Raw genomic sequence first — 56,999 nt, forward strand, 5'->3', positions numbered from 1 at the left:
CGCAAAACACTCGGCTGGGACACCCCAGCCGAGCGCCTCGCTAAACTCCTCACCGACAGCGGTTGATCATCCGTGTTGCAACGACCACTGGAATCCACCAGGCCAAAGCCGGCAGGCCCGGCGGGGTAAAGCGTCCCGCCAGGCCTGCCGGCTTCGACCAGCCTAAAGCACCCGAACCCATGTCAAATCGGGCCTATGCGGTCGGTTCCGGGTCCGTCGTGGGTGAGTTGGGTGAGTGGTCGTCTCGGCGTGTGTTGAGACGCCAGGCGACCGCCACCGCCACAATCAGGGAACAGATAGCGGCGTAGACAGCCGCACCGAAGGTGGCGAACTGGAGCATGAAGCCGAACGCCACCGACGACACCAGGCGAGTGAGTGCCTGTCCCGTCTGGACGACCGCCAAACCTGACGCGCGCAACGACTCCGGCACAAGTGCGCTCACCCGTGCCGAAAGCACGCCATCCGTTGCGGCATAGAACAAACCGTGCAGCAACAGTGCCGCACCGACCCCGACGTAACCGGCCCCCGCCGCCAGCAGCAGCACGTACACGGCCAGCAGCAGCACGTGCCCGCCCAAGAACACCGGCCACCGGCCGATCCGGTCCGCCAGACGCCCCACCGGCGCGGCGGCCACGAGGAACACCAAAGCGGTCCCCAACGGCAACAGCGGCAGTACGTGCAGCGGCACGTCGGTTGCCTTCTGCACCAGGATGAACACGAACGCGTCGGACAGCGTCGCCAGGCCCAGCACCGCCGCCGCGACCGCCAGCCGGCGGTACCCGGCCTCCCTCAACAACCCGAACCCCGCCCGCACCGACGGTCGCGGCCCGGACACCACCGGCCTCGGGTTCTCCCGCACGAACGCCACCAGCACGATCAGCCCCACGACCGCGAAGCACGCGCTCACCACGAACACCGGACCGGCCACCGTGCCGATCCAGTACATCAACAGGAACGTCACCAACGGCCCGAGCAGCGCGCCCACCGTGTCCATGCTCCGGTGCAGCCCGAACGCCGCGCCCAGCCGCTCCGGCGGTGTGGCCAACGAGATCAGCGCGTCACGCGGCGCGGTGCGCAACCCCTTGCCCGCACGGTCCGCCGCCATCGTCACGCCGATCCCGAACGCCGACGCGCCGACGAGCGGGAAGATGACCTTCGTCACCGCCGACAGCCCGTAACCGGTCGCGGCGACGGCCTTGTGCCGGTGGGTCCGGTCCGAGAGGTGGCCGCCGACGAGCCTCAGCACGGCCGTCGCGCCGGTGTACAGCCCGTCCAGCACACCGAACTGGGCGTAGCCCATGTTGAGCGTGACCAGCAGGTAGACCGGCATGAACGCGGTGACCATCTCGGCCGAGACGTCGGTCAGCAGGCTCACCGCGCCCAGTGCGACCACCGTGCCCGGAACCCTGCCCTTGACCCGCTCGCTGGGCCGGACGGACGCAACGTACATGCCCCCGATATCGGTCACGTGCGGTAACCGTTACCGGCGCCCGGTCCTCTCGTAACGGGGACCACCCGGAACCCGATGACGCGGGTATGCCGGACATAGCTCAGGCCCGCGTCCGCGTGGGCGCCGTTGACGTGTGGTCCGTCCGCGAGTCCGGTGTCGCCGACCACGTCGCCGAGGCCTGGCGACGGGCCGAGGGCGGCGCGATCGTCACGGCCAACGTGGACATCGTGCGCGCCGCGACGCGCCGCCCCGAACTCGCCGCGCTCATCGCCGAGTCCGAGCTGGTCGTCGCCGACGGCATGCCGGTCGTGTGGGCGGGCCGGTTGGCGGGCGTCCCGCTGCCCGAACGCGTCACCGGGTCGTCACTGGTCTTCACGCTCGCCGAAGTCGCCGCCCGCGAGGGCCGTTCGCTCTACCTGCTCGGCGGCGACCCGGGCGTGCCGGAGAAGGCCGCCGACGCGCTGCGCGCCAGGTACCCCGGGCTGCGCGTCGCGGGCACGGACTCGCCGCCGTTCGGGTTCGACACCTCCTCGGCCGCCACCGCCGAGACGGTCGCCAAGGTCGTGGAGGCCGAGCCGGACCTGGTGTTCGTCGGCCTCGGCTTCCCCAAGCAGGAACGCCTCATCCGACTCCTGCGCGCGGACCTCCCGCAGACGTGGTTCCTGGGCTGCGGCGCGGGCATCCCGATGGCCGCGGGCGAGTTCCGGCGCGCCTCGGGTGTGGTGCAGAAGCTGGGTGCGGAGTGGCTGCACCGCCTCGCGCTCGAACCGCGCCGCCTGGCCAAGCGCTACCTGCGCGACGACCTTCCCTTCGCCTTCCGCCTCCTCGGAGGTGCTTTGCGCACCAGGTTCCGCCGCTCGCCCTCCGCCGCTCTCGGCAACCAGACCGAAGCCCGCAGCCAGACCGAAGCCCGCAGCCAGACCGAAGCCCGCAACCAGACGACCGCCGACAGGGCCCGCAACCGGATCGGGGAGTAGACGTGCCGCTTGCCGTCGTCGTCGTGACCTACCACAGCGCCGAGGTCGTCGAGGAGTGCCTCACCTCGATCGCCGCCGCGCTGGAGTCCATTCCGGACAGCCGCGTCGTCGTGGTCGACAACGCCTCCACCGACAACACCCTCGACATCGTCGCACGCGTGGCACCGCACGCCGAGATCGTCGCCCGCCCGTCCAACGACGGCTTCGCCGCCGGTGTGAACGCCGGTTTCGCCGCCGCGCCGGACTGCGACGTGCTGGTGCTCAACCCCGACGTCCGACTCCACCGCGACGCCGTCACGCTGCTGCGCGCCGCCTTGGCCCTGCCCGGCACCGGCATCGCCGTCCCCCGACTGGCCGGCCTCGACGGCGCGCCTCAGCTCTCCCTGCGCCGCACCCCGAACCCGTTGCGCGCCTTGGGTGAGGCGATCCTCGGCGGCACGCGGGCCGGGCGTTCCGACGTGCTCGGCGAACTGGTCGTCGACCCGCTCCGCTACGAGACGGCCGGCACCGCCGACTGGGCGACCGGCGCGGCCTGGCTGATCTCCCGCGAGGCGCGTGAGGCCACCGGCGTGCTGGAGGAGCGGTACTTCCTGTACTCCGAGGAGACCGAGTACATGCTGCGCGCGGGCAAGCGCGGCTACGCCGTCCGCTACGAACCGCGGGCCCGTGCCGTGCACATCGGGGGCGAGCAGTCGACGTCCCCGCTGCTGTGGTCGATGGCCACCACGAACCGCGTCCGGATGGTCCGCGAACGCCACGGCCGCCTGGCCGCGTTCGCGATGTGGTGCGCCGTGCTGCTGAACGAACTGCTCCGCGCTCCCCGCGGCGCCAAGCACCGCACGGCCGTCGCCGACCTGCTCCGCTGGCGCCGCTGGCCGAACCGCCCTGGCACGAGCGCCAACCCGCACCCGCACCCCGACCCCGAACCGGGCTGGGTGTGCTTCTCCGCCCAGGACTGGTGGTACCACAACCGGGCGCACTCGGACTTCCAGCTCATGCGGTCCATGGCCGCCCACCGCCGGGTGCTCGTGGTCAACAGCATCGGCATGAGGATGCCGACCCGCGGCAACAGCACGCACGTGTCCCGCCGCATCCTGCGCAAGCTGCGCAGCGTGGCCAAGTTCGTGCGCCGCCCGATGCCGGACTTCTACGTGATGTCCCCGCTGCCGCTGCCGTTCTACGGCTCGCCGTTCCTCCGCAAGGTCAACGCCGTGCTGGTCCGCACCCAGGTGCGGCTGGTCGCCCTCGCGCTGGGGCTGCGCACGCCGGTGATCATGGTGACGATCCCCACCGCCTGGGACGTGGTCGCGCCGATGCGCCGGCACAGCCTGGTGTTCAACCGCTCGGACCGGCACTCGGACTTCCCCGAGGCCGACCGCGCGTCCATCGAGGCGTTGGAGAACGAGCTCCTGGCCAACGCCGACCACGTCGTCTACGTCAGCCACGCCCTGATGGACGAGGAGCTGCCGCGCACCGGCTCACGCGCCCACTTCCTCGACCACGGCGTGGACGTCGACCACTTCACCGCGCGGCCGGAGCACGAGTGGCCGGACGACGTCCGCGCGATCCCCGGCCCGCGCGTCGGCTTCTTCGGGGCCCTGGACGACTTCGTGGTCGACTTCGACCTGCTGGAACGCGTCGCCGTCGAGCTGCCGCACGTCTCGCTGGTGCTGATCGGCGACGCCACCCACCCGATGGAGCGCTTCGACAAGTACTCCAACGTGCACTGGCTCGGCTTCCGCCCCTACAGCACCATCCCGGCGTACGGCTCGGCGTTCGACGTGGCGATCATGCCGTGGCAGGACAACGACTGGATCAAACGGTCCAACCCGATCAAGCTGAAGGAGTACCTGGCGCTGGGCCTCCCGGTGGTCAGCACCGACTTCGCCGAGCTGGCCGGCTACACCGACCGCGTCCGCGCCGCCCGCTCCCACGCCGAGTTCGTCGACGCCCTCCGCGCCACCCTGGCCACCGGCCCGCTCCTCCCTCCGCACGCCCTCCGCACCTCGGTCGAACCGCACTCCTGGCAGGCCCGCACCTCGACCCTCCTCACCCTCACCACCTCGTGAGTCCTACGTTCAGCACGCGAGAGTCCTACGTTCAGAACACCTGAATTCAACGCTCAGCACACGCCGACCGGGTCCTGAGACACCCTCGACTCCGCGACCACGTCCGAGGTTGCGCGGCTGTGGGCTGCGCCGCGAACCTCGCCGTCTTGCCCAAGAGGGGTGGCCGGCGCATCTAGTGTGGGTGTCGTGCAGCCACTGCCCCCGAACGCCCCGTCGCGGATCGGCGACTACACGCTGCTCGCCGCCCTCGGCCGCGGCGCGATGGGGTCGGTCTACCTGGCGCGGTCACGCGGCGGGCGGCCGATCGCGGTCAAGGTCTCGCGCGCCGAGCTGGCCGACAACCCCGAGTTCCGCGAACGCTTCCGCCGCGAGGTCGAGATGGCCCGCGCGGTCGGCGGCTTCTGGACGGCGACCGTCGTGGACGCCGACCCGGACGCCGACCGGCCGTGGATGGCCACCGAGTACATCCCCGGCCCGAGCCTCCAGCAGGCCGTCCAGGACCACGGCCCCCTGCCCGAACGCGCCGTGCGCCGCCTCGCCGGCGGCCTGGCCGAGGCGCTGGTCGCGATCCACGGCGCCGGCCTCGTGCACCGCGACCTCAAGCCGTCGAACGTGCTGCTGGCCGACGACGGCCCCCGCGTGATCGACTTCGGCATCGCCCGCGCCCTGGAGCACTCCGCGCTCACCGAAGCGGGCATCGTGTTCGGCACCCCCGGCTACCTGTCACCCGAGCAGGTCGTCGGCCAGAAGATCACCACCCAGAGTGACGTGTTCGCGCTCGGCTCGGTGCTGGTCTACGCCGCGACCGGCGGCGGGCCGTTCGGCGAGGGCGCCACGTCCGCGCTGGTCTACCGGGTGGTCCACCAGGAGCCGGACCTGTCCCGCGTGCCGCCGGGCCTGGTTCCCCTGATCGTGCCGTGCCTGGTCCGCGAACCGGCGAACCGCCCCACGCCCGCACGCCTGCTGGAGGCCATCGGCCCGCCGTCCGCCGAACCGTCCTGGCTCCCGGCGCGCATCCGCACGATGGTCGAGCAACGGCACACCGAGCTGGGCAAACTGCCCGCCAAGCCGCCGACCCGCGTGATGGTCGACGACCCACCGCCCAAACCACCGACCCTCGTCGCCCCCGCGCCGACGCGCACGCCCGCCCCACCGCAGCAGACACCCACCCCTGTCCGCACCGACCCCGACCGCAAGGAGGTCCGCCCCACCGGCGTCCGCTTCAAGACCTCCCGCGCCGTCGGCCTGAGCTGGGCCGGGGCGCACGTGCTGGCCGCCGTCGTGTCGATCTCCGTCGCCGACCCCGCCGCGGGCGCGCCCGGCGCGGTGCGGTTGGCCGCGTTCCTCGCGTTCCTGGCGTTCGCGCTGACCGGCACCCGCCTCCTGGTCGGCGTCGCCCGCTCGCCGCTCACCCTCGACGTCGGCCCCGACGGCATCACGCTGTCCAACGGCGAGGAGTCCCGCCGCCTCCCGTGGTACGCCATCGCTCGCGTCAAGGTCGAGGCACACCACGCCCGCCCGTGGCTCGTCGTCTGGCTGGTCGCCGCCGCCAAGACACCGGAGACCCTGGGCCGGGGCAGCTTCGGCCGGCACAAGGGCGGCCTGCGCGTCTACCCGATCTCGCACGAGCGCTACCGCAAGCGCCGCGACCGCGACGTGGTCGAGCTGCGCTCCGCCCTCGCCTGGTACGGCTCCGCCGCCTACGACCCCCGATAGGGTGCCCGCCGTGGACGAGCCTGAAGAGCAGCCGGTGAAGTCGGGGCTGAGCCCGCACGAGCTGGCGTTGGACCTGCTGGGGCGCATCGACCGCGCCCGCGACTACGGCCGGGTGCGCGCGGCCCGGTTCAGCCGCCGGGCGACCGCGCTCAAGGTGGGCCTGCTGTCCATGTCCGCGACCGCGACGATCATCCTGGGCTGGCAGGACCTGGACTTCTGGACCGGTCTCGCGTTCTCGCTGGTGGCGTTGACCACGGTGTTCGCCGTGCTGGAGCCGTACTTCGCGTGGCGGCCCCTGTGGGTGCTGATGGAGGAGTCGATCTCCCGGTTCCACCGCCTGCACGACGACGTCAGCCACTACCTCGCGGCCACGCCGACCGACCGGGTCGACGCCGCCAAGGTCGCCGAGCTGTTCGCCGAGTACCAGGCGATCTGGGACCGCCAGAGCACCCGGTGGGTCGAGTTCCGGCGGATCAGCGACCGCTGAACGTCGCCCGGCCCGGACCGTCGGCCAGGAACGACCGCACCGCGCCGCGCAGGTCCTCGCTGTCGAACAGCTCGGCCGCGATCGTCGTGACGTGCTCGTTCGCCTCGGCCACGCCGCCGCTCTCGAAGTGCGCCAGCACCCGCTTGGTCGCCGCGTGCGCCAACGTGGGCCCGGTCGCCAGCGCCACCGTGAACTCCAGCGCCGCGTCGTCGAAGCCCTCGTCCGGCAGCACCCGGTTGACCACGCCCCACCGTTCGAGCGTGGCCGCGTCGTAGCGCTCGCCGGTCATCACGAACTCCTTGGCCCGGCCCACGCCCGCCCGCGCGGCCAGCCGCTGCGTGCCGCCCATGGTCGGGGTCAGCCCGACGACCTTCTCCACCAACCCGAACGTCGCCCGCCGGGCGGCCAGGACGATGTCGCACGCCACCGCGACCTCGAAGGCCCACGTCAGGCACAGCCCGTGCGCGGCGAACACGGTCGGGAACGGCAGCGCGGCCACCCGGTCCGTCAGCTCCAGCATCTGGTCGAGCAGGGCCTTGGCCTGCGCGGACGTCTGCTGCGCGGCGAACAGCCCCACGTCGACGCCGCCGCTGACGACCTTGCCCTCGAAGCGGACCAGCAACGCCCGCGCGGGCCGGTCCTCCAGGTCCTCGACCGCCGCCTCCAGCAGGTCCTGCAGCTCGGCGGTGTAGAGGTTCAGCGGGGGAGCGTCCACGGTGAGCACGGCGAGCCCCACGGCGTCCCGCTCCAGCCGGACCTGTTGCGCTGCCACGGGCGTGGACTTTACACGCGTCCGGAGTGCCGAAAACCACGTGTCCGAATGGACCAGCGCGGGTGAAAATCTTTCAATGAGTTCCTGGACCGTTCAGCCCGAACCGGTCGACAGCCCTACCGCCGTCGCCGTGATCCGCACCTACCTGAGCGACATCATCGCCCGCTACTACGACCGCCCGGCCACGCCCGCGGAGATCGACCAGGCGATCGCCGACGACCCGACCGACGACTTGGCCCGGTTCTTCGTCGGAAGGCGCGGCGGAGAGGTGCGCGGGTGCGTCGGGTTCCGCCTGGTTGACCGCGAAACTGCGGAGTTGAAGCGGATGTTCGTCGATCCGGCGGCTCGCGGCACCGGCGGGGGAGCGGCGCTGCTCGCGGCGGTCGAGGAGGCGGCTGTCTCATTTGGTGCCGCGGCCATTCGCCTCGACACCCGTACTGACCTGGTCGAAGCGCGGGCGTTGTACGCGCGGCACGGTTACCGTGAGGTGCCCGCGTTCAACGACGACCGCTATGCGGAGCACTGGTTCGAAAAGCGGCTATAGGAGCCATTGGGTTCCCATATCACTGTTGTGATGTGTCTCACTTGACACTGAATAAACGCCCCAGTTGAGTATGTGGCGAAAGTCGGCCGCGGAATGAAATGGGGATCAGTCCAGTGGCTTTCGCCGTTGAGTTGACATTTCGTGATGCGCGCCAGGTGCGGAGATCCATTCATCTCGCACACCGGGAATATTGGCGTCCGCTCGCCGAGCAGGGTGTGCTCGTCGGAACCGGCCCTTGGGCCGACGGTTCCGGCGTGCTGCTCATCGTGCAGGTGCCCGACGACGCCGCGGCCCGGGACCTGGTGCGCGGTGACCCGTACGTGCGATCGCAGTCGATCGCAGAGGTGCGCATACGCCAGTGGCACGTGCTGCTGGGTGTGCCGGAAGGTGAGCGCGTGCCGGGCATCGTCCGGCCGCGTGACGGGCAGAGCGCCGAGGCGCGCTCGCGCGAGCCGTTGACGCCGCACGAGCACCGGATCGCGCTGATGATGTTGGAGGGGATGACGAACCGCCAGATCGCCGAGCACTTCTCGGTGTCGACCCGGGCCGTCGAACTCCACATCACCCGCATCTACCGCAAGCTCGACATCGGCAGGCGGGCGCAGCTCGCCGCGGCGATGCCGTGGGGTCAGCGCTCCTACCTCTAGGCGCACGTACGGGTCATGAACAGGCCGTGAGGACCGATCGGGCGATCCCCGGTGGTCCTCACGGCTCTTCCCTGTTTCGGGCCCGGAATCGATCGACGTGGGCACGCGATCACGCCTCGTCGACGTTATGGGGCTGATCGGGTGGCAAACGCGGCGAACGGGGTGCGGAACCGCCGGGGAAAGTTCACCGACCGTGCGGTATGTCACATCATTAGGCGATTCGGGTGACTTCTGTCAATACTCCTTACCCGTCGGTAACGTGAGTGGTGGGAGTCCCCCTTGGTGCGCAACCTCGTCGTCGGATCCACCGTGCTCGCCGTGCTCGTCACCGGGTGCGGCGCGGCCGAGGAAACGCCGATCAAGACCGGCCCGGGCGTTACCGACGACACGATCTCGCTCGGCGTGCTGACCGACATGACGGGACCGTTCTCGGCCACGTCGCTCATCCGGATCAAGGGCTACGAGCTGTTCCTGAGCGAGCTCAACGAGCGCGGCGGCATCTGCGGGCGCAAGGTCGAGCTCAAGCAGGCCGACCACGGCTACGACGTCGACAAGGCGCTGCAGGCGTACTTCGAGCTGGAGCCGGAGGTGCTCGGGTTCATGGACGTCACCGGCGCGCCGATGACCGAGGCCATCGAGCCGGACCTGATGCAGACCCGCGCCATCGCCGCGCCCGCGTCGTGGTCGGCGAGCCTGCTCGGCAACCCGCACATGGTCATCGTCGGCACGACCTACGACCTCGACGTGATCAACGGGCTGGACCACGTCAAGCGGGCCGGCCTGATCGGCCCCGGCGACACCATCGGGCACGTCCACGTCGAGAGCGACTACGGCGTCAACGCGCTGGAAGGCAGCACGTTCGCCGCCGAGCAGTGGGGCATGGAGCTGATCCCGAAGGCCGTGCCGGAGACCGCGGACGTGGCCGCGCAGGTGGGCGAGCTGCGTGCGGCGGGGGCGAAGGCGGTGTTCCTGAGCACGTCGCCGCAGCAGACCGCGACCGCCGTCGCCACCGCCGAGCGGCTCGGCTGGGACGTGCCGTTCCTGGTCAACGCGGTGGGGTACGACCCGCTGATCCTCCAGTCGCCCGCGGCGGCGGCCGTGGTGAAGCGGGTGCAGGTGGTGTCGCCGATCGCGCCGTTCGCCACCGACCTGCCGGGTCCGCGCGCGGTGGCGGAGGCGTTCACGCGCAAGTTCCCGGACCTGGAGCCGACCGGGTCGGTCGACCACGGCTACGTGATCGGGGTGGCGTTCGCGGCGATCCTGGAGAAGGCGTGCGGCGAGCGTGACCTGACCCGTGACGGGGTGCTGCGGGCGTTCCAGGACACCAACGAGGTGGACACGAACAGCCTCACCGGACAGCTGCGGTTCTCCCTGGTGGGCCGGCCATCGGCGACGCAGTCGTACATCGCGCGGCCCGACCCGGCGACACCCGGCGGGCTGGCCGTCGTCGCCAACCTGTTCGAGTCCGACCTGGTGAAGCTCAAGGGCACGCGCGCGAAGTAGCCCTGGCGGGTAGTTTCCGCCGGTCCGCGCGGGGAATCCGAGGCGCATGATCGAGGTGCGCTTGGCGGTGCCCACGTCGGTGGAGCGGGTGTTCGCGGTGCTGGCCGACGGCTGGTCCTACGCGGGCTGGGTGGTGGGCGCCGCGCACATCCGCGGGGTCGACCCGGGGTGGCCGGGCACCGGCACCCGGATCCACCACAGCGTCGGCGCGTGGCCGTTGGCGGTGCGGGACGTGACCACGGTGCTGGACGTCGACCCGCCCCGGATGCTGGAACTGGAGGCCCGCCTGTGGCCGCTGGGCGCCGCCAGGATCCGATTCGACCTGAAGGCTGCCTCCGACGGCTGCGAGATCACCATGCTGGAGGAAGCGATCAAGGGCCCCCTCTCCGTCCTCCCCGACCAGGCCCAGTCCCTCTTCCTGCTCCCCCGCAACCGCGAAACCCTGGCCCGCCTCTCGTCCCTCGCCACCCGCAAACCCACCTGACCCGCGCGTGTCCTACCTCCAGAACGCGCGTGTCCTACGTCGGGAACGCGCGTGTCCTACGTTGAGAACGCATGAGTTGAACGCTCAGAACACGCGGCAAGCCCGGGACGCAGGCCCGCGAGCGCGGGCTCGGCTGTTCTGAGCGTTCAACTCGGCTGTTCCGAACGTAGGACACGCGGGTTCTGAACGTAGGACACGCGGGTTAGTAGAGGTGGTGGTGGAGGGTGCGGAGGAGGAGGTGGTAGGCGTCGCCGGTCAGAGCGTTGCGGGCCAGGGCGGCACGGGCGGCGTTGGCGCCCGCGGCGCCGTGCACGCCGCCACCAGGGTGGGCGGAGGCGGAGGTCAGGTAGAGGCGGTCGACAGGGGTGTCGGCGCGGCCCAGGCCCGGCACCGGGCGGAAGACCAGCTGTTGGTGGATCGCCGCCGTGCCGGAGTTGATCGAACCGCCCACCAGGCTGGGGTTGCGGGCCTCCAGGTCGGACGGCCCGTGGACCACACGGGCGCGGATCAGGTCGCGGAACCCCGGCGCGTGCTGCTCGACCAGTTGCTCGACCCGGTCGGCACGGCGGCGCAACCGGTCCGCCGACCACCCCTCCCCCCGAGGCACGTGCGTGTACGCCCACGCGGTCTCCGTGCCCGCCGGTGAACGGCTCGGGTCCGTCGTCGTCATCTGCCCCATGATCACGAACGGCGTCCGCGGCACCCGCCCGCACGAGATCTCCGCGCTGGACATGGCCAACCCGTCGAAGTCCCCTCCCAAGTGGACGGTCCCCGCACCGCGCACCGCGTCGGCCGTCCACGGCACCGGCCCGTCCAACGCCCAGTCGACCTTGATCGTCGCGTCGTCCCACTCGAACGACTCCAAATCCGACACCAACCGCGACGGCAGGTGCTCCGCCCCCACCAACCCGAGGTACAACGACGGCGCCGGCACGTCCGCCAGCACCGCCTTCCGCGCCCGCACGTACCCACCCGAAGCGTCACGCACCCCTAGTGCACGCCCACCGGCCACCACCACCCGCTCCACCGCCCGGCCGCACTCCACCACACCGCCGAGCCGTCGCACCATCGCCCGCGTCAACGCACCCGCCCCACCCTCCGGCACGGGATACCCCACGTCCTGCCCCAACATCGACAGCAACCACCCGAACGCCGCCCCGCCCGCCTGATCGGGCCCGAGGTCCGTGTGCATCGCGTTGCCCGCCAACAACAGCGGCGCGCCCTGACCCGAGAACCGCTCGTCCCCGAACGCCCGCACGGACTGCAGGAACGACCGCGTGAACCGCAACGCCCCACCCGCGCCCAACTCACCCACCAGTCCGACGCCCGCCCGCACCGGCGGGAACGGCCGCATCAACGCCTCCACCAACTCCGACCGGACCCGCTGCCACAGCGCGAACTCCGCCCGCCACGCGTCGCCGTCACCCGCGCCGAACGCCTCCACCGACGCCGCCGTCCGGTCCACGTCCCGCGACAGCACCACGGCCCGGTCGTCCGGCAGCACGTGCGCCAGCACCTCGGGCGCCCGCCGCCACCGCAACCCGTGCCGCTCCAGGTCCAGCCCGGCGATCACCGGCGACGCCGCGCCCAGCGGGTAGAACGCGCTGAACAGGTCGTGCCGGAACCCCGGCTCGGTCAACTCGGCCGTCCGCACCGCACCGCCGGGCTCGTCGGCCGCCTCCAGCACCAGCACGTCCCACCCGGCGTCGGCCAGCAGGTTCGCCGTGACCAGCCCGTTGGGGCCGGAACCGATGACCACCGCGTCCACGACATCGCTCAACGCACGTCTCCCTGGCTCTGCTGCACCGGTCGGCCGAACCCCAGCACCTGCCACCGTCCCACATCGCGCGGCGCGAGCGGACCCCACGTGCCGCGACCTTCCGCGACCGCCGCCACGAACTCCGCCAACGCCGCCAACGGCTCGTGCACGGGCGCCCACCCCAGCGCCCGCATCCGGGAGCTGTCCACAAGGGACACCTGATCCGCCAACCGCAACCACCCGGGGTGCACGGGCTGCACGCCCAGCCGCCACGTCGGCCAGGCCACCGCCCGCAGCAACGCCAACGGCACCGGCACCAGGAACCCGCCGAACACCCCCGCCAGCTCACGCGCGCCCAACGGCGGGTCGGCCGCGACGTTGAACGCGCCGACCGCGTGCCGCGCCAGCACCAGCCTGATCGCCCGCGCCACGTCCTCCGCGTGCACGACCTGCGCCCGCAACCCCCGCCACAACGGCACCGGCAGCCACCGCCGCCCCACCACCCGGGCGGGAGCCAACGGGCTCAACACCCACCGGCCCAGCTCGCCGCCCGCGTCCGGCTGCACGATCGCGCACGGCCGCAGCACCGCCACCCCGGCACGACCGGCGACCAACCGCTCCAACTCGGCCTTCTGCGCGCTGTACGCGCTGCCCGGCACCCCGCCGCACGGCCAGTCCTCGTCCACCGGGGAGGGAGCGGGCGTGTACGCCGCGATCGACGACAGCACCACGACGTGCGGCACACCGGCGCGTTCCGCCGCGCGCAGCACGTGCGCGGTGCCGGTGATGTTGGTGCGCCGCATGGCGGGCTCACCCGACGTGGGCTGCACCGCCCACGCCAGGTGCACCACCGCGTCCGCCCCCGCGAACGCCCGGCCCAGCACCACCTCGGCGGCCGGCGCGCCCACGTCGCAGCTCACCCACCCGGGTGAACCGACGGGTATCCGCCGCGCGATGCCGACCACCGGGTCGCCCGCGTCCGCGAGCACCCGGCGCAGGGCCGTCCCCACGTTGCCGCTGGCACCCGTGACGACGACCCTCATGGCCGCCGGGTACCCCTACTTCCCGCCGTCAAGCCCCGCGCGCCGCAGCGCCTCGGCCATCGCGCCGTTGGCCGGCGGGCGCTCCTGCTGACGCGGCTTCCCTCCGCCGCGCTGCCCGCCGCCACCCCGCTGACCGTTGCCCCGCTGTCCGTCGCGCTGCTCCCGCGGCGGCTTGCGGCCCGGCTCGTCCTCCAGCCGCAGCGTCAGCCCGATCCGCTTGCGCGGGATGTCGACCTCCAGCACCTTCACCCGCACCACGTCACCGGACTTCACGACGTCCCGCGGGTCCTTGACGTAGGTGTTGGACAGCGCCGAGATGTGCACGAGGCCGTCCTGGTGCACGCCGACGTCCACGAACGCGCCGAACGCGGCCACGTTCGTCACCACGCCCTCCAGCACCATGCCCGGCTTGAGGTCGGCGATCTTCTCGACGCCCTCGGCGAACGTGGCGGTCTTGAACGCGGGTCGCGGGTCGCGCCCCGGCTTCTCCAGCTCGCGCAGGATGTCGGTGACGGTCGGCAGGCCGAACGTGTCGTCCACGAACTCCTGCGGCCGCAGCGACTTCAGCACCGCCGTGTTGCCGATCAGCTGCTCACCGCCCGCGCGCTCCTGCATCCGCCGCACCACCGGGTACGCCTCGGGGTGCACGGAGGAGGCGTCCAGCGGGTCGTCGCCGTTCGGGATGCGCAGGAAGCCCGCGCACTGCTCGAACGCCTTCGGGCCCAGCCGCGCCACGTCCTTCAACGCGCGCCGCGAGCGGAACGGGCCGTTGCTGTCGCGGTGCTGCACGATGTTCTCGGCCAGCCCGGCGGTGATGCCGGAGACGCGGGTCAGCAGCGGCACCGACGCGGTGTTGAGGTCGACGCCGACCGCGTTCACGCAGTCCTCGACCACCGCGTCCAGCGACTTCGACAGCTTCGCCTCGGCCAGGTCGTGCTGGTACTGGCCGACGCCGATCGACTTCGGGTCGATCTTCACCAGCTCGGCCAGCGGATCCTGCAGCCGGCGGGCGATGGACACCGCGCCGCGCAGCGACACGTCCATGCCGGGCAGCTCGGCCGACGCGAACGCCGACGCCGAGTACACCGACGCGCCCGCCTCCGACACCACGGCCTTGGTCAGCTTCAGCTCGGGGTGCCGTTTGAGCAGGTCGACGGCCAGCTTGTCGGTCTCGCGGGACGCGGTGCCGTTGCCGATGGAGATCAGCTCGACGTCGTGCTTCTTCGCCAGCGCGGCCAGCTTGGCGATCGACTCGTCCCACCGGTTCGCGGGCACGTGCGGGTAGATCACGTCGGTGTCGACGACCTTGCCGGTCGCGTCGACCACGGCCACCTTCACGCCGGTGCGGAAGCCGGGGTCGAGGCCCATCGTGGCGCGGGTGCCCGCGGGCGCGGCCAGCAGCAGGTCGCGCAGGTTCGACGCGAACACCTTCACGGCCTCGTCCTCGGCGAACGCCCGCAGCCGCGACCGCAGGTCGATGCCGAGGTGCACCAGGATCCGGGTGCGCCACGCCCAGCGCGCGGTGTCGCCGAGCCAGCGGTCCGCCGGCCGCCCCTGGTTGTCGACGCCGAACCGGGACGCGATGCGCGCCTCGTAGCCGGTGGGCTCGTCCTCGTCGGCCGGGTCGAACTGGAGGTCCAGCACCTCTTCCTTCTCGCCGCGCAGCAGCGCGAGGATCCGGTGCGAGGGCAGCTTCGTGAACGGCTCGGAGAAGTCGAAGTAGTCGGAGAACTTCGCCCCGTCCTCCTCCTTGCCCTCCCGGACCTTGGACGCGAGCCGCCCCTGGGTCCACATGCGTTCGCGCAGCTCGCCGATGAGGTCGCCGTCCTCGCCGAACCGCTCGACCAGGATCGCCCGCGCGCCCAGCAGCGCGGCGGCGACGTCGGGGACCTCCTCGGTCACGAACGCCTTCGCCACCTCCTGCGGGTCCTGCGCCGGGTCGCCCAGCAGGCCGTCGGCGAGAGGTTCGAGGCCCTGCTCGCGGGCGATCTGCGCCTTGGTCCGCCGCTTCGGCTTGAACGGCAGGTAGAGGTCTTCCAGCCGGGCCTTGGAGTCGGCGGCCAGGATCGAGGCCTCCAGCGCCTCGTCCAGCTTGCCCTGCGACCTGATGGATTCGAGCACAGCCGCCCGGCGGTCCTCCAGCTCGCGCAGGTAGCCCAGCCGCTCTTCGAGCGTGCGCAGCTGGGTGTCGTCCAGCATGCCGGTCGCTTCCTTGCGGTACCGGGCGATGAAGGGAACGGTGGAACCACCGTCGAGCAGGTCGACGGCGGCGCTGACCTGCCCGGCCCGCACCCCGAGCTCGTCGGCGATCCTCTGGTGAATGGCTGTGGTCACAGCGAGCCATTGTGCCCTGTCCACCGGGCCACGTTCGGGCACCCCGACCGGGTCGCCCGCCCGATCGGTCGGGGACCGGCTAGCCCGACCGGATCAACTGGCCGGTACCGCTGCCCGAGCCCCGAACCCCATCGGCCCACGACCGGCGGAGGTCGCGCTCGGGGTGGCGCGACCGTCCACCCGGTCGTCACATCAGGGTGGTGAGGACGGCGACGTCCGACTCGTCGCCCGGCAGGTACTTCACCCGGACCACCATGCCCCGCTGCACCTGCGGGATCGACGGCGGCGGGAGCTTCTTGTCCTGCGTGACGTCGAACGCGGTGCCGTCCGGGCGGGTCACGCGCAGGGTCAGGCGCAGCGCCGTCCGGCCGTCCGGCGTGTGCCCGGTCGGCACCATGTCGAGCACGACGGCACTCGCGTCCACGCCCTGCTCGGCGATGCGCAGCTGGTGCGGCGTCAAGAAACCCTTGGCCACCTGCACGCGGTCGAGGGCGGCTTGCAGCTCGTGCGGCGGCGCGTCGGTGGCCAGCACGGCGCGCCCGTCGGGCAGGTAGCGGACCGGCAGGATCGCGCCCGGCTGCACGACGGACAGGTCGGTGAGGTCGACGACCTGCCGCGCGGTCGCGGGGAACGTGCGGCCGTCCGCCGTGTCGACCTGCAGCCGGATGTCCAGCTGCGGCTGGTCGTTGACGGACAGGCCGGTCCGCGCCACGCCGACCACCGTGCCCATGCCGATCGGCGCGCCGCGGAACTGCTTGGGCACGCCGCCGGTCAGCGCCGCGAGACCGCCGCCGAGCAGCCGGTCCACCGAGAACAGCGACGGCACGACGAACAGCAGGATGATCGGGCCGGCCAGCCAGCCGTTCAGCCAGGCGGACACGTCGTCGCCCGCCAGCCCGCCCGCGACCCACGTCGCGGTGAGGGCGAGCCCGACGGTCAGCCCGAGCCAGGTGAGCACCTTCATGGTCGTTGGTCCTTTCCGGTTCAGCGGTGGGTACCGAAGAAGTCGGCCGAGCCGACGTCGAGGGGCACGACCCGGCCGTCACCGCGGGCGGCGGCGAACACCTCGCCCGCCGTCAGCGCCGTGATGCCGTCGGGGCCGACGAGCGCGCGTTCCACCCGGGAGTCGACCGTCAACGTCGCGGTGACCTGCCCGGTCGCCAGGGACACCAGGCTCAGCGCGACACCGGTGTCGTCCGCCGAGCGCTGGTGCTCGACCAGCACGTGCCCGGTGGCGGCGGCGACCGCGGTCACGCCGTCGACCACCAGCCGGGCGCCGTGGAACGTCGTCGCGCCCACCGGCAGCTCCCGCCCGTCGGCCGTGACGCGGACCAGCACGCTGCCCGGCACGCCACCCGGCGCCTGCCGCAGCGCGATCCGCTCGGCGCCCCCATTCAACGCCGCTTCGACACCGGTCGCGGTGGTCGGTGCGCCCGGACCGCGCTGCACCGAGAGCCGGTCGGACCAGGCCGCGGCGGTCTGCGGGTCGACCGGCGTGGCCGTCACCTCGTCCAGCCTGACCGCCACCACCCCTCCGGCGGCGTTCATGGCCATCACGCGGCGGCTCTCCGGGTCGTACGCGTAGGCGGTCCGCGCCGCGGCGAACGCGTCACCGAGCCCCGGGACGCCCGCGCCCTCGACGACCACCGACCCGTCCGCCAACGCGACCACGACCAGCCCCGAATCGGTGGCCAGGTAGGCGTGGTGCCGCCCGGCGGCCAGCACCGACGCCTCCCAGCTCAGCCGGTCGGACAGCTGCGTGTCCCACAGCACCTCGCCGGTGGCCGGGTCCGTGGCCGCCAACCGCACCTGGAACAGGTCCTGCGTCATCAGCTGGAACACGCCGCGCACGCCGTGCCGCGCGTACGGCGCCAGCACCACGTCCCGCCCGTCGATCTCGACGAACGCGAAACCGGCCTGCATCTCCACGTCCGGCTCCGGCGAGACCGCGTAGGACCCGCCGAAGATCAGCAGCGCGAGCAGCACCGGCGGCAGCAGGAGCAGCGGCAGCACGCGGCGGCGCGGAGGCGGTGGGGTCTCGTAGGGCATCACCGGCGAGTACTGCTGCGGTGTCTGGTACATCGGTTCCCCCGTTCGGTCGTGATGGGGGAAGCTTCGGCCGCGCACCCCGCCTACCGGTCCCAGGAACCGGGTGCGCGAGTCCGCCACCAGCGGTGATCTCGTTCGACTACGCTCGGGCCGGTGAGCACCGTCCGAGCCGCGACGCTTCCGCGCGGTGCGCTGGTCGCCCGGGCGTGGGCCGGCCTCGGCGCCGCGGTCGCGCCGCTGAGCAACGCGGCGGGCCGCCCGCTGACCCGCACGGTGAAGCTGATCCTCGACCCGCTCGTGCTGCGGCCCGTGCTCAACCCGGAGTTCGCGTCGGGCGCCGTCGCCGCCGAACACGCCGACGCCCTGACGTCCCGGATCGCCGACGCGGGCCCGGTGCTGGCCGCGACCGCGAGCTGGTTCACGGTGCTCAAGAAGGAACGCCGCCGCCGCTGGATCACCGACGGCAACCCGCAGGACCTCTACTTCCAGCGTTGCTTCGAGCTGGCCACCGGGCACGGCGAACCCGGACCGGACGCCGCCGACGTCGCCGCGGCCGTGCTGGAGGAGGTCCACGGGCGGGCCGGGCCGACCGTCGCCGCGCTGCGCGACTTCGTGACCGACCCGGCCAACGCGGCCGAGCTGACCCGGCTGCTCGACACCGCGTGGGACGCCCCCCGACCGCCCGCCCCGGCCTTGCCCGCCCCGGCCTTGCCCGCCACCGCGCCGTTCCTGGCCACCTGCGCCGTCACGCCGGACCGGGCACTGTTCGCCGCACTGGTCGCGGGCTCGGCGGGCAGCGCGGGCGCGGCCGACCTCGACCGGCCGGGTGTGGCGCTGGCGCACGGGCTGACCTCGCGCGACCGGCCCGTGCGACCCGAGCTGGGGCGTGGCGCGTCGAAGGCGAACCTGCCCAGGCCGTTCGACCGGTCGATCGTGGAACGCCTGTTCGCGCCGCTGACCAACGCGTTCCAGCGGGAGGGGCTGGCGGACGTGCCGACGTTGGTGCGGCGGGAGATCACCCGGTCGGCCGGGCCGTGGCAGCTCGCCGACGAGGAGAGCAGGCTCGTCGTGGTGCTCGGCCGGGACGCGTCCGCGGACCTCGCGGGTCCACCGGTCGGCGGTCCGGGCTCCGCGGCGGCGAGGTTGCGGTCGAGGTGGGAACGCGAGGCGTACGTGCACCGGGTGCTGCGGATGCCGTCCGCCGCGCCGCCCGAGGTCCGCGCGGACGTGCGCGGTGTGCGGGAGGCGTACCTGCGGCGGCTGTGGGTGCGCCTGCACGGCCGCGAGCTGCGGCACGACACCGTGACGTCCGACCAGGTGTGGGACGTGCTCGACGGCGTGCTGCGGTCGGTGATCCTGGACCAGCGCGACCGGTTGCGGTCCGTGCTGGAGCGGGAGGCGGTGGCGTGAAGGTGACCCGCGCGTCCGACGTCGTCGTCGGCGACTGGCCCACGTCGCCCGAGGTCGTGGCGCTGATCGAGGGGGCGGGCGCTTCGCTCGCGTGGGACGTCCTGGCCGACACCGCCGTGCCCGCCGCGCGCGTGCACGACCCGGAACGTGCGGCCGAGTGGCTGTGGGAGGTCTACGGCGACGCGGCCGAGGCGGTGCTCGGCGGCGCGTCGGAGGTGGAGGTGCCCGCCGACGGCGACTGGCGGGTCCGTGACGCCTGTCGTCGGGCGGCGCAGCTGGAGTGGGCGCGCGCGTGGTGGCCCGCGTCGGTCACGGCCGGTGTGCCCGCGCTGGATCCCGTTGTGCTGCACGTGGAACGTGCGGTTGCGCTGTCCACTGTGGAGCACTTGCTGGACGACCCGGACGCGGTCGAGCGGGCGTTGGCCTCGGTCGTGTCGCTCGCCGTGCCGACGTCCGATCCCGAGCTGGACGCGTTGGCCGGTCGGATCGCCGCGCTGGCCGAGGACTACGGGGTGGAGCTGCGGCCGGCCGAGGCGCCAACCAGGTCCGGGTTCGCGCTGGCCGCCGGAGGTGTGGACGCCGCCGGCGGTGTCACGGCCCTGTCCGGTGCGTCCACTGTGGACTGGACTTTGGTGCCGCACGGCGTGGTCGACGCCTCCGCGCCCGCCCGGTGGGCCGTCGTGCGGCGGCAGGGGAGGACGGTGCTGGAGGTGTCCGTCGTGCCCGGGCCGACGCCGGGGCCGCGGTTGGCGGCACGGTTCGGCGACGTCGAGGTGGCGTTGGACGGTGTCGACGCGGCGGGGTGGCTCATCGGTTCCTCGCCGGTGTCCGCGGCCGTGCTGCTGCTGCCACCCGACCGGCGCGTGCTGACCGTCTACGCGCCGGGCTTCGCCGAACCCGCCGCGCCCGACCCGGACGCCGGGCCGCGCCGTGCGGCGATCATCTCCTACGCCCGTTCCCGGATCGGCTCGCCGACCGCGACCACCACTGAGCGGACGGCGCGGTGAACGACTCGTCCGACCTGAACAACGAGGGTGTGCGGCTGGCCGGTGACGGTGACCTGGCCGGCGCGCGGTCCGCGCTCGAAGCGGCACTCACGGCATCCTCACCGGAGGACCGCGCGCAGGTGTTGGTGAACCTGGCGCACGTGGTGGACATGGCCGGCGAGCGGGAGCACGCGGTGGACCTGCTGACGGAGGCCGTCGCGGTGGGGGAGGGGACGGTCAGGCTGACGGCGATCGCGTCGCGTGCGGACCTGCTGCCGTGGCTCGACCGGTGGGAGGAGGCGTGGCGGGACGTCGAGGCGGCGCTGGTCGAGACGGATCCGTCGCAGCAGGTGGTGCTGCGCAACACCCGCGTCGGCCTGCTGATGATGGCCGGTTACCTCGCGGAGGCTGAGGCGGAGGCCGTGGAGGCGGTCGAGCTGGCTGCTTCGCACGCGCCCGAGTACCTGGCGAACCTCTACTACAACCTGGCGCTGCTCGCCGACGAGGCGGGGGACGAGACGCGCGCGTCGATGTACCGGGTGCTGTCCGACAACCCGGGTCGGCGGCCGCTCGGGGCTCGGTGGCAGCGGTTCGTGGAGCTGACCGCCGAGGGCGCGGCGCTGCTGTCGTCGGGCGACCGACCCGCCGCCAAAGCCGCCTTCACCGCCGCGTACCGCGAGACGTTCGCGGTCGTGGAGCGCGAGACGCTCGCCGCCGCGCAGCCCGATCCGCTCGCCCTCGCTGAGCGCGAGACGTTCGCCGTCGTGCAGCCCGAGGCCCCGGAATTGTCAGACCCTTCTGGCACAATAAAAACAGGGGTCCCCTTGGCGGGGACCCCTGCGCAGCAACCACCGGCGGAGACCGCCGTGGACGACGTCGAAGTCGTGGTGTGCCGTGCCGGAGCCGCCGGCAACCTCGCCGGAGTCGCCGACGACCCCGAAGAAGCCGTGCGGTGGAGCACGGAGGCCGTCGAAGCCGCACGGACCGCCCTCACAGCAGTCGGCGACGCCTACGGCTCCGCCACGGTGCTGGTGAACGCCCTGGTGTCCCGCGCCGTCGCCCGCTTCACCCAGACCCGCCTCCCCGACGCGTTGGCGGACCTGGACGAAGCCCTCGAGCTGGTGGCCGACGCCGGCGAGTCCTTCGAAGCCACCGTCCGCGCCACCCGCGCCCGCGTGCTCGCCACCGGCGGCTGGTTCGCGGAAGCCGCCGACGAAGCACGCACCGCGTTGGACCTCGCCTACACCGCCGCCCCGGCCATGGCCGCATCCGTCCACTTCACGTTGGCCGAGATCACGAGCGCCACCGGCGACCTCCCCGGCGCCGCCGAACACCTCGCCCTGGCCCGCGACCTGAGCGCCGCCACCGGCGACGTCGCGGGCGAGGCCACCGCCCTGCTAAGCTCCGCCCGACTGTCCTACCTCGCCTCGGACACCGACCGCGCCGACGCGCTGTACGACGAAGCGGAAGCCCTCCTCGCCGACGACCCCCGCCGGAGAGCCGCGTGCCTGCACGGTCGGGCGGCCGTCGCGGTCCTGCGCGGCGAGCCCCGGGCCGCCCTCGCGCTGTCCGACCAGGCACTCACGCTCCTGGACGCGGCGTCCCCGCTGGAGTCGTTGGCGCTGCACCAAGTGCGGGGCTCGGCGTTCGAGGCGGCCGGGGACTACGCGGAGGCCGAGTCCTGCTACGCCGAAGCGGCGGCGTTGTGCGAGGCGGCCGGCCTGTGGCACGTCGCGCTGGGCATGGCGTGGTGGCGCGCGGACGCCTTGATCCGCCGGGTCGCCACCGCCACCGGGAACGAACGGCAGCAGCTCAGCCGCAGAGCGCTGGACCTGGCGATGCCCGCCGCGTTGGCCTCGGAAGCCGTGCGGCAGCGGTTCCCGCACGGGCCGCTGCGCGAACGGTGGGTGGCACTGGCGTCCGCGCCCGCCACCCGGTCGGCGTTCCTGGCGATCCGGGCGGTCGGCGACCTGACGTTGGCGGCCGAGTACGTCGACCACATCGCGGGCGCGGTGTCACTGCACGCCGAGGGCGGCACAGCACCCGTGGAACGCGGAGATCTGGTCACGTTGCCCGCGCCACCGACCGCCGACACGCATCTGCCGACCGCCGACCCGCACCTGCCGACCGCCGACGCGCACCTGCCCTACGCGGCCTCCGGGTTCGCCACCGGCGCGGACCCGGCCTTCCCCGCCACCGGCTTCGAACTGCCGCCGAGGGTCCGGCTCGACCCGGCCGTGCCGACCTCCCTGGACGCCTGGATCGACGTGGCCGAGCAGCGTTACGGGTTCCCGGTGCGATCGGAACGGGCGGTGGCGTCGTGGTGACCGTGCAGCTCAAACTCGTGGACGCGGGCGACCTGTACGTGGCGTGGCGGTGGGAGCACGAACCGGCCGAACCCCGCGTCATCGCCGTGCCGCGCGACCTCGTGCAGGGCACGTTGGACGAGTGGGTCGCAGCGGTGCCGTCGCCGTTGCCGGGCGAGACCGCCGACCAGGCCCTGCGCCGCTCGCTCACGAACGGCCCGCTCGTCGACCACGCCCGCGAACGAGACCTGGCGACGCGGATGGCACGCGCCCTGGTGCCGCACCGGCTGGCGGTCGAGCTGAACTCCTGGCTGGCCCAGGGAATCCGGCCGCACCTGCGCGTCCAGCCGTCCCCGTCGACCGCCCTGGTGCCGTGGGAAGCACTGCGCATCGACGACGGCCTGCGAGCGGTGCACGACACGACCGTCTCCGTGCTGCCGCCGGCGACGGTGGGCAACGCCGCGGAACGCCGGGTGCGCCCCTTCGACCCACGAGGACCCGTCGTCAGCGTCCTCGACCCCGTGGTGCCCGGCTTCCCCGACGCGTCCGGCCTCGGTTCGGTGCTCGGCCACCCCACCCCGGAGCTGGCCGCGCTCGGCGGCGTGCGCCGCGACGACATCGACCGCGACCACCTCGAACGGGCGCTGGCCACCGCTTCGCGCTTCCTCTACGTCGGCCACGTGACCACCGGCGGCCACGGCCTGGACGCCCGCCTGCACCTGTCCTGCACGGCCGGCACCACGGGCCGCGCCGCACCGCTCGGCGCCCACCGCCCCCTCGCCGCCGCCGACATCGTGCTGGGTCACCGCCCCGGCCCGGTGCGCCCGTGGCGGATACCGGCCCGCGTCGCCCTGGTGGCGTGCGAGAGCGGCGGCGACGTCCGCTTCGCCGAACCGTCCGGCCTGGTCACGGCCATGGTGCACGGCGGAGCGGAGCACGTGACCGCGACGAGGTGGACGCTGCCGACCGACGAAGGGCTGCGCCGCCTGGTGCCCGGCTTCCCGGAGACCCCCGTCCTCGCGCCCACCGTGGTGGCCGTCGACGCCGCCCACCGCGCCACCGACCCGGTGACCGCCCTCAACGACTGGCAACGCGCCGCCGCCACACGGTGGGAGGACACGGGCGACCCCACCTGCTCGCCGCTCGTGTGGGCGGCGTTCACCACGACCTGGGCGCCACCGACCCGGGACCGGTAGGGCGCCGGCCGCGTCCTACCGTGATCGACCGGGTGAGGAACCGTCCTCCCCGACATGACGAGGGGTGACGACGTGGTCGAGCCGAGGGACGAGGCGCTGCACGCCCGGATCCAGCAGCTGGAAGGCCGCGTCGAGCAGCTGACCGGACTGCTGGCCGAGCTGACCTCCGACAGGGACCGCCCGCCGCACGAGCCGCGCTTCCCGGCGGCCCTCGACACCGTCTACCAGGCCAAGACGTTCGGCTACGTCTCCGTGTACTTCACCACCGGCCGGACGGCGCGCGTGCGGCTGCTGGTCGGGCCCCAGAGCCCGCCCACCACCGTCGTCGCCCACATCCACGACGGCTTCCTGGGCGGCGTCGTGCGTCCCGGCGAGTTCTGGCTGGCCGCCACCCACAAGCCGGGGTTGAGAACCGGTTACGAGTGCGTCTTCACGCCCCTGTTCTGACCTTGCACCCGGTACCGAGGTACAGGCTTACCGTGGCGTCATGAGCACAGACGAGTGGGCGCCGACCGCGTGCACGCTGCCGACCGCCGAACGCCCGCTGCGGGAGGCGGAGTTCGACGGGCTGTTCACCACGGGCGACGTGGAGCGCCCGGACCCGACCCACCTGCGCGTCACCCTCGACCCGACGCCCGAGGTGGCGGCACGGGCGGCGGCGCTGGCCGTGCGCGAGACCGCGTGCTGCTCGTTCTTCGCGTTCGCCGTCGTGGCCGAGGCCGGGCAGGTGCGGCTGGACGTCTCCGTCACCAGCGAGCACGTCGACGTGCTCGACGCCCTGCAGCACCGGGCGGGTGAGGCGGCGTGACCGGGCTGCGCAGCGGCCAGCTCGCCGAGGCGGCCGGGGTGAACCACCAGACGTTGCGCTACTACGAGCGCCGGGGGCTGCTGTCCGAGCCGCCGCGGACGTCGGGCGGCCACCGCGTCTACCCGCCGGAAGCGCTCACCGTGCTGCGGATGATCAAGGCGGGGCAGCGGCTCGGGTTCACCCTGGAGGAGATCTCCGACCTGCTCGACGTGCGCCGCCGACGGCTCGGCTCGGGCCGTGAGCCGGGGTTGGCGGACCGGGTCGTGGCCAAGCTCGCCGAGGTGGAGGCCAGGATCGCCGACCTGGGCGTCATCCGCGACACCCTGCGCACCGCGCTCGACTTCGGCTGCGAAGACCTGGCCGCGTGCGCGCACGCGCCGTCCTGCCCGATCCCGTTCGCGGAGCCGGCCGACGACGCGAGCTGCGGCACGTGCTGACCTGCTTCGAACGGCTGCGCGGCACCGCGCCTGAGCTCCATGAAGGGCGGTTGAGTGCCTGAACGAGTGGAAAACGCCGGCTCGGAGAGTGAGCGCGCCGTCGGCCGCCGGTCCCCGAACCGGTGGGAGAACCGCGACAACTGGTGAACCCGCCCTCGGGCCGGGGCACGGCGGCACGGCGACGTGTTCGATGGAAAGGATGAGATCCGCCGCCGCAGAGAGGACTGTCGTGGTGAACGTCCGGACGCACGACCGCGAGGCCGTGCCGAGCTGTCCCTTCCGCCACGACGAGGCACTGGAACCGGACCCGTTCCTGACCCGGATGCGGACCGAGGCCCCGGTCGCCAAGGTCCGCCTGCCGTACGGCGAGGGCGACGCGTGGCTGGTGACGCGCCACAACGACGTCCGCGCGGTCACCTCGGACCGGAGGTTCAGCCGGGCCGCGCTGATCGGCCGGGACTTCCCGCGCATCACCCCGGCGCCCATCGCCCAGCGCGAGGCGATCAACCTGATGGACCCGCCGGCGCTCCACCGGGTCCGCAGGCTGGTCGCCAAGGCGTTCACCACACCCCAGGTCGAGGCGCTGCGACCGTGGGCGCGGCGGACCGTGGACGACCTGCTGGACGCCATGGTCGAGCACGGCCCGCCGGCGGACGTGGTCGAGCACCTGGCGGACCGGCTGCCCCTGATGACGATCTGCGAGCTGCTGGCGATCCCCGAACCCGACCGGCCGGCGCTGCGGCGGTGGGCGACGACCATGATGTCGATGAGCCCCGCCGACCGCGACGCCGCCGCCGACGCCAAGGCCCGGATGCGCGCCTACTTCGACCGGCTCACCGCCGCACGCCGCCGCGACCCGGGTGACGACCTGGTCAGCGCCCTCGCCACCGCCCGCGCGGGCGACGACGTGCTGACCGACGCGGAGCTGTCCGTGCTGACTATGCTCCTGGTCGTCACCGGCCACGACACCACCACGTACGAGATCGGCGACATCACGTACACGCTGCTCACGCACCCGGAGCACCTGGAGCGGCTGCGGTCGAGACCGGAGTCGCTGCCCCGGGCCATCGAGGAACTGCTGCGGTACATCCCGTTCCGCCAGGGCGTCGGCATCCCGCGCGTCGCGCTGGAGGACGTCGAGGTGGGCGGCGTGACGATCAAGGCGGGCGACGCGGTCCACGTGTCGTACCTGACCGCCAACCGCGACGGGCTCGCCTACGAGCGGCCCGACGAGCTCGACTTCGACCGCGAGCACACCGTGCCGCACCTGACGTTCGGCCACGGCAGCCACCACTGCCTGGGCTCCCACCTGGCCCGCATGGTCCTCCAAATGGCCGTGGGCGGGCTGCTGGCCCGGTTCCCGACCCTGCGGCTGGCCGTGCCGGCGCGGGACGTGCGGTGGAACACCGTCTCGATCTGGCGGTACCCGCTCGCGCTGCCCGTCACCTGGTAGGGACCGGTGGCCACGCTGTGCCGGCCCGCCATCGCGGTGCCCGAGCACCTCATCACGCGGGAGCAGACCCTGGCGCTGGCCAGGGTCCTGCACCGCGACCACCCGCAACTCGACCTCGCGTTGCGGCTCATCGGCAACACCGGCGTCCAGACCAGGCACATCCTCCAGCCGATCGAGGACACCCTGAAGCACCCCGGCTTCGCCGTGCGCAACGCGCTCTACGAGAAGGAGGCCAAGTCCCGGGTGCCGGACGTGGTGCGGCGGGCGCTGGACCACGCCGACCTGGCCGCCACCGACATCGACCTGATCGTGTACGTCTCGTGCACCGGTTTCATGATGCCGTCGATGACGGCCTGGCTGATCAACACGATGGGGTTCCGGTCGTCCACCCGGCAACTCCCGATCGCGCAGCTGGGCTGTGCCGCGGGCGGTGCGGCGATCAACCGGGCGCACGACTTCTGCACCGCCTACCCCCGGTCGAACGTGCTGATCGTGGCGTGCGAGTTCTGCTCGCTGCTGTACCAGCCGACGGACCTCAACGTCGGCAACCTGCTGTCCAACGGCCTGTTCGGCGACGCGCTGGGCGCCGCCGTGATGCGGGGCGAGGGTGGCTCGGGCGTGCGGATCGAGCGGAACAGCTCGCGCCTGGTGCCCGACACCGAGGACTGGATCGCCTACGAGGTACGCGACACCGGGTTCCACTTCCTGCTGGACAAGCGCGTGCCCGGCACGATGTCCGTGCTGGCGCCCGCCATGCGGGACATGGCCGAACCTCACGGCTGGGACATCGGCGGCCTCGACTTCTACATCGTGCACGCGGGCGGGCCGCGGATCCTGGACGACCTGGGCAAGCACCTGCGGCTGCCGCCGGAGACGTTCCGGTACAGCAGGATGACGCTCACCGACCGCGGCAACGTGGCCAGCGTCGTCATCCTCGACGCCCTGGAACGGCTGTTCGCCGACGGCGGGGCGGAGGACGGGGCCCGAGGTGTCATCGCCGGGTTCGGCCCCGGCATCACCGCGGAGGTCGCCCTCGGCACGTGGACCGCGTCCCGCTTCGCCGCGGTGACGTGATCGGCGTGTGGCACGCTGCCGGCATGCGTTGCGGGATCGTGCTGCCGTTCTTCGACGCGCCGGACGTGGCGTCGAGCGCGGCGTTGGCGGAGGAGTGCGGCTGGGACGGCGTGTTCCTGGCCGAGGCGGTGTGGGGTGTCGACGCGTGGGTGGCGTTGACGGCGGCGGCGATGCGCACGTCGTCGCTGCGGCTGGGCACGATGCTGACGCCGTTGCCCCGGTTCAAGCCGTGGGACGTGGCGTCCAGGGCGGCGACGCTGGACCGGTTGTCGGGTGGGCGCGTGCAGCTGTCGGTGGGGCTGGGCGCGCTGCACCCCGGCTGGACGGCGTTCGAGCGCGAGACCAGCCGGGCCGAGCGGGCGTTGCTGCTGGACGAGGGCTTGGCGGTGTACGACGGGCTGATGCGCGGTCAGCCGTTCTCGTTCCGCGGGCAGCGCTACGACGTGCGGGAAACGGACTTCTTCCCACCTCCGCCACCCGTGCAGCGGCCTCGGGTGCCGGTGTGGGTGGTGGGCGCGTTCGGCCGTCCCGCGTCGATGCGGCGCGCGGTGGCGTGGGACGGGCTGCTGCCGAACGTGATCGACGGCGGCGAGGCGCGCGGTCCGGCGGACCCGGCCGAGTTGGCGGCCGTGGTGGCGGAGGCGCGGGAGCTGCGCACGTCCCTCGGGCTGCCGTGGGACGGGTTCGACGTGATCGCCGAGGGCATGGCGTCCGACGTGGGGGCGTGGGCCGACGCGGGCGCGACCTGGTGGATCGAGTCGGACTGGGAGACCACCGTCGACGCCGTGCGGGACCGGATCGCCGCCGGGCCGCCGTCGGTCTAGAGCGCGGCCAGGACCTGGTCCGCCAGGTGCTCCGGGGTGTGCAGGTCGCCTCGGAGGACCAGCGTGTCCGCGGGCAGGGTGTCCCGTGCGGCGACGCAGCGGTCGACGTTGCGGAGGCGGAAGGCGCGGGCGTCGGCGTCGGCCTGGGGGTTGTGCGGGTCCAGGACCTGGGCGTTGATGCGGCGGCGCAGCTCGTCGGGCGGCACGTCGAGGAACACGTGCAGCAGGGGGACGTCCGCGGCGGCGAGGAGCTTGAAGATTTCCTCCCGGTAGGCCGTCTCGACCAGGGTCATCGGCGTGACGACGTGCCGTCCGTAATCACGGTGCAGGCCGATGGCGAGTTCGGCGGTCAGCTTGCGCCACAGCGGGATGTCCTGGAAGTCGCCGGTCTCCGGCGGCGGCGCGCTGAAGCGGAGCAGGAAACCGACGTGCTCGGGGTCGAACGACAGGGCGTCCGGCAGCCGCCGACCCAGCTCCTCGGCCAACGTCGTCTTGCCCGCGCCGAACGCACCGTTGATCCACACGATCATGTTCACCACATTAGGTGACTTCGGGCCCCTGTCCAGGCGGGGACACGTCCGGGACATACTGACCGGTATGACCACACTCGACCACTGGGGCGGGACGAGCCGGCACGTCGACCTGGACGGCGCTCCGGTGCACTACGTCGACTTCGGCGGCGAGGGACCGCCGATGGTGCTCGTGCACGGCCTGGGCGGCTCGCACCTCAACTGGTGCCTGCTCGCGCCCCACCTGGTCGACCGGTACCGCGTGCTGGCCGTCGACCTGGCCGGGTTCGGGCTCACCCACCCCGAGGGACGTGCCACGACGGTGCCCGCCAACGCGCGGCTGCTGGAGCGGTTCCTCGCCGAGGTGGTCGGCGAGCCCGCCGTGCTCGTCGGCAACTCGATGGGCGGGATGATCGCGATCCTGCACGCCGCCCGCCGTCCCGCGTCCGTGACCGCGCTGGCGCTGCTGGACCCGGCCGTGCCGCTGGCGCTGGGCGCACGGTTGGACCCGCAGGTGACGGCGGCGTTCGCGATGTACGCCGTGCCGGGGCTGGGGCAGTGGTTCCTGGCGAAGTCGCGGGCCGGAGTGTCGACGCGCCGGCAGGTGAAGCGGGTGCTGAACCTCGTGTGCGCGAACGCGAAGGCCGTGCCCGAGGAGATGGTCCTGGCGTCGATGTCGTTGCTGGAGCAGCGCGCCGAGATCCCGGGGCTGGACGAGGCGTTCCTGACGGCGGCGCGGTCGGTCGTGTGGACCGGCGCCACCCGGCGGCGGTACTACGCGGCGATGAGCAGGGTCCGCGTGCCCGTGTACCTGATGGCGGGCGACCAGGACCGCCTGGTCCCGGTGGCGTCGGCTCGGGAAGCGGCCCGCCGCAACCCGTCGTGGCGGTTCGACGTCCTGGCAGGCGTCGGCCACGTGCCGCAGCTGGAGGTGCCGGAGCTGGTGGCTTCGAGGATCAGGGACTGGCTGGAGACGTCGCGCCTCAGCGGTTGAGGAACTTCGTCCAGGCGGAGCGGGGGAACGACAGCACCGGACCGGTGGGGTTCTTCGAGTCGCGGACGTCGATCGCGTCGGGCACGAACCGGACCTCGACGCACGACGGGTTGTCCGCGCTGCGACTCGACTTGAACCAGTCACTGCGGTCGGTGCGGTCCTTCACTCAAGCTCCCTGCGGATCTGCTCGATCAGACCAAGCGATTCGGTCCGGCCGAGGGCGTAACCCAAGGCCTGGTCGTGGGCCAAATTGTACTCACGCATCCGCATCGGTTGATCAATCAGATCCGTGGACGTGATCGTCTCCTGCCACACCAACTCGGGCAACCGGCTGCTGGAGAAGCCGAAGATGTAGAAGTTCGAACCGCCGAGCGCGTTGTAGTAATCGGCGGAGAACGGGATGATCCGCACGTCGAGGGTGTCCGGCAGTTGCTCGATCTTGTCGGCCAGGTGTCGCAACTGCGCGGCCATCACCTCGCGCCCGCCGACCTGCTGCCTCAGCGCGGATTCGGTGATGAGCGCGGTGAGCCGGAGCGGGTCGTCCTTGTCGTCGAGCCGTTCCTGCCGCTTCATGCGCACCTCGACCCGGCGGTTGGCCTCGGCGAGGCGGATGCTCGGCCCACCTCCGTGCATGACGGCCAACGCGTATTCCTTGGTCTGGAGCAGTCCGCTGATCAGGCCCGCGTTGTAGGCGCGGATGGCCTCGGCACCGTGCTCGAAGCCGAAGTAGCGCAGCATGTCCGAGCTGAACATGGCGGAATAGGGACTCCACCAGGCGCGTTGGCCGGCCGCCTCGCGGAGTTCTTGCAGTTCCTCGATCTCCGCCTCGTCGAACTCGAGCACGGTGGCGAGTTCGGCCAGCTTGCGCGCGTTGATCTTGAGCTTCCCGTTCTCGACGCCCGAGATGTAGGACTGGCTCGTGTCGATGGCCTTCCCGGCCGACACGGCGGTGACGTCCATCAGCTCGCGGCGCTCGCGCAGCCGTAGACCCAACTCCCAGCCGGCTACAGACGGTGACATTGCCATGATTCATCACCCGATCGGGTTGTGCCACTTGCTAATATTACCGAAGCTCGGCACGATCATAACAGACGCGAAGTCAGGAGGCGTGATGGGTCGGGCCCAGGTGCACCTGTGGGCGCAGGTGCCGAGTGACGTGTGGATCAACTACGAGGTGGAGCCGGGAGGGGGTGCGGTGGTGTTCAAGATCGGTCAGGACGTGGAGCTGTACGTCGATCCCAAGGCCCTGACCAGGATCAGCGAGGTGGCGGCGGAGGCGGTCGAGCTGGCGGGCGCGGTGGCGGCCGATCAGCTCAGCTCGCGGTCGAGGTGACCAGTTCGTCGAAGCCCGCGCGGATGCCGTCGGCGAGCACCTGGACGTCCGGCACGCCGTCGAAGTCCGCGTTGATGCCGAAGGTGATCTGGTCGAGGTAGGAGAAGATGCCGACGCTGACGCGCATGGTGCTGGCGATCGGCACGTACGGGTAGATCTCGGACAGCCGCCTGCCCAGCATGAACAACGGGATGCGGGGGCCGGGCACGTTGGTCGTGACCGTCTGCAACAGCTGCTGGGGGAAGCGCATGGCGGTGCGCGACCCGAGCGCCAGGAGGGTGGGGGAGGCGAAGTTGGAGAGGTTCGTGAGCACGTCGGCGCCGGCCGCCTGACGGCTGCTCTTGAGGTCGTCCATCTGTTCCCGGATCGAGGCCAGTCGCGCCAACGGGTCCGGCTCACTGACAGGGAGGTTCACCAACACGGCACTGACCCGGTTGTTCAGCACGCCGCGCTCGGCGGACGACCGCATCGACACCGGCACCATGCTGCGCACCACCTGACCGTCGGCCAGGTCGTCGCGCTTGGCGAGCAGGTCGCGGAATCCGTGCGTCACCGCCGCGAGGATGACGTCGTTCACCGTGCCACCGGTGACCCGGCGGACGGCCTTGATCTCGGCGAGGTCCGCCCGTGCCCACACCCACCGCCGGTGTGGTCCGATCGGTCCGTTCAAGGTCTTCGGGGTGCCGGCGGCGAGCCGTCGGGCGGTCGTCGGCAGGCTGCCCAGCACGGCACGGCCGAAGTCCAGCACCTCCGAACCGCTGCGCAACCGCTTGGCCAGCGCCGGGAACTTGGCCAGGTTCGTGACGGGCGTCAGCACCGCGTCCCGCACGCCGTCCACGACGAGGTCCAGGGTCGACGGGCTGGCGGCCGGCTGCCACCGCACCGGCTCGGGCAGCGGCGCGTCCTCGCGCCAGTCCAGCAGCACCTGCATGAGGTCACTGCCCGCGATGCCGTCGATCAGGCAGTGGTGGACCTTGGAGATGATCGCCCACCGACCGTCTTCCAGGCCCTCGACCAACCAGACCTCCCACAACGGCTTGGCCAGGTCGAGTCGTTGCGCGAAGAGCCGTCCGGCGAGGTTGCGGAGCTGGTCGTCCGCGCCCGGCGACGGCACGGCGGTGTGCCGGACGTGGTACAGGATCTGGAAGTGCTCGTCGTCCACCCACACGGGCCGGCCGACGTGCAACGGCAACGCCTTCACCCGCTGCCGGTAGCGGGGCACGGTCCCCAACTTGGCCGCGAACAACCGCACCACATCGCCATACGACGGCGCCGGCCCCTCGAACACCAGGACCGACCCGACGTGCATGGGCACGTTCTCGTCCTCGATGAAGAAGAAACCCGCATCCATGGCACTCATCCGGTCCATCGCCAGACCGTAGGCCCGCACCAACCCAACGGTCCAGGACAGCCCTCCGACCACCACCCCTCCCCGCACCCACTGCCCTCCGCACCCACACGCCGCAAGAATCGATACTCACCGGTACTGGCGGAATCAACCGTGACGAAACATCATGGTTACCTGGGGTTCGCGCTCGACGCGGAGCGGGGGAGGGGCCATGTCAGCACTGCCGCACGTCCCACCGGACCACCCTGACCTGCGCGAAGAGCCTGCGGTCGAGTCGGTGGTCAAGTCTGCGGTCGAGGCTGCGGTCGACTCAGGTCCGGCGCCGGGACTGCTCTGGTACCTCACCGAACCGACCCGCACCGCCGTCGGCATCGGCCAGTTCGCGGCCACCCGTTCGTTGCTGCGGGCCGCCCCGAGCGGCGACGGCCACACCGTCCTGGTGCTGCCGGGTCTGGGCGCGACCGACGCCTCGACCGCGACGTTGCGCAAGTTCCTCACCGGCCTCGGCTACGACGTCCACGGCTGGGGTCTCGGCCTGAACATCGGCCCGTCGGTCGGCGTCGTGCGCGGTATGCGCGACCTGCTGCGGGAACTGGCCGTGAGCGGCAAGGTGGGCATCGTCGGCTGGTCGCTGGGCGGCATCTTCGCCCGCGAACTGGCCCGCGAACACCCCGGCATGGTCCGCCAGGTGATCACCCTGGGCAGCCCGTACGCCATGACGGACCTGCGCCAGACGAGGGTCAACCCGGTGTACCGACTGCTGGCGAGGTTCTACGTCGCGGGCGCCGACATGCCACCACCGGAACACACCCGCCCGCCCTTCCCGGTGCCGTCCACGTCGGTGTACTCGAAGTCGGACGGCATCGTCGCCTGGCAGACCTGCATCTCCACCCCGAACACCCGCCAGGAGAACGTCGCCGTCGCCTCCAGCCACCTCGGCTACGGCTACAACGCCACCGTCCTCTGGCTGATCGCCGACCGCCTCTCCCAACGCCACAACCGCTGGCGTCCCTTCGCCCCACCGCCAGGCATGTCCCGGATGTTCCCCGCCGCCTGAACCAGGCACCGGATGTTCTACGGTTCGCGCGTGTGGGATCGACTCGAACATGCCCAAGGCCCGGCGACCGACCTGGCCGACCTGCTGGCCCAGGTCCGCGCCGACGACTGGGACGCGGCGACGCTCTACGCCCTGGAACAGCGCCTGGTCGGTGACGCCGTCCACTCGGCCGCGCCCGTGGTCGTGCCGTTGCTGCTGGACGTGGTCGAGGACCCGGCCCTGCCGGACACCGGGTTGATGGTGTGGCTCATCGGCCGCATCGCCTGGGTCGCGCGCACCGCCCGGCCGGAGGCGATCGACCCGGCGTGGCCGGACGCGTGGGAACGGGCACTGCCCCGACTGCTCGCGCTGACCGACCACGACGACAGCTACGTCCGGGCCTGGGTGCCGAGCGCGTTGGCCGCGGCGGTCGACCAGGCCGACCTCGTCTGGCCCGTGCTGCGCGACCGCGTCCCGGTCGAGCCCGACGCGGAGGTGGCGGCCGCGCTCGTCCTGGCGGCCGGGTGGCTGGGCGTGCCGCAGGCGCGTGACTGGTTCGCCGGGCTGCTCGACGCGGACGCGGTCGTCGTGCGGATGGCGGCGGTACTCGGGCTGCGGCACTTGGGCGTCCCGATCGAGGAGGCGCAACTGCCGCTGCTGGTAGAGGGGTTCGTGAAGTCGTTCGAGCTGGACACCGTGTGGTGCGTTTCCGGACGTCGCACCACCGGTGTGCCGGGGCTCGCGCGGGAACTCGGCGACGACGTCCCGACGCTGCGGAAGATCCTGGTCTCCGTGATCGGACTTGACGACGTCCTGCTGCGCTACCACGTGATGATGCAGTCGGTCGACGTGCTGCACCCGTCGATGCTGCCGGCGATCGCCGCGTGGCTGACCGACCCCGACCCGCCGAACCGGTTCGTCGCCGGTTACCTGCCGGCCGCGGCGGGCACCGACGCCGCGCCGTACGCCGACGACATCGCCACGCGGCTGACGGACTGGCCGCCGTCCGCGCACGCCGCCATGGTGGCGCTCGCCGTCCTCGGTGACGAACGCGCCGTCGAGCCGCTCGTGCGGTGGCTGCCGGAAGGGCGCACGACGTTGGTCATGGCGGAGGGCGACTTCTGGACCCCGCCTCCGTTGGAGGAAGTCCTCATCGGAATGCGTGCGCACGCCGACGCGTTGCTGCCCGCCGTGCGGGAGCGGTTGGACAAGAGCGCCGACGAGGCGGAGAGTGCGGCGTTCCGAAGGGTTGTCGAGGCCTGGCAAGCACCTCAGCGGCAATGATCACCTGAATCACCCCTTGTGTTGACCACCGCTTCACCCCAGGGTTCAGCGCGGCCCGTTGGCTCCGACGGGCAACCCTGACGGAGGTGGAGCATGTTCCCTGCACGCAAGATCGCCGCGTCCCTGTTCGCGGCAGCCACGCTCTCGGTGTTCCTCACGACCCCCGCCCACGCGGCGACCGACGCGGAACTCGCGTTCCACTGGGCGCCGGTGCACTACCAGGACACCGACTCGTCCGACTACGACGCCGACTACCTGTCCACTGTGGACTTCGATGGCGAGTGGGACACGTTGGACAACTGGGAGGCGCAGGACGACTCGTTGGCGCGTCTCACCGGCGCCGCCTACTACTCGGTGGTGGAGACGTCGACGCACTGGTTCCTGGTCTACAGCTTCTACCACCCGCGTGACTGGGAGGACTTCGCCGACCCGTTCGAGCAGTTCACGCACGAGAACGACATGGAGGGCCTGCTGGCGACCGTGCGCAAGGACGGTTCGACGTTCGGCAGGCTCGAAGCCGTGATCACGGTGGCGCACAGCGACTTCTACTCGTACGTGCCGGCCGGCAGCACGTTCACCGCCGGCCGGGAGAACCTCGACGGCACGCTGCGGCTCCAGGGCACCCGGCCGACCACGCGCCAGGAAGCCAAGGGGCACGGCTTGTACGCGTGGAACGGCGCGGAGTTCCCGGGCGGTGACGGCGTGGTGTACGTGCCGAGCGCGACCGGCGAGGTGCCGTCGGGCGGCAACGACCGTTCGGTGGGCTACCGGCTCGTGGACACCTTCGCGGCCGGTGGCCTGTGGGCGCAGCGCAACAGCTCCACGACGTTCGCGAGCTGGGGCACGTTCCGCGGCGACAACGGCAAGAACAACGCCGCGAACAGCGCCTGGGGCTGGGACGACGCCAACGACGGCACCGACATCCCCCGCGGCCTCCTTGCCACCGACCCGGCCTACGTCGTCTCCGCCTACTTCGCCAACCGCGGCAACTTCAGCCTGACCTACACCCGCAACACCTACCGCTAACCCCGCGCGTGTCGAACCTCCAGGTCGCGCGTGTCCTACGTTCGCGTCGCGCGTGTCCTACGTTCAGAACAGGCGAGTTCAACGCTCAGAACAGTCGATCTTGTTCTGAGCGTTCAACTCGGGGTACGCGAACGTAGGACACGCGCGACCTGAACGTAGGACACGCGGGACCTGAGTGTTCGACACGCGCGGTTTAGGGTTTGGGGGTGGAGCAGGAGACGGGGCAGGGGCGAGTGGTGGTGGGGGCGTCGGTGGCACGGGTGGTCACGGAGGTGTTGGCGCCGTGGGTGTTGGTGTTGGGGTTGCCGCTGCTGGTGGCGTGGAGCGCCACGGGGAGCGTCGCGGAGAGCTTGTTGTGGGGCGCGGTGGTCGGGGTGACCGGGTCGGTGGTGCCGATGGCGGTCATCGTGCGAGGCGCGCGGCGGGGGAAGTGGGACGGGCACCACGTCACCAACCGCGAGGGACGGCTGGTGCCGCTGCTCGTGTGCGTGGCGTCGCTCGGTGTCGGCATCGCGGCGCTGGTGTTCGGTGGCGCGCCGCGCGCCATGGTCGCGCTGGCGCTGGCGATGTTCCTCAGCCTGCTGGCCTGCCTCACGGTGACGTTCACCCTCCCGGTGAACGGCGTGCGCGGCTGGAAGGTGTCCTTCCACGCGGCGGTCGCGGCCGGCGCGGTGGCCATCCTCGCGCTCACCTACGGCCCCTGGGTCCTCCTGGCCGCACCGCTGGTGGCGTTGGTGGCCTGGTCACGCGTCGTGCTCGGCGACCACACCACGGCACAGGTCACCGTCGGCACGGCACTGGGCGCGATCGTCGGCGGCACGGCGTTCTGGCTGCTCACGGGAGTGTGAGCGTGGTAACGCCCGGTCACGGCCGCCGGGGACTTACCCTCCGGTGATGACGCTGAGGCTCGACACCGCAGGCCCGGTGGCGACGTTGACGATCGACCGCCCGGCCAAGCGCAACGCCATGAGCTACGAGATGTGGTCGGCGCTGCCCGGCCTGCTCGCCCGAGTCGAGCACGACGACGACGTGCGCGTGCTGGTCGTCCGCGGCGGCGAGCACTTCTCGGCCGGCGCGGACATCAGCGAGTTCTCCACCCTCCGCAAGGGCGCGGACGGCGCCGCGAGGTACAGCGAGGCCGTGCACAACGGCGAACGCGCCATCGCCACCCTCGGCAAGCCGACCATCGCCGCCATCACGGGCTTCTGCATCGGCGGCGGCTGCGAGATCGCGCTGGCCTGCGACCTGCGGGTGGCGGCGGCCGACGCGCGGTTCGGCATCACGCCCGCCAAGCTCGGCATCGTCTACAACTTCACGTCCACCAAGCAGCTCGTCGACGTGGTCGGCCCGGCGTGGGCCAAGCAGATCCTGTTCAGCGGCGAGATCGTCGACGCGGCCACCGCACTGCGCGTCGGCCTGGTTAACGAGGTCCACCCGGCCGACGCCCTGGAGGCCAGGGTCAAGCAGCTGTCGGAGACCATCGCGGCACGCGCGCAGGTCAGCGTCCGCGGCGCGAAGCAGATCGTCAACCGGATCACGGACGGGCAGCACGACGAGGACGACGCCGTGCGTGCGCTGTACGACGAAGCCGTGCACAGCGAGGAGTACGCGGAGGGCGTGGCGGCGTTCCTGGAGAAGCGGACGCCGAGGTTCTGAACCTCGCCCACGCGGGTACCTCGACCGCATGACCGAACACCCGCTCGAAGGCGACCCGAACGACCCGGACCAGCACATCAACCCCGAACCGCCGCACTCGCCGGGCACGCCCGAGCCGCCCGACCTCGACGTGGACCCGAAGCAGTTCATCGGCGAGGGCGAGCGGCGCGGGGAGGAAGACGAACCGCCCTCCTAGGACACCGGAAGGGACTCCGGAAGCTCCGGAAAGCTCCTAAGCTCCTGAGAACGGTCAGTCGTCGTCGTACTTGTTCGTGTCACCGGGCCACTCGCCGGTGAGCTTGTCGTAGCCGGTCGCGCCGCCCCGGTCGATCACGGCCTTCACCAGACCGAAGATCGCGCCCTGGATGGACGCCGCCAGGAGCACCTCGCCCCACCCCCGGTCCTTCTGGGTCGGGGTCGGGGCCTCCTTCGTGCCGGTGATCAGCTTCCACACCTGCCCGAACAACGCGCTGGCGGCCAGACCGCCGAGCACGCCGAACAGCATGCCGAGGGGCCGGTACAGGAGCTTGTTCACGTTCACCGTCCCCTCCGCACGAGCCTCCACAGCACCAGCACGACCGCCGCGACACCGGCCGCGACCGCCGCCGGGTGCCTGCGGGCCTGCCGCACGCCCTGCTCGACGCGCTCCTGCACGGGCGGCGGCAGCGACTCGACCGCCTGCGCGGCCTTCGTGCCGACCTGCTCGGCCACCTCGCCGGCCTTGGCGCCGACCTGTCCCGCGACCTGCCCGGCCTTGTGGCTCACCTGGCCGGCGACCTCGCCGACCTGCCCGGCGACCTCGCTCGCCTTGTGGCTCACCTGCTCCGCCACCTCTCCCGCCTTGTGACCGACCTGGGTCGCCACGGCGCCCGCCTTCTCGCCGATCGCCGCGGCCTTCTCGCCGACGGCCGCACCGGCCACACCGGCCGCCGCGCCCGCCTTGCCGACCTGCTCGCCCGCCTTGTCGGTGGCGTGGCTCACCTTGGCGGTGGTCTTGCCCGCCGCCGCCGACACCGCCGCGTTGGCCCGCGTAGCGGTCTCCTTCACCTGTTCCACTCCTTCATGCGCCTTGTCCTTCACCCGCCCGGACACGTCGGTCTTGTGCACCAGCGCTTCCACGGTGTCGCCGAGTTCCCGCCGGGTCTGCTCGACGTCGGCGCGCAACTCGTCGGGGTCGGTGGGACCGTCCTTGCCGCTCATCGGTGTGCCCTCTCGCTCACGGTGGCGATGTCCTGCTTGACACCCGCCAGGGCCTCTTCCGGCACCGGCGGCGTGCCGCGTTGGAGCTGCTTGCGGCCGATCAGCGCGAGCACGCCCGCGACGACGAACACGGCCACCGCGACGACGAACGCCGCGATCCACGCCGGCATGACGGTGGCCAGCAGCAGCACCAGCCCCGCGAGCACCGTCATCAGACCGAACCAGGCCAGCACGCCCGCGCCGCCGAGCAGTCCGGCGCCGGTGCCGACGCGCTTGCCCTTCGTGCGCAGCTCGGCCGCGGCCAGCCGGATCTCGTCCCGGGCCAGCCTGCTCACCTGGTCGGACAGCCTGTTCACCAGTTCCGCGGTGGACGGTTCCCGCTCGGTGACGCGCGTGGCGGCACCCGCGGTCGCACCGGCGGTCGCGCCCGTGGCGACACCCGCGTCGGCGCCCGCGGTCGAACCCGCGGTGACCCGATCGGCGCCCAGGTCAGCCGGACGGGTGGCGGCGACGTGACTCATGGCCGTCTCCTCTCTCCACTCGCCCTCCGACTACCCGGAATCGCGCGGGTGTACGCACCGTGTCCGGGGGAAACCCGTCGCCCATGGCGCACGCACCGGAGGCGCCCACCCAGCTGCCGAAGCGCTCGTGGTGGGCCGTGCTGAAGCGGACGGTCAAGGAGTTCGACGACGACAACCTCACCGACTGGGCCGCCGCCCTCACCTACTACGCGGTGCTGTCGGTGTTCCCCGGCCTGCTGCTGCTGACCGCGTTGCTGGGGCTGCTCGGCCCGGACGCGACCAAGTCCATTGTGGACAGCCTGGACGCGCTGGGGCCCGGCGAGGCGAAGGACACCATCGCCGGGGCGCTGGAGAACCTGCGGAAGTCGCAGGCCAGCGGCCTGCTGGCGATCGTGGGCCTGGTGACGGCGCTCTGGTCGGCTTCCGGCTACGTCGGCGCGTTCATGCGCGCGGCGAACTCGATCTACGACGTGGAGGAGGGCAGGCCGTTCTGGAAGGTCGTCCCGCTGCGGCTGGGCCTGACCGTCGGCGTGGTGGTGCTGCTGGCGCTCACGGCGCTGGGCGTGACGCTCACCGGAGGCGTGGCCGAATGGCTCGGCGAGGTGCTCGGGCTGGGCTCGACGGTCGTCACGGCCTGGGACGTCGGCAAGTGGCCGGTGCTGTTCCTGCTCGCGAGCCTGGCGATCGGCCTGCTGTTCTGGGCCTCGCCGAACGTGCGGCAGCCCAGGTTCCTGTGGCTCACGCCGGGCGGCCTGCTGACCGTGGTGGTGTGGGTCGCCGCATCGCTGGGGTTCGCGTTCTACGTGGCGAACTTCGGTTCCTACAACAAGACCTACGGCTCACTGGCCGGTGTGATCATCTTCCTGGTCTGGCTGTGGATCTCGAACCTGGCCCTGCTGCTCGGCGCCGAGCTGGACGCCGAGCTGGAGCGGGGCAGGCGGATGGAGGCCGGGCAGCCCGAGGGGCGGGACCCGGTGGCCCCGCCCCGCGACACGGCTGCGCTGGACTGACCCGCGGGGTCAGGCCTGCTGCTCCGAGACCTGCTTGCGCACTTCTTCCATGTCGACCTTGCGCGCCTGCTCGATCAGGTCCTCGAGCGCCGACTCCGGCAGCGCGCCCGGCTGCGCGTAGAGCACGACGCCGTCGCGCACGATCATCAGGGTCGGGATCGACCGGATCTGGAACGCCGCGGCGAGCTGCTGCTGCGCCTCGGTGTCGACCTTGCCGAAGACGATGTCGGTGTGCTTCTGGGCGGACTTCTCGTAGGTCGGGGCGAACTGGACGCACGGCCCGCACCAGCCCGCCCAGAAGTCGACCAGGACCATCTCGGAGCCGCCGACAACCTCGTCGAAGTTCTCCGCGGTCAGCTCCACGGTGGCCATACGTCCTCCTTGCTGTGGACACGGGGGTTGCCCCCTTGTACCCGGACCAACGAAGGTCACTCCCCGACAATTCCCTTCAACCAACTGTGGACGCCTTCAACAGAACGTTGTAGTTTTCGGTTCACCCGAATGCAGGAGGTGTCCCGTGCGCAGGACCGCAGCCCTCGCCCTGTCCCTGTTCGCGCTGGTGGCGTGCGGTTCGCCCGCCGAGGACCCGGCGGCCGGGCCCGCCGACGACCTCCCGTCGACCTCGGCGATCGTGGAGGCCGTCACCAAGGACGACGCCCTGGCCGCGACCCTGCCGGACGCCATCGCCCAGGCGGGCAAGCTGCGCGTCGGCTCGAACATCCAGAACCCGCCGAACAACTTCTACGCCGCCGACGGCAAGACCCCGGTCGGCTCGGAGGTCGACCTGGTCAAGGCGCTCGGCGCGAAGCTGGGGCTGACCGTCGAGCACCAGGACATGGCGTTCGGCTCGCTCATCACGAGCCTCCAGGCCGGCCGGATCGACGTGACCATGGCCGCGATGAACGACACCCCGGAACGGCAGCAGGCCATCGACTTCGTCGACTACTTCACCTCGGGCATCACGATCATGGTGCAGAAGGGCAACCCGGCGGGCATCAAGAGCCCGGACGACCTGTGCGGCAAGTCCGTCGCGGTCAACCTCGGCTCCAGCCAGGAGACCTACGCCAAGCAGTTCCAGTGCCTGTCCGGCGACCCCATCGGGGTGACCGCCACGGACAGCGACACGCAGAACCAGAACCAGCTCCGCACCGGCCGCGTCGCCGCCATCCTGAACGACCTGCCCACCGCCGTCTACGTGGCCAAGACCGCGGGTGACGGCGAGTTCTTCGAGGTCGTGGACCTGGCGCCGATCAACGGCGGCCCGTACGGCATCGGCGTCAACAAGAACACGCCCGAGCTGAGCGCGGCGCTGCGCGGCGCGTTGCAGGCGCTGATCGACGACGGCACCTACGGCAAGATCCTCGAAGCCTGGGACGTCGAGCAGGGCGCGGTCACGAAGGCGACCGTCAATGGCCAGTGACGCCGTGGAAGCCGTGGACGAGGTGAAAGCCGTGGACGACCTGGTCGTCGTCCCCCTGCGGCACTGGGGGCGGTGGGTCGTCGGCGCGGTGATCCTGGCGCTCCTCGGCGCGCTCGGCTGGGCGCTGGCCGACGCGAAGATCGACTACGCCGCCGTGCCGGGCTTCTTCACCCACGACATCATGCTGCGCGGCCTGGTCAACACGGTGGTGCTGGCGTTGGCCGCGCAGGCGGGCGCGATCGTGCTCGGCGTGCTGATCGCGCTGCTGCGCCGGTCGGCCAACCCGGTCGCCCGCTGGTTCGCCGCCGGGTACGTGTGGCTGTTCCGGGGCCTGCCGGTGCTGCTGCAGATCCTGCTGTGGTTCAACCTGGCGCTGGTGTTCGAGAACATCTCCATCCCGGGGCTGTTCGAGGAGAAGACCAACGTCCTGGTGACGGCGTTCGTGGCGGCGCTGCTCGGCCTCGGCCTCAACGAGAGCGCGTACATGGCGGAGATCGTCCGGGCCGGGCTCAACAGCGTGGACCACGGCCAGGTCGAGGCGGCCAAGGCGATCGGCATGACGCCCGCGACCACGTTGCGGCGGGTCGTGCTGCCGCAGGCCATGCGGGTGATCATCCCGCCGACCGGCAACAACTTCATCAACATGCTCAAGGGCACGTCCATGGCGTCGGTCATCGGGTTCCTGGAGCTGATCCACGCGGCCAACAACATCGCCTCGCGCAACCTCCAGATCATGGAGACGCTGCTGGCCGCCGCCGCGTGGTACATGGTCGTGGTCAGCGTGGCGAGCGTCGGGCAGCACTTCCTGGAGCGCTACTACGGCAAGGGGGTGGCCCGGTGAGCCTCGTGCGGGCGGTGGGCGTGCGGAAGTCGTTCGGTCACACCGAGGTGCTGCGCGGCGTGGACCTCTCCGTGGACGCGGGCCAGGTGGTGTGCCTGCTCGGGCCGTCGGGCGCGGGCAAGTCGACGTTCCTGCGCTGCGTGAACCACCTGGAAACGATCGACGCGGGCCGGATCTGGGTCGACGGCCAGCCCGTCGGGTTCACCTCGCGCGGCGGGAAGCTGTTCGAGCTGCGCGAACGGGAGGTGGCGCGGCAGCGGCGGGGTGTGGGCATGGTGTTCCAGCGGTTCAACCTGTTCCCGCACCGCACGGCGGTGGAGAACGTCGCCGAAGGCCCGGTGCACGTGCTGCGGACGTCCCGGAAGGCGGCCGTGGACGAGGCGCGGGCGTTGCTCGACCGGGTCGGGCTGGCGGACAAGGCCGACTCCTACCCGCACCAGCTGTCCGGCGGCCAGCAGCAACGGGTGGCGATCGCGCGGGCGCTGGCCATGCGGCCGCAGCTCATGCTGTTCGACGAGCCGACCTCGGCGCTGGACCCGGAGCTGGTCGGAGAGGTGCTGGAGGTGATGGCGGACCTGGCCCGCGACGGCATGACCATGATCGTGGTCACGCACGAGATCGGGTTCGCCCGGCAGGTGGCCGACTCGGTGGTGTTCATGGTGGACGGCGCGGTGGTCGAGACCGGGCCGCCGGGTCAGGTGCTGGACAATCCGCGACAGCAACGCACGCAGCAGTTCCTCGCGAAGGTGCTCTAGGTGGTCATGCGCATCCCGTCGTCCTACCTCGTCCAGTTCCGCGAGCCGGAGGGGTACCTGGACTTCGCCCGGTTCGGGCCGCCGTCGTTCGCCGTGGTGGACGCCTCCACGCGGCTGGTGGAGGCGTCGGTGTCGGCCGGGCCGTCCACGGTGGACGACCTGATGCGGCAGGAGCTGCGCGCGAAGGCGGCGGTGGCCCGGCTGTGCCGCGGTGACACCGACCACGTGACGCTGCTGCCGAACACGAGCACCGGCCTGTTCCAGGCGGCGCTGTCGGTGACCGGCGAGGTGCTGGTGTCGTCGGGGGAGTTCCCGGCGAACACCTACCCGTGGGCGCGGTCGCCGTCCGTGGACGTGTCGTGGCTGCCCGCCGGACCGGTGACGGCCGACGTGGTGCGGGCGGCGTTGACGCCTCGCACGACCGCCGTGTCCGTGAGCGCGGTGGACTTCCGCACCGGCTACCGGGCGGACCTGGCGGCGTTGCGGGAGGTGGTCGGCGACCGGCTGCTGATCGTGGACGGCATCCAGGGCTTCGGGGTGGTCGACGAGCCGTGGGAAGTGGCCGACGTGCTGGTGGTCGGCGGGCAGAAGTGGTTGCGCGCGGGGTGGTCGACCGGGTTCATGACGTTGTCCGACCGGGCACTGAGCAGGCTGGACCCCGTGCTGTCGGGGTGGACGGGCGCGGAGGACCCCGGGTTGTTCGACAACGGCATCCACCGCGTCGGCGAAGGGGCGGGAGGGTGGTCGATCACCAACCTGAGCCCGATCGCGTCGGGTGCGTTGGCGGCGGCGTTGGAGCTGGTGGAGGTGGCGGGGGTTGAGGCTATTGGGGCGAGGATTGTTGAACGATCCGACGAACTGGTCGAGGTGATCCGTGCGGCCGGCGGGGAGGTTGTGTCGGCGTTGGACCGGCGTGCGGGCATTGTCGCGTTCACGCTGCCCGATCACCCGCCGTCGGTGATCGGCGCGGCGCTGGTGGACGCGGGCGTGACGGCGACGGTGCGGCCGGAGCACGTTCGCCTGTCGCCGCACGCCTCCACCACGCCGGACACGATCGCCCGCTTCGCCGCGGCGTTGAAGGAGATTCGCAGGCCGGTCGTGGTCGAGGCGCCGGCGCCGGTTCCGTCGGTGACGTCCGAGGTGCTCACCGCGTTGGTGCCGACGGTGAACAGCCTGGCTGCGGCGTTGGGGCCGGGCACCGAGGTGGTGCTGCACGACCTCGGTGCGCTGCCCAACTCGATCATCGCCATCGCGGGGGACCTCACCGGTCGGAAGGTCGGTGGGCCGATGACGGACCTGCTGCTCGGCTTGGTCCGGCGTGGTACGACGCAGGACTTGGCGGGGTACGAGACGTATGCGCCGGATGGGCGGGTGATTCGGTCGTCGACGGTGTTTTTGCGTGATGCCGAGGGGGTGGCGGTCGGTTGTTTGTGCGTGAACAGCGATCCGGGGCCGAATCGACGGCCGGATCAGGTGGAGGCGGCGGTGTCGGGGATGTCGGTGGGGGCGGCGGTGGAGGCGTTTCCCGGTGATGTCGACACCCTCCAGCGTCTGTTGGTCGAACGCGCTGTGACAGCGGTCGGGGTGCCTGTGGAGCTGATGAAGAAGTCGCACAAGTCCCAGGTGGTGCGGGTGCTGGACGAGGCGGGTCTGTTTCTGATCCGCGACTCGATCGATTACCTGGCGGGTGTGTTGGGCGTGACCCGGTACACGATCTACAACTACCTCAACGAGATCAGGGGCTGATCACGGGTCGAGCGCACCCTCGTGCGGCTCGGTGGTTGAGTTCCGTCCGGTGGTCTCGCTCAAGTCCGGCCCGATTTGACATGGGGCCCTTACGGGCACTCCAGGCAGGCCAAAGCCGGCAGGCCCGGCGGGGTAAAGCGTCCCGCCAGGCCTGCCGGCTTCGACCAGCCAGCCTAAAGCACCCGAACCCATGTCAAATCGGGCCTCTGCGGTGGGGTTGCGGGTCCGTTGTGGTGCGGCTGGCTCAGCTGTAGAGGGGTTGATTGCCCTCGTGAACGGCGGCGTGGGCGGTGTTGCGGGCGGTGTTGGCTTCGTTGTCGGTGAGGGTTCGGGTTGGGTGGCGCAGGGTTAGGCGTAGGAGGACGTTCTTCTGGTGTCGGTGGGCGCCGAGGCGTTCGATGGCGAGCGGGGGCAGGGTGGAGATCGGGGTTTCGCTGACGATGGTGACCTCCTCCACCAGGTTGCCCACGGCGGCGCGTACGAGGTCGCCGATCGTCTCGTTGTCGGCGTCTGCGGCGACCGCCACCGAGATGTCCCGTGTGATCGGTGGGTGCTTGGACACCGGGTGGTACGGGGTCAGGTCCAGCAGTTGGGTGGCGACGCGCGGGTCGTTCGAGGACAGCAGGCGGATGTTCGGGATGCCCTTGCGCAGCATCAGCAGGCGGTCGAGGCCGATGCCGAGGGCAAGGCCGTGCACGTCGTCGGGCAGCCACGCGCGGCGCAGGACGTGCCTTGCTGCCAGGCCGCACTCGGCGACCTCCAGCCACTCGCCGTCCACGAGCACGTCCACTTGGCGTCCCTCGGTGGTGTAGGGGTGGGTCGCGGGCGTGGTCCGGTAGGGCAGGCCGGGCACGGCGGTGGTGATCACGGTGTCGATCAGCTCGTCCAGCTCGGCGCGGTGGTGGGAGATCCGCCACAGGTCGAGTTGGTGCGGTGTGCCCGAGTGGACCCGGTCCACCGCGTCACGGCGGTACACCATCCCGACGCACGCCAGCAGCACGTCGTCCCAGCCGTCCTCCGTGCCGAGCAGCCGCAACGCGGGCGGCACCATCGCTGTGGTGTGGCTGCGGAGCATGCGGTTCTCGCTGGTGTAGCGCGTGTGGCGGGCGTCGCGGGTGATGGCGTCGGGAGGGTAGCCCAGCGCGGTGTAGTTGTCGTCGACCGACACCTCCGGGTGGTCGCGCAGCACGCGCGGCTCACCCGGCAGGGCGGCGAGGATCTCGTCTACCAGCAGTTGCATGGCGTGCGGCCCGTACGTGGGGTCGCTGAGGTCGCGAGGCATCCTGGGTGGTCCCTTCGAGGTGGTGGACATCGGCCGGAGGGATCCCCCGAGCCGGTCCGCCACCGGGACCACGTGAACTAGCGCACGTCGCAGGCCCCAGTGACCGGGTCTCCCGGCCGGGGGCGGCTAAATCGGCGCGTCACGTTTTCCACGATAGCCCGCGCGTGCCGCATGATGCACGCATGTTGTCGAGCAAGGGCGAGGACTTCCGCGCATTCTGGACCGAGCGCCACCTGTGCACGCTGACCACGATCCGCCCGGACGGCACGCCGCACGTGGTGCCGGTCGGCGTTACGTTGGACGTGGAGACGGCCACCGCCAGGGTGATCACCTCGGGTGGATCGCACAAGGCGCGGCAGATCCTCGCGGCGGGCACGGCTCCGGTAGCCGTGTGCCAAGTGGACGGACGTCGGTGGTCGACGCTGGAGGGGCGCGCGGTCGTCCGCCGGGAGCCGGAGGTGGTCCGGGACGCCGAGCGGCGGTACGCCGACCGCTACCGCACGCCCCGGCCCAACCCGGAACGCGTGGTGATCGAGATCGCCGTCACCCGGGTCCTGGGGACGGTGTGAGCGTCACCGTCATCGGGATCGGGGCCGACGGCTGGGCCGGCCTGCCGCCCGCGTCGCGGCACGAGATCGCGTCGTGCGAGGTGCTGATGGGCAGTTCCCGCCAACTGGACCTGGTGCCGCTCGACCACGGGGTCGAACGGGTGCCGTGGCCGTCGCCGCTGGTCCCGGCCTTGCCCGGGCTGCTGGCCCGGTTCGCCGGACGGCGGGTGGGGGTGCTGGCCAGCGGCGACCCGATGTTCCACGGCATCGGCTCCACCCTGGTCCGGCTGCTGGGCGCCGACCAGGTCCGGGTCGTGCCGCACCCGTCGTCGGTGTCGTTGGCGTGCGCCCGCCTGGGGTGGGCGTTGCACGACGTGGACGTGGTGAGCCTGGTCGGCAAGCCCGCCGCGCTCGTCGTGCCGCACCTGCACCCCGGACGGCGGGTGCTCGTGCTCGGTGGCGACCCGCGCGAGGTCGCGGCGTTGGCGCCGCACGCGCGGCTGACCGTGCTGGAGCAGTTGGGCGGGCCGGGGGAGCGGGTCCACCACTCGCTCGACGACGCCGACCCGTTGCACGTGCTCGCGGTCGAGTGCGGCGCGGACGGCGCGTCGTCCGCACCGGGCAGGCCGGATGAGGCGTACGAGCACGACGGGCAGCTGACCAAGCGTGAGGTGCGGGCGGTGACGTTGGCGTTGCTCGCGCCGCGTCCCGGTGAGCTGCTGTGGGACGTGGGCGCGGGCGCGGGCAGCGTCGCGATCGAGTGGTGCCGGACCCACCCGAGCTGTCGGGCCGTCGCGGTGGAGCGGGATGCGGAGCGCGCCGCGCGGATCACGCGGAACGCGACGACGGCGGGCGTGCCGGGCATCGAGGTCGTCGTCGGCTCGTCGCCCGGAGTGCTGGACCTGGAGGCACCCGACGCCGTGTTCATCGGTGGTGGCCTGACCGCCGACGGTGTGGTCGAGCGCTGCTGGGACGCGCTGAAACCCGGCGGGCGGCTGGTGGCCAACGCCGTCACGCTGGAGTCGGAGGCCGTGCTGACGCGGTGGCGCGGCCGGCTGGGCGGCGACCTGACCAGGATCGAGGTGAGCCGGGCGACCGCGATCGGCGGCTTCACCGGCTGGCGCCCGCAGATGCCCGTGACCACGTGGGCAGTGACCAAGGAGAACGCGTGACCGTCCACTTCATCGGCGCCGGGCCCGGCGCGGCCGACCTGCTGACCCTGCGGGCGGCGCGGCTCATCGCCGAGTCCCCGGTCTGCCTCTACGCGGGCGCGCTGGTGCCGGTCGAGGTCCTGGAGCACTGCCCGCCGGACGTGCGCCTGGTGGACACCGCGAACCTGGACCTGGACCAGATCACGACCGAGCTGGCCGCCGCGCACGCCGCCGGCCAGGACGTGGCCCGCCTGCACTCCGGCGACCCGTCGGTGTTCAGCGCGATGGCCGAGCAGATGCGCCGCCTGGACGCCCTGGGCATCGCGTACGACGTGACGCCGGGCGTGCCCGCGTTCGCCGCCGCCGCCGCGTCGCTCAACCGGGAGCTGACCGTGCCGGGCGTCGGCCAGACCGTGATCCTGACCCGCACGTCGGCCCGCGCCACCCCCATGCCGCCGGGGGAGGACTTGGCGTCGCTCGGCCGGTCCGGCGCGACGCTCGTGCTGCACCTGGCCGTGCAGCGGATCGACGAGGTGGTCGCCGACCTGCTGCCGAACTACGGCCCGGACTGCCCGGTCGCCGTGGTCGCGCGCGCCAGCCGGCACGACGAGCTGGTCCTGCGCGGCGCCCTCGCCGACATCGCCGACCAGGTGCGGGCCGCCGGCGTGAAGCGCACCGCCGTCATCGTCGTCGGCAAGGTCCTGACCGCGGAGGGCTTCCCGGACAGCCACCTCTACTCCACCACCCGCAGCCGGTCATGACCGCGCGCCCAGCGCTTCGGCGGTGGCCCGGTCCGCCGGGAAGCACGACTCGATCGCGATCTCCTCGAGCGTGATGTCGACCGCGGTGCCGAACGTGGCGACCGTGGTGGTGAAGCTCAGCTCGTGCCCCCGGTGCCCGACGAGGAGGAGGTCGCGAACGGCATGTTCTGACCGGCTCAGGCCCGGCCGACGACGGTGCCCGCGCGGTCGATGACGATCACGTCCACGGTGACCGGCGCGCCGCGCAGCACGTCGTCCGCCGTCGCCTTGGCCTTCGCCGCCACCAGGTCGCCCAGCGGCACGCCCGCCGCCTGGCACACTTGCAGCGCCCCGAGCGCCGTGTTGGCCTCCGTGACCGCCCCGGCCAGCGCCGGGTCGTCCACGAGGGACGCCAGGAAGCCCAGGTTCACTTGCGAACGCCCAGAGTGGAGGTCGAGGTGCCCGTCCGCCAGCTTGGACAGCTTGCCGATCCCGCCCGCGACGGTCAGCCGGGGCACGGGGTGGCGGCGCAGGTACTTCAACACCGCGCCGGCGAAGTCGCCCATGTCCAGCAACGCGTCCTCCGGCAGCCCGTGCAGCGCCGCCGCGACCTTCTCCGACGTGCTGCCGGTGCACCCGGCCACGTGCTCGTACCCCTGCGCCCGCGCCACGTCGATGCCGCGCCGGATGCTGTCGATCCACGCCGAGCACGAGTACGGCACCACGATCCCCGTCGTGCCCAGGATGGACAGCCCGCCCAGGATCCCCAGCCGGGGGTTCCACGTCTTGCGCGCCAACTCCTCGCCGTGCTCGACCGAGATCGACACCACCACGTCGCCGGTGCCGCCGTGCGCCGCGCCCACCCGCGCGATGTGCTCGCGCATCATCTGCCGCGGCACGGGGTTGATCGCCGGCTCGCCGACCGCCAGCGGCAGGCCCGGCTTCGTCACCGTGCCCACGCCCGGCCCTGCCTCGAACACCACACCGCTGCCCGGCGCGCCGTGCCGGACGGTGGACCCGACCAGCGCGAGGTGCGTGACGTCGGGGTCGTCGCCCGCGTCCTTCACGATCGCGGCGAACGCCCGGTCGCCGGCCAGCTCCTCGCGGGCCAGCGCGAACGACGGCGTCTGACCCTTCGGCAGCACGATCCCGACCGGGTCGGGGAACTCGCCGGTGAGCAACGCCGTGTACGCCGCCGTGGTGGCGGCGGTGGCGCAGGCGCCGGTGGTCCAGCCGAAGCGCAGGTTCGTGCTCACGAGGACAGGATGCAACAGCCGTGAAGACCGTGCTGGTACTGGGTGGCACGGGCGAGGCCCGTGAGCTGGCTCAGCAGCTCACCGGCCTGCGGGTGATCTCGTCGCTGGCCGGCCGGGTGGCCGACCCGAAGCTGCCCGACGGCGAGGTGCGCGTCGGCGGCTTCGGCGGTGTCGACGGGCTGATCGCCTACCTGCGGGCCGAGCACGTCGACGCCGTCGTGGACGCGACGCACCCGTTCGCCGACCGCATCACCGCCAACGCCCTCGCCGCCACCACCGCGACCGGCACGCCGTTCCTCGTGCTGCGCCGCCCCGGCTGGCCGCCCGAGGACGGCTGGCGGTACGTGGACAGCGTCGCCGAAGCCGCCGCACTCGTCGCCGGCCGCCGGGCGTTCATCACCACCGGCCGCCAGGAGCTGGCCGCGTTCACCAGCGGTGTGGCGCGCACGGTCGACCCGCCCGATCCGCCGAACCCGCGCCTCGACCTCGTCCTGGACCGCGGACCGTACACAGTGGACGGTGAGCTGCGGCTGATGCGCGAGCACCGGGTCGAGGTACTGGTCACCAAGGACAGCGGCGGCCCGATGACAGCGGCCAAGCTGACCGCGGCCCGTCACCTCGGGCTACCGGTCGTCGTCGTGCGCCGGCCACCGCCACCGCCCGCGCCGCTGGTGGAGACGGTGGCCGAGGCCGTCGACTGGCTCACCCGGGGTAGCGGCGCGGGGTGAACACCGTGCCACGCGCGCTGACCCGCGTCTGGGACGACCCGATCAGCAGCAGGCACCGCATGTCCACAGTGGACGCGTCCAGGTCGGCCAGCCGCACCACCCGCACGGACTCCTCCGGGCCGCCGACGTCACGCCCGACGACCACCGGCGTGTCGGGGGAGCGGTGCCGCAGCAGCAGGTCACGCGCCTTCTCCACCTGCCACGTGCGGCTGCGCGAGGCCGGGTTGTAGACCGCCAGCACGAGGTCGGCCCGCGCCGCCGCCTCCAGCCGCTCCTCGATCACGTCCCACGGCTTGAGCCGGTCGGACAACGACACCACGCAGTAGTCGTGCCCCAGCGGCGCGCCGACCCGGCTCGCCACCGCGTGCGCCGCGGTCAAGCCCGGCAGCACGGTCACCGGCACGTCCGCGAACTGCTCCTCGGTCGCCACCTCCAGCACCGCGCTGGCCATCGCGAACACGCCGGGGTCGCCCGACGACACCACCGCGACCCGCCGTCCCCGCTTGGCCAGGTCCAGCGCGAACGCCGCCCGTTCGGCCTCGACCTTGTTGTCCGAGGCGTGCCGCCGCTGCCGCGGGTTCACCGGCACCCGGTTCAGGTAGGTCACGTACCCGACCAGGTCGTCGGCCTCCGCCAACGCCCGCCGCGCCTCCGGCGTCAACCACTCTGGTCCCGCCGGGCCCAGCCCCACGACCACGACCTGACCTTCACCGGTCGGACGGACCACGGGCTTGCTCGGCAGCAACGCCAACGAGAAGTACGGCACACCCTCGGCGTCCACTTCGGACAGCGGCGCGGTCCGCTGAGCCCCGGTCGTCGCCCGTTCCACGTACCAGGCCTCGTCCAGCCGGCCCGCGCGCGCCAACGCCTCCCGCACCTGCGGGAACGTCCGCCCCAGCTTCATGATCGCCACCGGGTCGCCGCCGGCCAGGTGCTCCACCAGCGCGTCCGCCGACAACGTCCCCGGCAGCACGGTCAGCACCTCGTCCCGCTCCACCAGCGGCCGGCCGATCACCGCCGCGCCCGCGCTCACCGACGTCACGCCGGGCACGACCTCGGCCTCGTACCGGTGCGCCAACCGCTTGTGCAGGTGCATGTACGAGCCGTAGAAGAACGGGTCGCCCGCCGCCAGCACCACCACCGTGCGCCCGGCGTCCAGGTGCGCGGCCAACCGCGCCGCGCACTCCTCGTAGAACGCGTCGATCTCGCCCTGGTAGTCGTCGGAGTCCTCGGTCGTGACGGGGTAGACCAGCTGCTCCTCGACCTGCCCGTCCCGCAGGTACGGCGCGGCGATCTTGCGCGCCACGCTCCGCCCGTGCCGCGCGCTGTGGAAGACGACGACGTCCGCCTCGCCGATCAGCCGCGCCGCCTTGACGGTCACCAGCTCCGGGTCGCCCGGACCCACCCCGACCCCGTACAGCTTGCCCGTCATTCTTCCTCGCTCGCGATCGCGTTGAGCGCCGCCGCGGTCATGGCGCTGCCGCCACGCCGCCCGCGCACGACCAGGTGCTCCAACCCCAGACCGTTGTCCGCCAACGCGTCCTTCGACTCCGCCGCGCCGATGAACCCCACCGGCACGCCCAGCACGGCGGCGGGCCGCGGCGCGCCGTCCGCGATCATGTCCAGGAGGTGGAACAACGCGGTCGGCGCGTTGCCGATGGCGACCACCGCGCCGTCCAGCCTGTCCCGCCACAGCTCCAGTGCCGCCGCGCTGCGCGTGGTGCCCATGTCCGCCGCCAGCCCCGGCACGCGCGGGTCGCCCAACGTGCAGACGACCTCGTTGTCCGCCGGCAGCCGACGCCGCGTCACGCCCGCCGCGACCATCTGCGCGTCGCACAGGATCGGCGCCCCGGCCACCAACGCCGCCCGCGCGTCACGCACCACGTGCGGCGAGAAGTCGACGTCCGACACCAGGTCGACCATCCCGCAGGCGTGGATCATGCGCACCACCACCCGGGACACGTCCGACGGGAACCGCGCCAGGTCTGCCTCGGCGCGGATGGTGGCGAAGGAACGGCGGTAGATCTCCGCGCCGTCCTTGACGTAGCTGGTCACCTGATCTCCTCGTACCCGTCGCCGGTCGCGACGAACTCCACCACGTCACCGGCCGGCCGCCCGCACCGGCGTGCGCAGCCCGACCAGTGCACCCGACCCGGTGTGGTCCGGGTGTCGAGCCAGCGCGTCGCGTCCGCGCGCACGTCGGCCAACGACTTCGCGCACCCCGGCCGCCCGGTGCACGCGCTGACGCCGTGCCACGGCGAGTCCGGCGACGTGAACAGGCCGCTGGTATCGCTCCCGGACGGCAGCACCACGCTGCGCCACGGCGTGAGCCGCACCGGCACGCCGGCCAGGAGCCGTGCGTCCCACCGCCCGAACGGCACGCCCGCCACGACCACCGAACCGTGCGCGCCGGGTGCGACGGGCGTCACACCCGGCTCGATCTTCACAGAACCGGGGACGCCCAACGCCTCCGTGATCTTCCGCACACCGCCGTCCACTTCGGACAGCCGCCACGCGTCGCCGCGCAGCTCGCCGAACAGCCGTGCGGCGGTCACCACGGCGTCGACCGGATCGGTCACGCGGAGCCCGGAATCCCGCCCGGCCAGGAACAACGCGTCACCGACGAGCCCGATGTCACCCGACAGGCCGCTCACCGCGCTACCCACCGTGACCAGGAAACGCCCTGGCAGGGACGCCGCCTCCGGCACCGCGCACAACGCCGCGTCGATGGCGTCGACCAGCGCCTGGTTGTCCTCCAACGGCGCGGCGACGATGTTCCGCATCCGCTCGTGGGTCCGCGACGGCAGCAGGCCGACGGCGGCCACCCGGGCGCCCAGCTCGTGCTCCGCGCCCGGCGCCAGGCCCCTGATCTGCACGTTCGCCCGCGAGGTCAGCTCGAGGAACCCGTCGCCCAGCTCCAGCGCGGCGGCACGCAGCGCGTCGACCTGCACCGCGGTCAACGTCCCACCGGGCACCCGCACGCGCGCCAACCCGCCGTCGGCGGCCTGGTGCACGTCGACGGCGCCGGGGCAGGCGTCGGGGTGAGTTCGATCCGCGGGCATGGACTGGATGCTAACTGCCGTTAGGGTGACCTCCGAACGGCGAAGCAGCAGGAGGAAGCCGGTGTGAATCCGGCGCGGTCCCGCCACTGTGACCGGGGAGCACCCCGGGAGTCAGGAACTCCGCTCGCCGTCCCCTACGACCGGGGCGAGGACCCCCGAGGGATGGAGCCCGCACGTGATCCTGCTGTTGTCGACCTCCGACACGGACCTGCTGTCCGCCCGGGCCAGCGGCGCCGACTACCGCCTGGCCAACCCCGCCCGCACCGCCGTGGACGACCTCCCGGCGCTGGTGGAGGGCGTCGACCTGGTGGTCGTGCGCATCCTCGGCGGTCGCCGGATGTGGGAGGAAGGGCTGGACTGGCTGCTCGCCCGCGGCCTGCCGGTCGTCGTGCTGGGCGGTGAGCAGCACCCCGACGCGCCGCTGATGGAGCTGTCGACCGTGCCCGGCGGCGTCTGCGCCGAGGCGCACGCGTACCTGGCGCACGGCGGCGCGGTGAACCTCGCCCAGCTGCACCACTTCCTGTCCGACACGGTGCTGCTCACCGGCAACGGCTTCGCGCCGCCCGAGCCGACGCCCACCTGGGGCCTGCTGGAACGGCAGGACGCGGTCGACGGCCCGACCGTCGCCGTCCTGTACTACCGCGCCCACCACGTGGCCGGGAACACGGCGTTCGTGCACGCGCTGTGCGACGCGATCGTGGCCAAGGGCGGCCGTCCGCTGCCGGTCTACTGCGCCTCCCTCCGCACGGCGGACGCGGAGCTGCTGGCCGTGCTGGGACAGGCCGACGCCCTGGTGGTGACCGTGCTCGCGGCCGGCGGCACCAAGCCCGCCGCCGCGTCCGCCGGCGGTGACGACGACGCGTGGGACGTGGGCGCGCTGGCCGCGCTCGACGTGCCGATCCTCCAGGCGCTGTGCCTGACGAGCAGCCGCGCGTCGTGGGACGAGAACGACGACGGACTGTCCCCTTTGGACACCGCGACCCAGGTCGCGATCCCGGAGTTCGACGGCCGGATCATCACGGTGCCGTTCTCGTTCAAGGAGGTCGACGAGGACGGCCTCACCGTGTACGTCGCCGACGAGGAGCGCGCGGCCCGGGTCGCGGGCATCGCCGTGCGCCACGGCAGGCTGCGCCACATCCCGCCGGCCGACCGGCGCGTCGCGGTGATGCTGTCGGCGTACCCGACCAAGCACTCCCGCATCGGCAACGCGGTCGGCCTGGACACCCCGGCCAGCGTCGTGCGGCTGCTCGCCGCGATGCGGGAGCACGGCTACGACATCGGCGACGAGCTGCCCGGCGTGGCCGACCTCGACGGCGACGCGTTGATCCACGCCCTCATCGCGGCCGGCGGCCAGGACGCCGACTGGCTCACCGAGGAGCAGCTCCAGGGCAACCCCGTCCGGCTGCCGGCGGCCCGGTACCGGCAGTGGTACGCCACCCTGCCCGCCGACACCCGGGAGGAGATGGAGCGGCACTGGGGCGAGGCGCCCGGCGAGCTGTTCGTGGACCGGTCGCGCGACCGGGACGGCGAGATCGTGCTGGCCGCGTTGCGCTCGGGCAACGTCGTGGTCATGGTGCAGCCGCCGCGGGGGTTCGGCGAGAACCCCATCGCGATCTACCACGACCCGGACCTGCCGCCGAGCCACCACTACCTCGCCGCCTACCGCTGGCTGGAGGACGAGTTCGGCGCCGACGCCGTGGTGCACGTGGGCAAGCACGGCAACCTGGAGTGGCTGCCCGGCAAGACCGTCGGCCTGTCGGCGGGCTGCGGGCCGGACGCGGCGCTGGGCGACCTGCCGCTGATCTACCCGTTCCTGGTCAACGACCCGGGCGAGGGCACGCAGGCGAAGCGCCGGGCGCACGCCACCCTGGTCGACCACCTCGTGCCGCCGATGGCCAGGGCCGACAGCTACGGCGACATCGCCCGGCTGGAGCAGCTGCTCGACGAGCACGGCAACATCGCCGCGATGGACCCGGCCAAGCTGCCGGCGATCCGCGCCCAGATCTGGACCCTCATCCAGGCCGCCAAGCTCGACCACGACCTGGGCCTGGCCGACCGGCCGCACGACGCGGAGTTCGACGAGCTGATCCTGCACGTCGACGGCTGGCTGTGCGAGGTCAAGGACGTCCAGATCCGCGACGGCCTGCACGTGCTCGGCGCGGCGCCCACCGGCGAGGCCAGGGTCAACCTCGTGCTGTCGATCCTGCAGGCCAAGCAGATGTGGGCGGGCCAGGTCGCCGCCCTGCCCGGCCTGCGCGAGGCGCTGGGCCTGACCGAGTCCGGCAACGACCGGACGGCCACCGACCGGGTCGAGGAACGGGCCCGCGCGCTCGTCCAGGCCATGGAAGACGCCAATTGGGACGTCAACGCGGCCCGGTCGCTCACCGACGACGAGGACGTGGCGCGGATCCTGGAGTTCGCCGCGCTGGAGGTCGTGCCCCGGCTGGCCCGCACCACGGACGAGCTGACCAACGTGCTGCACGCCCTGGACGGCGGCTACGTCCCGGCCGGTCCGAGCGGCTCGCCGCTGCGCGGCCTGGTGAACGTGCTGCCGACCGGCCGCAACTTCTACTCGGTCGACCCCAAGGCGGTGCCGTCCCGCCTGGCCTGGGAGACCGGCCAGGCCATGGCAGACTCGCTGCTGGAGCGCTACCGGGCGGACACGGGGGAGTGGCCGCCGTCGGTGGGCCTGTCGGTCTGGGGCACCAGCGCGATGCGCACGGCGGGTGACGACATCGCCGAGGTGCTGGCGCTGCTCGGCGTGCGGCCCCAATGGGACGACCAGTCCCGTCGGGTGACCGGTCTGGAAGCGATCCCGCTCGCCGAGTTGAACCGGCCGCGAATCGACGTCACGGTCCGGATCAGCGGCTTCTTCCGCGACGCATTCCCGCACGTGGTGGCACTGCTCGACGACGCGGTGCGACTGGTCGCGAACTTGGACGAGTCGGCCTCGGACAACTACGTCCGGGCGCACGCCCAAGCCGATCTCGCGCAGCACAACGACCCGCGCCGCGCGACAATGCGGATCTTCGGCAGCAAACCGGGCGCGTACGGCGCCGGCCTGCTCCCGCTCATCGACAGCCGCAACTGGCGCGACGACGCCGATCTGGCCGAGGTGTACGCGGTGTGGGGCGGCTACGCCTACGGCCGTGAACTCGACGGAGTCGAAGCGCGGCCCGCCATGGAGAGCGCCTACAAGCGCATCGCGGTCGCGGCGAAGAACAT

Annotated in this window: 56 protein-coding genes and 1 riboswitch (1 of these 57 running past the window's edge); of the genes, 36 read left to right on the plus strand and 20 right to left on the minus strand. The window is 72.2% G+C overall.

Features of this window, described 5'->3' with window-relative positions; all coding sequences use genetic code 11:
* Window positions 1-193: 193 nt before the first annotated feature.
* Window positions 194-1,450: an MFS transporter gene (locus tag ADK67_RS08935; protein ID WP_082403320.1), complete on the minus strand. Its 1,257-nt coding sequence runs from the start codon at window positions 1,448-1,450 to the stop codon at window positions 194-196.
* A gap of 86 nt (window positions 1,451-1,536) precedes the next feature.
* Here ADK67_RS08935 and ADK67_RS08940 point away from each other — a divergent pair, with 86 nt between their 5' ends.
* The 4 genes from ADK67_RS08940 to ADK67_RS08955 all read left to right on the plus strand — a co-directional run bounded on the left by ADK67_RS08940 (window position 1,537) and on the right by ADK67_RS08955 (window position 6,699).
* Window positions 1,537-2,427 (plus strand): WecB/TagA/CpsF family glycosyltransferase, encoded by an 891-nt coding sequence (locus ADK67_RS08940; protein ID WP_053715930.1) that lies wholly within the window; start codon window positions 1,537-1,539, stop codon window positions 2,425-2,427.
* A 2-nt stretch (window positions 2,428-2,429) separates the two neighbouring features.
* Complete coding sequence (locus ADK67_RS08945; RefSeq protein ID WP_053715931.1) at window positions 2,430-4,496, plus strand: glycosyltransferase; 2,067 nt, start codon at window positions 2,430-2,432, stop codon at window positions 4,494-4,496.
* A gap of 186 nt (window positions 4,497-4,682) precedes the next feature.
* Window positions 4,683-6,212 (plus strand): serine/threonine-protein kinase, encoded by a 1,530-nt coding sequence (locus tag ADK67_RS08950; protein WP_082403334.1) that lies wholly within the window; start codon window positions 4,683-4,685, stop codon window positions 6,210-6,212.
* A gap of 10 nt (window positions 6,213-6,222) precedes the next feature.
* Entirely contained in the window at window positions 6,223-6,699 is a 477-nt protein-coding gene (locus ADK67_RS08955) for an SLATT domain-containing protein (protein ID WP_053716071.1), read from the plus strand.
* Here the strand turns inward: ADK67_RS08955 and ADK67_RS08960 are convergent.
* Entirely contained in the window at window positions 6,686-7,471 is a 786-nt protein-coding gene (locus ADK67_RS08960) for an enoyl-CoA hydratase/isomerase family protein (protein WP_053715933.1), read from the minus strand. The genes ADK67_RS08955 and ADK67_RS08960 overlap by 14 nt on opposite strands.
* Window positions 7,472-7,511: 40 nt before the next feature.
* On the opposite strand from ADK67_RS08960, the gene ADK67_RS08965 reads away from it, so the two are divergent.
* The 4 genes from ADK67_RS08965 to ADK67_RS08980 all read left to right on the plus strand — a co-directional run bounded on the left by ADK67_RS08965 (window position 7,512) and on the right by ADK67_RS08980 (window position 10,649).
* The gene (locus ADK67_RS08965) at window positions 7,512-8,015 is read left to right on the plus strand and encodes a GNAT family N-acetyltransferase (RefSeq protein ID WP_331459262.1); all 504 of its coding nucleotides are present in this window, start codon (window positions 7,512-7,514) and stop codon (window positions 8,013-8,015) included.
* A gap of 98 nt (window positions 8,016-8,113) precedes the next feature.
* Window positions 8,114-8,662, plus strand: a complete 549-nt coding sequence (locus tag ADK67_RS08970; protein WP_053715935.1) for a LuxR C-terminal-related transcriptional regulator — start codon at window positions 8,114-8,116, stop codon at window positions 8,660-8,662.
* Between the two features lie 282 nt (window positions 8,663-8,944).
* A complete protein-coding gene (locus ADK67_RS08975) occupies window positions 8,945-10,165 on the plus strand; it encodes an ABC transporter substrate-binding protein (protein WP_231648095.1) in 1,221 nt (406 codons plus the stop codon).
* Window positions 10,166-10,211: 46 nt separating this feature from the next.
* Window positions 10,212-10,649 (plus strand): SRPBCC family protein, encoded by a 438-nt coding sequence (locus ADK67_RS08980; RefSeq protein WP_053715937.1) that lies wholly within the window; start codon window positions 10,212-10,214, stop codon window positions 10,647-10,649.
* Window positions 10,650-10,851: 202 nt separating this feature from the next.
* Here the strand turns inward: ADK67_RS08980 and ADK67_RS08985 are convergent, their stop codons facing one another.
* The 5 genes from ADK67_RS08985 to ADK67_RS09005 form a co-directional block, all read right to left on the minus strand.
* Complete coding sequence (locus tag ADK67_RS08985) at window positions 10,852-12,429, minus strand: phytoene desaturase family protein (protein ID WP_053715938.1); 1,578 nt, start codon at window positions 12,427-12,429, stop codon at window positions 10,852-10,854.
* Entirely contained in the window at window positions 12,426-13,451 is a 1,026-nt protein-coding gene (locus ADK67_RS08990; RefSeq protein ID WP_053715939.1) for an NAD-dependent epimerase/dehydratase family protein, read from the minus strand. The genes ADK67_RS08985 and ADK67_RS08990 overlap by 4 nt, the downstream gene beginning before the upstream one ends.
* Before the next feature lie 15 nt (window positions 13,452-13,466).
* Window positions 13,467-15,785, minus strand: coding sequence for a Tex family protein (locus ADK67_RS08995; protein ID WP_053715940.1), 2,319 nt, complete (start codon window positions 15,783-15,785; stop codon window positions 13,467-13,469).
* A 187-nt stretch (window positions 15,786-15,972) separates the two neighbouring features.
* A complete protein-coding gene (locus ADK67_RS09000) occupies window positions 15,973-16,749 on the minus strand; it encodes a hypothetical protein (RefSeq protein WP_053715941.1) in 777 nt (258 codons plus the stop codon).
* A 20-nt stretch (window positions 16,750-16,769) separates the two neighbouring features.
* Window positions 16,770-17,867 (minus strand): PA2928 family protein, encoded by a 1,098-nt coding sequence (locus ADK67_RS09005; protein ID WP_053715942.1) that lies wholly within the window; start codon window positions 17,865-17,867, stop codon window positions 16,770-16,772.
* Between the two features lie 120 nt (window positions 17,868-17,987).
* Between ADK67_RS09005 and ADK67_RS09010 the strand changes: the two genes are divergently transcribed.
* The 10 genes from ADK67_RS09010 (at window position 17,988) to ADK67_RS09055 (ending at window position 28,328) form a co-directional block, all read left to right on the plus strand.
* Window positions 17,988-19,244 (plus strand): hypothetical protein, encoded by a 1,257-nt coding sequence (locus ADK67_RS09010; protein WP_053715943.1) that lies wholly within the window; start codon window positions 17,988-17,990, stop codon window positions 19,242-19,244.
* Window positions 19,241-20,251: a hypothetical protein gene (locus ADK67_RS52310; RefSeq protein ID WP_053715944.1), complete on the plus strand. Its 1,011-nt coding sequence runs from the start codon at window positions 19,241-19,243 to the stop codon at window positions 20,249-20,251. The genes ADK67_RS09010 and ADK67_RS52310 overlap by 4 nt, the downstream gene beginning before the upstream one ends.
* Window positions 20,248-22,557, plus strand: a complete 2,310-nt coding sequence (locus ADK67_RS09020) for a hypothetical protein (protein ID WP_053715945.1) — start codon at window positions 20,248-20,250, stop codon at window positions 22,555-22,557. Before ADK67_RS52310 ends, ADK67_RS09020 begins: the two co-directional genes overlap by 4 nt.
* A complete protein-coding gene (locus tag ADK67_RS09025) occupies window positions 22,551-23,732 on the plus strand; it encodes a CHAT domain-containing protein (protein ID WP_053715946.1) in 1,182 nt (393 codons plus the stop codon). Before ADK67_RS09020 ends, ADK67_RS09025 begins: the two co-directional genes overlap by 7 nt.
* A gap of 54 nt (window positions 23,733-23,786) precedes the next feature.
* Window positions 23,787-24,179 carry a hypothetical protein gene (locus ADK67_RS09030; protein WP_053715947.1) on the plus strand — a complete coding sequence of 131 codons (393 nt, stop codon included), beginning with the start codon at window positions 23,787-23,789 and terminating at the stop codon, window positions 24,177-24,179.
* Window positions 24,180-24,219: 40 nt separating this feature from the next.
* Window positions 24,220-24,540, plus strand: a complete 321-nt coding sequence (locus tag ADK67_RS09035; RefSeq protein WP_053715948.1) for a hypothetical protein — start codon at window positions 24,220-24,222, stop codon at window positions 24,538-24,540.
* Entirely contained in the window at window positions 24,537-24,977 is a 441-nt protein-coding gene (locus ADK67_RS09040) for a MerR family transcriptional regulator (protein ID WP_053715949.1), read from the plus strand. Before ADK67_RS09035 ends, ADK67_RS09040 begins: the two co-directional genes overlap by 4 nt.
* A gap of 232 nt (window positions 24,978-25,209) precedes the next feature.
* Entirely contained in the window at window positions 25,210-26,430 is a 1,221-nt protein-coding gene (locus tag ADK67_RS09045) for a cytochrome P450 (protein WP_197289348.1), read from the plus strand.
* 6 nt (window positions 26,431-26,436) lie between these two features.
* Window positions 26,437-27,504: a type III polyketide synthase gene (locus tag ADK67_RS09050; RefSeq protein ID WP_053715951.1), complete on the plus strand. Its 1,068-nt coding sequence runs from the start codon at window positions 26,437-26,439 to the stop codon at window positions 27,502-27,504.
* Window positions 27,505-27,527: 23 nt separating this feature from the next.
* Window positions 27,528-28,328, plus strand: a complete 801-nt coding sequence (locus ADK67_RS09055; RefSeq protein WP_053716072.1) for an LLM class flavin-dependent oxidoreductase — start codon at window positions 27,528-27,530, stop codon at window positions 28,326-28,328.
* On the opposite strand, the gene ADK67_RS09060 is transcribed toward ADK67_RS09055, so the two are convergent.
* Window positions 28,325-28,858, minus strand: a complete 534-nt coding sequence (locus tag ADK67_RS09060; RefSeq protein ID WP_053716073.1) for an AAA family ATPase — start codon at window positions 28,856-28,858, stop codon at window positions 28,325-28,327. The genes ADK67_RS09055 and ADK67_RS09060 overlap by 4 nt on opposite strands.
* A 67-nt stretch (window positions 28,859-28,925) precedes the next feature.
* On the opposite strand from ADK67_RS09060, the gene ADK67_RS09065 reads away from it, so the two are divergent.
* On the plus strand, window positions 28,926-29,831 hold the full coding sequence (locus ADK67_RS09065) for an alpha/beta fold hydrolase (protein WP_053715952.1): 906 nt from the start codon (window positions 28,926-28,928) through the stop codon (window positions 29,829-29,831).
* Here ADK67_RS09065 and ADK67_RS48170 read toward each other — a convergent pair.
* Window positions 29,821-29,997: a DUF397 domain-containing protein gene (locus ADK67_RS48170; RefSeq protein WP_063797539.1), complete on the minus strand. Its 177-nt coding sequence runs from the start codon at window positions 29,995-29,997 to the stop codon at window positions 29,821-29,823. The two genes, ADK67_RS09065 and ADK67_RS48170, sit on opposite strands and share 11 nt — an antisense overlap.
* Window positions 29,994-30,857: a helix-turn-helix domain-containing protein gene (locus tag ADK67_RS09070; RefSeq protein ID WP_053715953.1), complete on the minus strand. Its 864-nt coding sequence runs from the start codon at window positions 30,855-30,857 to the stop codon at window positions 29,994-29,996. Before ADK67_RS09070 ends, ADK67_RS48170 begins: the two co-directional genes overlap by 4 nt.
* Window positions 30,858-30,942: 85 nt before the next feature.
* Here ADK67_RS09070 and ADK67_RS09075 point away from each other — a divergent pair, with 85 nt between their 5' ends.
* Window positions 30,943-31,164 (plus strand): hypothetical protein, encoded by a 222-nt coding sequence (locus tag ADK67_RS09075; RefSeq protein ID WP_053715954.1) that lies wholly within the window; start codon window positions 30,943-30,945, stop codon window positions 31,162-31,164.
* Here the strand turns inward: ADK67_RS09075 and ADK67_RS09080 are convergent.
* A complete protein-coding gene (locus ADK67_RS09080; protein WP_053716074.1) occupies window positions 31,145-32,533 on the minus strand; it encodes a WS/DGAT/MGAT family O-acyltransferase in 1,389 nt (462 codons plus the stop codon). The genes ADK67_RS09075 and ADK67_RS09080 overlap by 20 nt on opposite strands.
* Window positions 32,534-32,723: 190 nt before the next feature.
* Between ADK67_RS09080 and ADK67_RS09085 the strand changes: the two genes are divergently transcribed.
* From ADK67_RS09085 to ADK67_RS50620, 6 genes are all read left to right on the plus strand, one after another.
* A complete protein-coding gene (locus ADK67_RS09085; protein WP_157620027.1) occupies window positions 32,724-33,569 on the plus strand; it encodes an esterase/lipase family protein in 846 nt (281 codons plus the stop codon).
* Window positions 33,570-33,599: 30 nt separating this feature from the next.
* Window positions 33,600-34,832, plus strand: coding sequence for a hypothetical protein (locus ADK67_RS09090; RefSeq protein ID WP_157620028.1), 1,233 nt, complete (start codon window positions 33,600-33,602; stop codon window positions 34,830-34,832).
* A 93-nt stretch (window positions 34,833-34,925) separates the two neighbouring features.
* Entirely contained in the window at window positions 34,926-35,858 is a 933-nt protein-coding gene (locus ADK67_RS09095) for a hypothetical protein (RefSeq protein ID WP_053715956.1), read from the plus strand.
* A gap of 206 nt (window positions 35,859-36,064) precedes the next feature.
* Window positions 36,065-36,706, plus strand: a complete 642-nt coding sequence (locus ADK67_RS09100; protein WP_157620029.1) for a hypothetical protein — start codon at window positions 36,065-36,067, stop codon at window positions 36,704-36,706.
* 46 nt (window positions 36,707-36,752) lie between these two features.
* Complete coding sequence (locus ADK67_RS09105; protein WP_053715958.1) at window positions 36,753-37,514, plus strand: enoyl-CoA hydratase/isomerase family protein; 762 nt, start codon at window positions 36,753-36,755, stop codon at window positions 37,512-37,514.
* A 28-nt stretch (window positions 37,515-37,542) separates the two neighbouring features.
* Window positions 37,543-37,710 (plus strand): hypothetical protein, encoded by a 168-nt coding sequence (locus tag ADK67_RS50620; protein WP_157620030.1) that lies wholly within the window; start codon window positions 37,543-37,545, stop codon window positions 37,708-37,710.
* Between the two features lie 54 nt (window positions 37,711-37,764).
* Here the strand turns inward: ADK67_RS50620 and ADK67_RS09110 are convergent, their stop codons facing one another.
* From ADK67_RS09110 to ADK67_RS09120, 3 genes are read right to left on the minus strand one after another with little or no spacing between them, the layout of a single operon-like run.
* Window positions 37,765-38,049: a DUF4235 domain-containing protein gene (locus ADK67_RS09110; protein WP_082403335.1), complete on the minus strand. Its 285-nt coding sequence runs from the start codon at window positions 38,047-38,049 to the stop codon at window positions 37,765-37,767.
* Between the two features lie 2 nt (window positions 38,050-38,051).
* Window positions 38,052-38,714, minus strand: coding sequence for a DUF3618 domain-containing protein (locus ADK67_RS09115; RefSeq protein WP_053715959.1), 663 nt, complete (start codon window positions 38,712-38,714; stop codon window positions 38,052-38,054).
* Window positions 38,711-39,235: a phage holin family protein gene (locus tag ADK67_RS09120; RefSeq protein ID WP_082403321.1), complete on the minus strand. Its 525-nt coding sequence runs from the start codon at window positions 39,233-39,235 to the stop codon at window positions 38,711-38,713. The genes ADK67_RS09115 and ADK67_RS09120 overlap by 4 nt, the downstream gene beginning before the upstream one ends.
* 83 nt (window positions 39,236-39,318) lie before the next feature.
* Between ADK67_RS09120 and ADK67_RS09125 the strand changes: the two genes are divergently transcribed.
* Window positions 39,319-40,245 carry a YihY/virulence factor BrkB family protein gene (locus ADK67_RS09125; RefSeq protein ID WP_053715960.1) on the plus strand — a complete coding sequence of 309 codons (927 nt, stop codon included), beginning with the start codon at window positions 39,319-39,321 and terminating at the stop codon, window positions 40,243-40,245.
* A gap of 9 nt (window positions 40,246-40,254) precedes the next feature.
* Here ADK67_RS09125 and trxA read toward each other — a convergent pair whose 3' ends face one another.
* Entirely contained in the window at window positions 40,255-40,617 is a 363-nt protein-coding gene (gene trxA / locus ADK67_RS09130; protein ID WP_053715961.1) for a thioredoxin, read from the minus strand.
* Between the two features lie 145 nt (window positions 40,618-40,762).
* Here trxA and ADK67_RS09135 point away from each other — a divergent pair, with 145 nt between their 5' ends.
* The 4 genes from ADK67_RS09135 to ADK67_RS09150 are packed head-to-tail and all read left to right on the plus strand — an operon-like array spanning window position 40,763 to window position 45,007.
* Window positions 40,763-41,665, plus strand: a complete 903-nt coding sequence (locus ADK67_RS09135; RefSeq protein WP_053715962.1) for an ABC transporter substrate-binding protein — start codon at window positions 40,763-40,765, stop codon at window positions 41,663-41,665.
* Window positions 41,655-42,506, plus strand: a complete 852-nt coding sequence (locus tag ADK67_RS09140) for an amino acid ABC transporter permease (RefSeq protein WP_053715963.1) — start codon at window positions 41,655-41,657, stop codon at window positions 42,504-42,506. The genes ADK67_RS09135 and ADK67_RS09140 overlap by 11 nt, the downstream gene beginning before the upstream one ends.
* Window positions 42,503-43,261, plus strand: a complete 759-nt coding sequence (locus ADK67_RS09145; RefSeq protein ID WP_053715964.1) for an amino acid ABC transporter ATP-binding protein — start codon at window positions 42,503-42,505, stop codon at window positions 43,259-43,261. The genes ADK67_RS09140 and ADK67_RS09145 overlap by 4 nt, the downstream gene beginning before the upstream one ends.
* A gap of 6 nt (window positions 43,262-43,267) precedes the next feature.
* Window positions 43,268-45,007: an aminotransferase class V-fold PLP-dependent enzyme gene (locus ADK67_RS09150; protein ID WP_053716078.1), complete on the plus strand. Its 1,740-nt coding sequence runs from the start codon at window positions 43,268-43,270 to the stop codon at window positions 45,005-45,007.
* Window positions 45,008-45,251: 244 nt separating this feature from the next.
* On the opposite strand, the gene srmL is transcribed toward ADK67_RS09150, so the two are convergent.
* A complete protein-coding gene (srmL, locus tag ADK67_RS09155; RefSeq protein WP_053715965.1) occupies window positions 45,252-46,289 on the minus strand; it encodes a PheS-related mystery ligase SrmL in 1,038 nt (345 codons plus the stop codon).
* Between the two features lie 182 nt (window positions 46,290-46,471).
* Here srmL and ADK67_RS09160 point away from each other — a divergent pair, with 182 nt between their 5' ends.
* From ADK67_RS09160 to cobM, 3 genes are read left to right on the plus strand one after another with little or no spacing between them, the layout of a single operon-like run.
* Window positions 46,472-46,858: a pyridoxamine 5'-phosphate oxidase family protein gene (locus tag ADK67_RS09160; protein WP_053715966.1), complete on the plus strand. Its 387-nt coding sequence runs from the start codon at window positions 46,472-46,474 to the stop codon at window positions 46,856-46,858.
* Entirely contained in the window at window positions 46,855-48,009 is a 1,155-nt protein-coding gene (locus ADK67_RS09165; RefSeq protein WP_053715967.1) for a bifunctional cobalt-precorrin-7 (C(5))-methyltransferase/cobalt-precorrin-6B (C(15))-methyltransferase, read from the plus strand. Before ADK67_RS09160 ends, ADK67_RS09165 begins: the two co-directional genes overlap by 4 nt.
* On the plus strand, window positions 48,006-48,749 hold the full coding sequence (cobM, locus tag ADK67_RS09170; protein ID WP_053715968.1) for a precorrin-4 C(11)-methyltransferase: 744 nt from the start codon (window positions 48,006-48,008) through the stop codon (window positions 48,747-48,749). Before ADK67_RS09165 ends, cobM begins: the two co-directional genes overlap by 4 nt.
* A 176-nt stretch (window positions 48,750-48,925) precedes the next feature.
* Here cobM and ADK67_RS09175 read toward each other — a convergent pair whose 3' ends face one another.
* Complete coding sequence (locus tag ADK67_RS09175; protein WP_053715969.1) at window positions 48,926-49,984, minus strand: cobalt-precorrin-5B (C(1))-methyltransferase; 1,059 nt, start codon at window positions 49,982-49,984, stop codon at window positions 48,926-48,928.
* 20 nt (window positions 49,985-50,004) lie between these two features.
* Here ADK67_RS09175 and ADK67_RS09180 point away from each other — a divergent pair, with 20 nt between their 5' ends.
* Entirely contained in the window at window positions 50,005-50,712 is a 708-nt protein-coding gene (locus ADK67_RS09180; protein WP_053715970.1) for a cobalt-precorrin-6A reductase, read from the plus strand.
* Here the strand turns inward: ADK67_RS09180 and cobJ are convergent.
* From cobJ to ADK67_RS09195, 3 genes are read right to left on the minus strand one after another with little or no spacing between them, the layout of a single operon-like run.
* Window positions 50,687-52,144 (minus strand): precorrin-3B C(17)-methyltransferase, encoded by a 1,458-nt coding sequence (cobJ, locus tag ADK67_RS09185; protein ID WP_053715971.1) that lies wholly within the window; start codon window positions 52,142-52,144, stop codon window positions 50,687-50,689. The genes ADK67_RS09180 and cobJ overlap by 26 nt on opposite strands.
* Window positions 52,141-52,767: a precorrin-8X methylmutase gene (locus tag ADK67_RS09190; RefSeq protein WP_053715972.1), complete on the minus strand. Its 627-nt coding sequence runs from the start codon at window positions 52,765-52,767 to the stop codon at window positions 52,141-52,143. Before ADK67_RS09190 ends, cobJ begins: the two co-directional genes overlap by 4 nt.
* Window positions 52,764-53,774 carry a hypothetical protein gene (locus ADK67_RS09195; RefSeq protein ID WP_053715973.1) on the minus strand — a complete coding sequence of 337 codons (1,011 nt, stop codon included), beginning with the start codon at window positions 53,772-53,774 and terminating at the stop codon, window positions 52,764-52,766. The genes ADK67_RS09190 and ADK67_RS09195 overlap by 4 nt, the downstream gene beginning before the upstream one ends.
* A gap of 11 nt (window positions 53,775-53,785) precedes the next feature.
* Window positions 53,786-53,915: riboswitch (cobalamin riboswitch) on the plus strand.
* Window positions 53,916-53,949: 34 nt separating this feature from the next.
* Here ADK67_RS09195 and cobN point away from each other — a divergent pair.
* Window positions 53,950-56,999, plus strand: the 5' portion of a protein-coding gene (cobN, locus tag ADK67_RS09200; protein WP_053715974.1) for a cobaltochelatase subunit CobN. It continues 517 nt past the right edge of the window; the window shows 3,050 of its 3,567 coding nt (coding positions 1-3,050); its start codon is at window positions 53,950-53,952; its stop codon lies off the right edge, out of view.

The sequence above is a fragment of the Saccharothrix sp. NRRL B-16348 genome (assembly GCF_001280085.1).
GTDB lineage: Bacteria > Actinomycetota > Actinomycetes > Mycobacteriales > Pseudonocardiaceae > Actinosynnema.

Bases quoted from the DNA above. Each gene is read 5' to 3' on its own strand.
- ADK67_RS08935 (WP_082403320.1), bottom strand. From the start codon at position 1,450: ATGTACGTTGCGTCCGTCCGGCCCAGCGAGCGGGTCAAGGGCAGGGTT.
- ADK67_RS08940 (WP_053715930.1), top strand. From the start codon at position 1,537: ATGCCGGACATAGCTCAGGCCCGCGTCCGCGTGGGCGCCGTTGACGTG.
- ADK67_RS08970 (WP_053715935.1), top strand. From the start codon at position 8,114: ATGGGGATCAGTCCAGTGGCTTTCGCCGTTGAGTTGACATTTCGTGAT.
- ADK67_RS08980 (WP_053715937.1), top strand. From the start codon at position 10,212: ATGATCGAGGTGCGCTTGGCGGTGCCCACGTCGGTGGAGCGGGTGTTC.
- ADK67_RS08990 (WP_053715939.1), bottom strand. From the start codon at position 13,451: ATGAGGGTCGTCGTCACGGGTGCCAGCGGCAACGTGGGGACGGCCCTG.
- ADK67_RS09000 (WP_053715941.1), bottom strand. From the start codon at position 16,749: ATGAAGGTGCTCACCTGGCTCGGGCTGACCGTCGGGCTCGCCCTCACC.
- ADK67_RS09005 (WP_053715942.1), bottom strand. From the start codon at position 17,867: ATGTACCAGACACCGCAGCAGTACTCGCCGGTGATGCCCTACGAGACC.
- ADK67_RS09030 (WP_053715947.1), top strand. From the start codon at position 23,787: ATGACGAGGGGTGACGACGTGGTCGAGCCGAGGGACGAGGCGCTGCAC.
- ADK67_RS09035 (WP_053715948.1), top strand. From the start codon at position 24,220: ATGAGCACAGACGAGTGGGCGCCGACCGCGTGCACGCTGCCGACCGCC.
- ADK67_RS09055 (WP_053716072.1), top strand. From the start codon at position 27,528: ATGCGTTGCGGGATCGTGCTGCCGTTCTTCGACGCGCCGGACGTGGCG.
- ADK67_RS09060 (WP_053716073.1), bottom strand. From the start codon at position 28,858: ATGATCGTGTGGATCAACGGTGCGTTCGGCGCGGGCAAGACGACGTTG.
- ADK67_RS09065 (WP_053715952.1), top strand. From the start codon at position 28,926: ATGACCACACTCGACCACTGGGGCGGGACGAGCCGGCACGTCGACCTG.
- ADK67_RS09070 (WP_053715953.1), bottom strand. From the start codon at position 30,857: ATGGCAATGTCACCGTCTGTAGCCGGCTGGGAGTTGGGTCTACGGCTG.
- ADK67_RS09075 (WP_053715954.1), top strand. From the start codon at position 30,943: ATGGGTCGGGCCCAGGTGCACCTGTGGGCGCAGGTGCCGAGTGACGTG.
- ADK67_RS09080 (WP_053716074.1), bottom strand. From the start codon at position 32,533: ATGGACCGGATGAGTGCCATGGATGCGGGTTTCTTCTTCATCGAGGAC.
- ADK67_RS09085 (WP_157620027.1), top strand. From the start codon at position 32,724: ATGTCAGCACTGCCGCACGTCCCACCGGACCACCCTGACCTGCGCGAA.
- ADK67_RS09095 (WP_053715956.1), top strand. From the start codon at position 34,926: ATGTTCCCTGCACGCAAGATCGCCGCGTCCCTGTTCGCGGCAGCCACG.
- ADK67_RS09105 (WP_053715958.1), top strand. From the start codon at position 36,753: ATGACGCTGAGGCTCGACACCGCAGGCCCGGTGGCGACGTTGACGATC.
- ADK67_RS50620 (WP_157620030.1), top strand. From the start codon at position 37,543: ATGACCGAACACCCGCTCGAAGGCGACCCGAACGACCCGGACCAGCAC.
- ADK67_RS09115 (WP_053715959.1), bottom strand. From the start codon at position 38,714: ATGAGCGGCAAGGACGGTCCCACCGACCCCGACGAGTTGCGCGCCGAC.
- ADK67_RS09120 (WP_082403321.1), bottom strand. From the start codon at position 39,235: ATGAGTCACGTCGCCGCCACCCGTCCGGCTGACCTGGGCGCCGATCGG.
- ADK67_RS09125 (WP_053715960.1), top strand. From the start codon at position 39,319: ATGGCGCACGCACCGGAGGCGCCCACCCAGCTGCCGAAGCGCTCGTGG.
- trxA (WP_053715961.1), bottom strand. From the start codon at position 40,617: ATGGCCACCGTGGAGCTGACCGCGGAGAACTTCGACGAGGTTGTCGGC.
- ADK67_RS09140 (WP_053715963.1), top strand. From the start codon at position 41,655: ATGGCCAGTGACGCCGTGGAAGCCGTGGACGAGGTGAAAGCCGTGGAC.
- ADK67_RS09150 (WP_053716078.1), top strand. From the start codon at position 43,268: ATGCGCATCCCGTCGTCCTACCTCGTCCAGTTCCGCGAGCCGGAGGGG.
- srmL (WP_053715965.1), bottom strand. From the start codon at position 46,289: ATGCCTCGCGACCTCAGCGACCCCACGTACGGGCCGCACGCCATGCAA.
- ADK67_RS09160 (WP_053715966.1), top strand. From the start codon at position 46,472: ATGTTGTCGAGCAAGGGCGAGGACTTCCGCGCATTCTGGACCGAGCGC.
- cobJ (WP_053715971.1), bottom strand. From the start codon at position 52,144: ATGACGGGCAAGCTGTACGGGGTCGGGGTGGGTCCGGGCGACCCGGAG.
- ADK67_RS09195 (WP_053715973.1), bottom strand. From the start codon at position 53,774: ATGCCCGCGGATCGAACTCACCCCGACGCCTGCCCCGGCGCCGTCGAC.